The sequence below is a fragment of the Acinetobacter sp. IRS14 genome (assembly GCF_034650275.1).
Classification (GTDB): domain Bacteria; phylum Pseudomonadota; class Gammaproteobacteria; order Pseudomonadales; family Moraxellaceae; genus Acinetobacter; species Acinetobacter oleivorans.
The window spans coordinates 23,744-72,009 of sequence record NZ_JAOVFN010000020.1; the positions used below are offsets into that span (position 1 = coordinate 23,744).

Here is a 48,266-nt window from a genome sequence, read left to right on the forward strand (position 1 = left end):
CTTTGATTTACTTTGATTTACTTTGATTTACTTTGATTTACTTTGATTTACTTTGTTTCGGATCGTACCGAGATCACATGTCATCATTTGGGCAGGATTATTTATACAAATTTTAGGCATTAAAAAAGCCTGATGCTACGAATCAGGCTTCAGTATTCATCGACAATAGGAGTTGATGAACAAGACCAATCTAACAGACCTGATCTATAAAGGCAAACCAATGGCCGACCAGACAGTTCATATAAGTATAAGTTTTCTCAAATTTTAGGCATTAAAAAAGCCCTTGCTTGAAAGCGAAGGGCTTAGTCGTTCATTGATCTAGCAATGAACTATATAAGGCTCATCTCATACTAAGTTCAGTATATCTGAAATTAAAGCAACAAAGAAGAAAACATTCTAAATATCTTCATCACTCTATTTAAACTCAATTTATTCATTCCTATAGCAACTTACATGTTTGATAAATCAATACACAAAATTTGCACTTTGCATTTTTGAAGGCATGTTATTTGTGTGTAGCCCTCATTGGATCGGTTTAGGGAATAAGCAATAGCCGTCTATAGATTATTCAAAATAAAGTTTTGCATGAATCAATTGAAGAGTGAGGACGCTAGAGGGAAGTAAGGAAGTAGAGATGAATTTGATTAGATTAGAAGAGCTTTCATTGGTAAGTAATGCTGTTTTGACACCCCACTTAAACAATTGGCCGTGTGTACGATCTGAAAATATGCGTGATGCTTCCTATAACAAGCCTAAAGACAACTTTTCGGAACAATCTGATCAAAAATTTTATAAAGAATGGCTGAAACAACAAAAGAAAATACTTAAAAGTATTCCGAGTAATGCTGTTTTACTCAGTGTGAAAGATCCTATTTAGATTAGATTTAAGGTACGTTTATAAAAAAATGCATTACAAGGATGAGCATTTAGCTAAATAACTTTACGTAGGTGTGCTTGTTAGTCATAACTTGTTCTAGAGATACTGAAAATATAGCAGAACAATAAAAAAGCACTTCTGTAGAGGTAAATTTTTATGGCTAATCTTCATCAAAAAACACTTTTTGATATTTTGACTCAGCATCAGGCCTATCTATATCGAGCATCATCAAGATCGGTCAATGAACTTCTTAATTTATTTAATTCTGAAACGGTTACCATGCTTGATAAGTTGGCTAACTTATTAGATGAGCTAAATGAAAAGGAAAAAGCAGCATTGGCTGGTGGAATTTATTCAACAGCCAATTTAAGAGAGATACGTGCGCTAATTTCTCAGTGGTTTAATTTGATTAATGAAGCTCTCACTGACACTTTTACAATATCTGCTGTGGCATTGGCTTTCTATGAAGCTAGATATATGTCAAAAATTTTTGGTGGCCAACATAAAGAGTTAAAAGGCGAGCAACTCTATAAAGCTGCTAAACGCGTTCCTTTAGCGGGTGGAGCATTAGTAGATGAATTACTCTCTAAAATTGCTGAGGTAGCTCGTCAAAGAGTTGAATATGCGATTCGAGATGGGCTTAATATTGGCGCTACAACCCTACAAATTATTCAGCGTATTCATGGAACTAAACGTCTTAAATATGATGATGGGCTACTCAATAGTACTAAAACAGATATTGAACGAACTGTACGTACAATTCGAAGCCATATATCCAATCAGGCATATTTAAATAGCTATAAACAATTAAAGTTTGAATATGTCCGATTTGTAAGTGTTCTTGATGGAAGGACATCGAAAACATGTGCCTCACTTGATGGTTCGGTATGGCAGCTTAACGATCCGGCAAAAAAAGTTCCTCCTTTACATCCTCATTGCCGTAGCATTTTAGTTCCAACTCTTGAGGATGGTCAGCTCGTTGGTCGTCGAGCTTTCATTATGGATGAAAGAAAATTTAAAGATATTCCTAAAGATGAGCGCGAACAATTAACTGGTCAGCTAGATGCAAATACTTCTTTTAAAGAGTTTTTTAAACTGACAGATGATTTCTTTCAAAAAGAATGGTTAGGGCCTAAACGATATCAATTATATAAAGAAGGGCAATTCGATTTTGATAAATTTTTTGATCCAGAGGGGCGGTTATATACACTCGAGGAACTTAAAGAACTTGATGAGCGGGCTTTAAAATTTTTGGATTTGTGAGTGAGAGCCGAAGCATTTCAAATAAAATTTTTATCTTGAATAACTTTTTTAGTTTTAACCAAATATACACACTTAAACAATTAGTTAAAAAAGTTTCAATAATCTAGCAAGATAGCATGTTAAGTTTTTCTCAATCATAAAAATTTAGAAAGGATTAAGACATGAAATTTTCCTACCAAGATCTTGCCGGAAATAATGTTGAAGTGGAATGTGAAAGTTATACTCATATACCCTCAGGAACAGCAACAAAATCTACAGAAGGCGGTAATTACCATCTTAATGAAAACTTCAGTTTCTTTAAGAAAACTGAAGCTGACTCTATGCCCATTTATCGATTTGCTATTGACCGTAATTCTAATGTTTTTAATAGTGATGAGCTTCCAGCATTAGCTCAAATTGGTACAGACTGGAAAAATTTAGATTAAATTTTTACTCAAAATAAGACACTCAGTTGAGGGTTCTATATTATTTCTATGAGTTATCTCTTTTTAAATACAAGCAATAAGCCTAGTAAAATTGCAATCATTCCAATTAAACCTGCCAGAGGTAACGTATTTTTTAAAATTAGAAAATCTAACAGCGCAGTAACAATGGGAACCAAATAGAACAGGCTTGTCACGTTGACAATATTGCCCTGATTTAAAAGTCTGTAAAGTAAAAGCTGCGCAACTACAGAAATTAAAATTCCAAGAAATAAGACAGAAATAATCAGTTGCGAATTCCACGTTATTTCAAAATGTTCAAACGGAACTATAAATAAGCAAACTATAAGGCTAACTACATACTGTAGGGGTAAGACATCTGTAGGAGCCTGTTGAATGTTCTTTTGCATGATGGCCCCAAAGGTTATACAGATCAGGGCAGCCAAGGCAAAGAATATGCCGATCGGCGCAATAAACGACATTGTTAGGCTTTTCCAGACTAAAAGAATGAGACCTGCTAAAGCAATGAGTAAACCGAAAAGCCTTTCTTTTTGTAAATTCTTTTCTAGAAGGCAAAGCGTTAAAATGGGTTGTATTCCCATGATTGTGGCCATTAAGCCAGGAGTGACCCCATGAGCCATCGCTTTAAAATAGCAGATTGAATAACCTGCAATCATGAGTAATCCCGTTAGTAAAACTTGCTTTCGGGTTCCATGCTTGGGTAAGAATCGTTTTCTAAAAATAGCTAATACCGACAGAGCAATTAAAGCAGTTGAAAAGCGCAGAATTAATAAGGCTATGGGTGAGGCATTATCGAGTCCCCAACGAGTAAAAATTGCGGCACTTCCCCAAAGTAAAACGAAAATAGATGTCGCACTTTGTGATGCAAGCATCTGTTTATTTAGGCGCATAAAACCTCCTCCTAGTGCGTAATACCTAAGAAATACGAAGTGATGAAATTGTTAGTAGGTGTCGCTATTAACGTGTTATTCAGACATTAATCAATTCACGGATAGCTTCTTTTAGAAAAATGAATTGTTTTAACTTCTTCTAATTTCAGTATGGGAGAGAGAATAGATAAAGAAAAGCGCATAATTCTTTTATATACTATTTGAAAATCGAATAGATAAATCGTAATGAATATAAAAAACTTACAGATTGATTGGTTAAAGTGTTTTGTCACAGTCGTAGATACAGGCTCATTGTCGAATGCAGCACCTGAGTTATATCGCTCTCAGTCTGCGGTTAGCATGCAACTGAAAAAACTAGAAGAAGCGCTGCATTGCCAACTTTTAATACGAACACATCGACAAATTGAATTAACGTCGCAAGGACAGCTACTTTTAGGTTATGCGCGCCGAATTCTCGACTTACATGCAGAAGCTCAAATGGCATTTCATGGAGATGAATTAAAGGGCCGTATACGTCTTGGTGTACCTGATGACTATGCTGCTAAATATTTAACGCCTGTACTTAAGCGTTTTGCACCACGTTACGGAGGGGTCGAAATTGAATTGATTTGTGAACAGTCGACTTCTTTAATTCCACGAGTAGAAAGTGGTGATATAGACTTGGCATTAATTTCAAGAGATAACGCTCGTCAAGGAACATTATTATTTCATGAACCGATGGTATGGGTTGGCTCTCCACAATTTGAACTCTGGCGAGAAGATCCGCTTCCAATTGCAGTTTACGAAAGTACCAGCCAAGCTAAAAAGAGTGCTATTCATTCTTTGGCATTACAAGGTCGCCGTTACCGTGTGGTGTACAACAGTTCAAGTTTAGCTGGTCAGATTGCAGCAGTTGAAAGCGGTTTAGCAATCGCTGTGTTTACACAATGCAGTGCACCTGAGCATTTAACCATATTAGGTGCAGATCATGGACTTGGGCCATTAGAACCAATGGAGGCTGCTGTTTATCGGAGTAGGTCTTCTTTAGATTCAAAAGCTGTAGACCACCTATATGAATTACTCATTAAAACGCTACGACACTCAGTTAATGTTTAAAGACCAAATTTTAAGTTGATATTTAAAGATGAACTAAAGAGCTTTACATTTTTGCGTTAAATCTACAAAAAAGCCTAGAAACCTATGCTGATCGTAAAACTAATAAAAAGTATTTATTAACTCACTATCTAAATAATTCATGAGGTGAAATATGACAAAAATTATGGCTACCTTGGGTTTAGCTGCCATTATTTCTTTAAGTGTGAGTGCCTGCCAAGGTGAAAATGACACAAAGCAGCAAGATAAAACGACTACTCCTCATTCAATGGACAAAGATTCATAATCCAGATGAATTTCGAAACCCATCGTAAGATGGGTTTTTATATCTTTTTATTTTAATCTTAAAGTGTGAATTGTAACTCGAAATATTTATTTTTAATGGCACTGTTCAAAATATGTTGACTAATATACTTGGTTTTAAATATATTTAATTCAACAGGAATCACTTTAAATATAACTCTATATTTAAAGTGAATTGGTTACACCATCAGATCAGAAATTTAACCTTTAAATTTGATTATAAAAATATTAATTAATCAAGGAGGTAAGTATGGACGCTAAATTTCATTCTGAAAATGAATATGGTTTTATTCTAGATATTTTGAACACTTATATGGTGATAAAGAAGACGTTAAAAGATGATCATTATCCTTATGATTCATTTGGTTATCTTCTTGCTCTTTATCAACCGCTCAAAGTTTATATCCCTCAGCTTCCTCATCCAAAAATTTATATTGAGATTGGTGGAATTTCATATGACAGAATGATTGTTGGGCAAACAGAGGATGAGACAGAAGCCATAAATATTTTATTGAATTTAGGCCAACTTGTTGCTTAACAATTAAGTGATATTTTAATGCTGAGTTTAATTTACTTAAGAAACACGCTTTCTTAAGTAAATTCATGACAAAACTAAAGGTTATAAAATTGTTTATGGGAAAGAGAACCTAAAGAAATTCTTTGGTGTTTCTACATGACATGATTAAAGAAACTCTCTTATAAGATACAAAAAACCACAAAACCTAAATCTATAACTTTAAAAGAATTTGTTTATATAACTAAGAACATTAAAATTAGGTCATGGTAATGAAAAAAATATTCTTAGCAACTTTCACTGGGTTGGCTTTATTGGGTAGTAATGCGGTATTAGCTAAACCCGATGCTACATTAATAAAAGAAGCGACAAAAAATGTAGTCACAGTGTCTAAAGCAAAAACTTTGGCTGATGAATCTGGAGTAACTTTGACGGGTACGATCGTAAAGCATATTGCTGGTGATCATTTCGAGTTTAAAGATGCTACGGGTTCGATTGTAATTGATATTGATGATGACTTGTGGAAGCCTCTACAACTAAAAGCTGGCGATAAAGTGCGTGTTGTAGGAGAGGTGGATACACATCGAGTTAAGCCTACCGATATTGAAGTTTTTAAGATTGAGCGTATTAAATAAAACTAGATTATTTATATCAATATTTTTCAAAGTAAACAAAAAAGAAAACTCCTATTTTTAGGGGTTTTCTTTTGAAAGACGATAGCTTTTTCTTATTGGGTTGCATTAAATGCCTCATGATAGCTTACATAGCCTTTAGCAAAATGACCCGAGAAGCTTAAGGCTTGGAAATACTCACTCGGTACATCAGATAAAATTAGCTCAGGATTGTTTTTAAAACCAAAGCGGCTGTAATAGTTGGGATCACCTAATAAAACACATCCTTTTGCACCTAATTTTTTTAATTTTTCTAGTGATTTATTCATCAAAAGGGAACCAATACCCAGCCCTTGTTTATCTGGATGAACTGAAATAGGGCCTAAACCATACCAACCTATTTCCCCTGAACTGATTTGAACTGGAGAAATAGCAACATGTCCAATAATAGAACCATCTTCAACTGCCACGAGAGAAATAGTCAGTTGTCCGTGGTTTCTTAAACTATTCACAATAAAATGTTCGGTATGACTCGTGTGCTCGGCATTTTGAAAAGCTGCTTTAGTTAAGTGTTCTATGGTTTCTATATCTTCAACTTGTTCATCACGAATAATAATATTCATTAAAAATTCTTCCAGATTTATTGATTAGCTATACGATATAACTTTTTAGATAAGCTCTCTTCGTTGGTTTTTATTGAAATGTCTATGAACGAAAATTAAATGTCTAACTAGATTCTAATTTAAATAACTCAATAACGACAGCTAGCCAATATAAGACTAATTTTATTTGTTTATTTTACCATTTGTTAAATTATTTTTAATTTTAATTGTGTCATTCGTCAGAAAAATTAGATAACTATTTCATATAATTAAAGTGATAAATTGATAGATTTATCTAAATTAATTTTGTTTAAAAATTATACTGATTGATAAAAAAGGCAACTTGGCTATATTCCATATCTATATTGCAAAATTAGCAATATATTTCTAGGATGGAATAAAAATGAAAAAAAGAGTAATAAAAATAGCAATATTGAGTTCATTATCTGTAATCACAAGCATGAGTTATGCGCAGGAATTTAAAAAATTCTCTGTCTCTGCTGGTTGGCTACATGTAATGCCACAGGGTAAAGCTAATCCATTTAATATTAATACCGCTGTTAAAAATGGAACCGCAGCTAAAGTCGGTACTATTTCAACAACCAGTTTTTTAAATTCGGTTGATCCTAATGCCACAGAAGTAGACTTAGGAGGAGAAGTTTTTAATCAAAAGGAGTTTCTAGAGCTAGCATTAAAAGATGAGTACATGAGGGAGATTATTCTTGATGAGAACGGTAATATCAAACCTGAAGTTTCCGGTGTTGCGACGATTCAAGGAATCGAAAACTGGCAACAAAATGATGCCGGGCTTGAGGTTGATGATGTAGATGCGTTGGGGTTAACCTTTAACTATTATCTGAATGATAATGTGTCTTTACAATTTATTGGCGGAATTCCACCTAAAGTTGATGTTAAAGGAAAAGGAGAGATCCTAGCGCCATTAAGTGGAGTCGCAATGTCTCCTAATGACTTAGTGAAATATCTTTTCCCAAATGGGATTACTTTAGGACAGGCGATTCCAATTACCAACTTAGGCAATAAATCTAAAGCTGCATCTATTCGAGCATGGACGCCAACCATAGAAGCACAATATCAGTTTGGTAAAAGTGGGGTAAATAAGTTTAGACCCTATGTTGGAGTGGGTTTAATGTATGCTCATTTTAATGATATTAAACTCAACGATGGAATTCGTTCTGATTTAGTGTCCGCAGGCCATATGATCCAAAACGTGTTAGATGGCAAAGCTGGAGCGGCTTTAGACCGAAAAGAGTCGAGCGGAAAAATGGTCGTTAATGTCGATGCAGATGATGCGATAGCGCCTATTTTTACCGCTGGTTTTACCTATGATTTTAACGATTCATGGTATACGGTAGCTTCTGTGTCCTATGCAAAGTTAAGTAATAATGCCCAAATTGATGTCGTCAATCAAAATACGGGAACTCGCTTAATACATGCCACAACAAAAGTTGATATTGATCCACTGATTACCTATTTAGGGGTAGGTTATCGATTCTAATATTTTTTAAAAAGGGTATCTCGGAGTTAATCATATTTAAACTTTGAGATACCTTATTTGTTACTAATTATAAAAAACAACTATTACTTGTTAAACTCATACATAAAGTAAAATTTTATAAAAAATATTTTTAATATAATAATTTAAAAATATTTTTGAGGATTAGAAATTGAAGAAAATTATTAAAAATTTATTATTATCTACGCTAATTTCAACTGCATCATTCACAGTTTTAGCTAAAAATGTTGAGCAAAAAGTTAATTTTTTACAAGGTTCAACTCATACCACACTAACTGGAAAGTTTCAGGGTTATGATGATGTGAGATATAGAGTTTATGCAAAGAATGGACAAATATTGAAATTCAATATTAATAGTCTTGGTAATTTAGCCTATGTTAATATTTTTGCCCCAGGTAAAAAGCCAGGTAAGGATAAGGCATTATTAATTGGTTCAACTGTAGGATCTAAAGGAGAACTTACTTTACCAGTTGATGGTGATTATATTGTTCAGGTTTACCAAATGCGAAATAGTGCTCGTAAAAATAAAACTGTGAAATATAGTTTAGATATTGAAATATTAAATAAAGTAAAAAAATAATGATTTCTAGAATTTACTAGCTCTCAAAAGAGAACTAGTAAATTTGAAAAAGATATCAATAAAGATTAATCGGCTAAAGAGAAAGACTCATGAATAGCACAACTTTCAACAAAAGTTTGATCATGTGAAATGAGCAATACAGCGCCTTCATAGCTTTGAATAGCAGTAGCTAATAGTTCTCTAGATTCAATATCTAAATGATTTTCTGGTTCATCTAATAACAAGAGTTCAGGGGTAGGATGTATCTGGCTAAGCGCCAATAAGGCTACTTTGAGTTTTTCACCACCACTGAGCTGAGATAAAAGTTGTGTACCTTTATCACCTCGAATTCGAAGTTGACCTAATAGATTTCGCCATTCTAGTTCTGAAAGTTCACTATTCATGTGGCTTAGATTTTCAATCACCGTCATTTCATCACATAAAAAGCTAAAGTTTTGGTCCAGATAAAAGCACTCTACAGATAAGTGAATGTTGTCACATGGCTGTTTGTTTTGAGCTTGAATTGCTTTAAGGAGTGTCGATTTGCCAATACCATTTTGACCCGTTATGTGAGTTTTTTCGGCTGCCTGTACCGCTAAATCTATGGTTTTTTGTGTTCCATATTTCAGTTTGAGTTTTTTAATGCGAAGAATTTCTCCAGATTTCTTATGAAAAGTAGGGAAGACAAACTGTTGTGGCTTGACCGTTTCAAGACGCATTTTTTTGTCTGTTAAATCATTTTGACTGTTCGAAATTTGTCGTTGCTGTTGAGACTGTATGGCAGCAATACTTTGGCCTGCTTGTTCCTTTTTAAAATCGAGCAAAATTTTGGCTTGAGAATTTGATTCGCGTAATTTATTTCCAGCCCGTTCACGTTTTTGAGCTTTCATTAATACTTCATGCTGCTTTTGCTTCATGTGTTTAACGTCGCGTTGGCCTTGTTGAACAGATTGCTCTAAGGCTGCAACATGAATTTGGTACTGGCCATAAAATTTTTCATAGTTTCCCGTTGTGTGATGTAAACCATGTTCATTCAAATGATAAATATGATCTACTTCATTCAGTAAACTACGATCATGACTAATGATAAGCGCACCTGCTGGGTGTTTCCTCAAATGATCAATTAACCATTTTCTAGATTCCTGATCTAGATGATTACTAGGTTCATCAAGTAATAAGTAATGATCTGATTTTAGAAATAAACAGCTTAATGCCAATTTAGTTTTTTGACCTTCGCTTAGGTTTTTCACTGGAAAGTCTAAATCTGTTGGTAAACCCGCAGATTCCAATAAATTATTCCATAAGGCAGGGAGGTCCCATTTACCTTCTAACAAATCATAATCATCAAAGTTGGCGACACCTTGTTCAACTCTTTTAAACGCGTGATAAACATCTAAGATATCTAATGCTTCGGCAATGGTTTGTGCTGCTAAACGATGCAACTGAGGTAAATATGCATGCTTTACATGCCAAGAGATTTGCCCCGATGTCAAAATTGAATCTGATTTAAGCGTCTGATTTAACATTTGCATAAGCAAAGATTTGCCTTGACCATTACGGCCAATTAAAGCAGATACTTGATGCGATTCAAGGCTAAAATTTAGTTGTTTAAACATGTCTTTAGATGAAAATTCTAAAGAGAGTTGTGCTATTACACATGCCTGCTGAGTCATAAAAAACCTCATAAATACAGGATGTACAAAATAGGAAAGTAGTTTTAAGCAGAGACGTTAAATCACAAAAAAATAGTCTATTTTGCACATCAAAAAAAGAAAAATTGATGAGAAAAAAGACTTACTTCATTGGCGTGACTCACGAAATTGGAAGAATAAGAAACTATTCTAACTGGATTTTTGATTAGTGTAAAATTTATGCAATTTATTTTATTAAAAAACCCAATCCAACGATTGGGTTTTTTTGCATCTAAAAAGTTTATTCTTTTACAACCAATACCTGAATTTTGGTACTGTTTAAAACATCTTGAGCAAAACTACCCAGAATAAGTTTTTGGAAGCCTTTACGACCATGAGAGCCAATCACAATCAAATCAGAACCTAAGTCTTCTACAGCTTTCAAAATACCGTCTGAAGAGATTTCACCTTGGATGATTTGAGTTTCAGCATCAATACCTTCTTCAGCACATAAAGCTTTTACTTTAGCGAGTGTTTTTTCTGCATTTGCTCGTGCTTCAACAAAATAATCTTTTACAACAGGTGAGATGTAATAAAAATCTACACCGCTAAAAGGATCTACCGCAACTAAGCTAATAGCGGTCAATTTGCTCCCAAATGCTTTTGCAATATGAGCTGCTTGTCTTGCTGCCGCTAAAGAAATTTCCGAACCATCGACTGGTACAATAATATGTTGGTAATTCATAATGTTATTCCTCTTATTTACAGTTGTTATATGTATGAAGCATTTATTAATTAAAGATTAACATATTTCATTCACGGTAAACATCTATTCAGTCATAGGAAAGAAAAATTAAATAAATTTATTTTAAATCATATATTTGTATTTATTTTTTTATTGATTGAGATGGCGTTTAGGTAGTATTGCTAAAAAATCGATAATATTTACATGAAAATTACAAAAAATTACTGTTCATATTTCTGTCATATAGAAAACGTATAACAAAATAGTGAATTAAGGGGAGAGTGAGGAAGATGGCTGATTTAACAGCAAAGAAAGTTAATAAACTTATTGAAGAGTTCCGTCAAACAGGTAAAGAACCCGAAAAGTTAGTTATTGGCTATAAAACTTATGCCAGACTGATGACCGAAGATAAATTTGCAGAAAAAGTTGTCCCTTCACTTGAAGATTCAAAAGAACGCTTATATAAAAATCTAAAAATTAAACTCGTCACTGAAAAACATTACTTTGAAATTAAATAAAAAATTATGTGAACTACATCACTGGTTATTAAAGCAAAGTAACACTAAATAAGTTTAATAACATGATTATTGTATGATGATACAAATTAATAGTGTAGCCAACATTTGAAAACAGCAATCGTTTATAAACTCGATAGAATAAATTGCTTTTATTTTAAGTAGTGGAATAAATTGAAATGCCGACATTCAGTGTAATTATATTTTATGTTTTAGCTATATTAGGCAGTGTAGCTATTGTTTATGGAGTAATCAGTTTAAGTGTTTTTTTAATTGTTATTGGATTAGCTTTATTATTTGCAGCGTTATTATTAAAGAAAGAGTTTAAATTAGATATTTTATTTTGGAAATAAATATAATATGAGTTTGTATTTTAATTTCCTGTAAAAATTTTCCCAATAGAACTGAAATGAAAAAGTTCAGTTCTAAAAATATGAGTTTTATGATGAATATTGATGCAATAACGTTCTTTAGATCAGATTTATTACAATAAAATATAAAAGTAGAATATTTTAAATTTATTTAAGTATTTAAAAATAAAAAAGTTTCATTTAGGATAAAAGTAAAATTGTAAAAGCGTTTTTAGCTATTAAACAATAACAAAGCGAGGTAAGCATGACTTATAAGTATGAGTATGCAGGGTTCTGGTTAAGATTTGGTGCAATGATCATTGATACTCTTATTCTTTTTTTGGCTGTTATTCCTGCAGCATGGATTTTTTATCAGGGGGATTACGACTTAGTCTTTGCTACAGGTTTAAGTACTAAGCCACAAAATTATTGGTTCGATTTGATCGTGAACTATGTATTTCCTTTATTGTATTCAATTTTATGTTGGTTGTATTTTGCAGGAACGCCAGGTAAACGATTGATGCGATTAAAAGTTTTAGATGAAAAAACAGGTAATAAGCTAACAGTCACGCAGAGTATCATTCGATATGTTGGTTATATTCCGTCAATTTTAGTGTTTGGTATTGGTCTTTTTTGGGTCGCATTTGATGCTAAAAAACAAGGCTGGCATGACAAAATGGCAAAATCAGTGGTAGTAAGAGAACTATAAAAATAAGACTAAAAGCGTTCACAGCATTGAAAAAGGCGCTATGAACGCTTTTTTATTAACTTTTTTTGACTTTAAATTTAAGTACTACAAATACAATAAGACCGACAATAAGTCCCCAAAAGGCTGAGCCAATACCAAAAAATTGAATGCCTGAAGCACTGCATAAGAAGGTAAATAATGCAGCTTCACGGTCTTCAACAGGGCCAAAGGCAAGCGCAATGTTATGGCTAATGGTACCAAGTAATGCGATGCCAGCTAAAGCTACAATAAAGATATGGGGAAAAGACATGAGTAAGCTTGTGAGTGTTGCTGCAAATAGTCCCATCAATGCATAGAAAAAACCAGAACTCATGCCAGCAATATAACGTTTACTTGGGTCAGGATGAACTTGATCGTCAAGGCATACAGCTGCACTAATCGCAGCAATATTAACGCTATAGCAACCAAAAGGTGCAAGCAAAACTTGGGTTAAACCAGTCCAGCCAATGAGTTGGTTAACATGTGGTTTATAGCCATAACTTTTAATCATGGCAATACCGGGTAAATACTGCGAAGCCATACTAATCACAAAAAGAGGTAAGGCTAAGCCCAAAAGAGCCGACCAGCTAAAGACAGGACTAATCCAAATAGGTTTAGCTAAAGACCAGTGAAGCGTAGGCATATGAAAGTCTAAAAACACAGGGCAGAGCACAACACCAGCAAGTGCTGTGAACACGATGCTATAACGCGGCCATAATCTTTTTGTAATGATATAAATAACGAGTAAAGATAAAACGAATACCCAATCATTTTGCAAACTTGCGAAAAGTGAAATACCAAATTTAAGTAAAACGCCTGCAAGCATGGCACTGGTCAAGCTTTGCGGAATATAGGAAAGTGCTTTTTGAAAAATTCCAGAAAAACCTAAAATCGCTGTCAGTACACCAACCACTAAAAAAGCACCAATTGCTTCATTTATGCTATATCCACCACCAGTTGCAATAATTAAAGCGAGACCAGCGGTTGACCATGCAGTTGCTACAGGGTATTTAAATTTCCACGAAAGAATAAGTCCTGATAAACCAAGACCCAAACCTAAAGCCCAAAACCATGAGGTGATTTGTTCAGGTGAAGCACCTAAAGCTTGGGCAGCCTGAATCACTAAAATAGCCGAAACACTAATACCAATAAGAAAGGTAATGAAACCCGCGAATACGGCTGGAATAGAAAAATCTTGAAGAATCTTTTGCATAGCTAAATATTCTAAATCCCTGAAAAATTAATATGTTTCTGCCTTTGTTTTCAGCTCGCTAAATCTAACAATTTTTTTAAAGAAGGTGCTTTCTATTTTTAGCCTAAAATGGAAATAATATTTTTAAAATATTGAATAATGATATTATTCCTTCCATAAATAACACTAAATTTGGAATATTGTTTTATGGAAGAGCAAGCTGAAAATTTATCACCACTCGAATTGAAAATTATGCGTGCATTACAAGAAAATGGACGCTTAAGTAATGCCGAATTGGCTAAGCTCGTAGGCATAAGTACGTCATCTTGTTGGAATCATACTCAGCGTCTTTTTAAGATTGGGGCAATTTTAGATGTACGCGCTAGGATCAATCCAAGCATGGTGCAGCGTGATACGGTGGTACTCGTTGGTGTGGTTTTAGACCGCTCAACCCCAGATAGCTTTCAGGCATTTGAACAAGCATCAGGTGATTTGGAAAATGTTTTAGAGTGCTATTTGGTGGCGGGAGAAGTCGATTATTTTCTAAAAATTCGTGTTAAAGATTTAGCTGCGTTTAACCGATTCCATAGTGAAAAGATTATTGCTTTACCTGGAGTAAGACAAGTCAGAACATTTTTTGTGCTCAATGAAGTTAAAACAGATGGCATGCTGGCATTTTAACAGCTCATCATGTTTTAAATTTATAGTGCAAAAATGGATAGGTAAAGATGATTAGATTGTTGAGCTTGCTAGTTTTAGACCGAATCCGAAGAATAAAATTCCGACTAAAAAAATACTACTCGCTGCAATTTTATGGTTTTGTTTAAAAAATGCTGAAAGTTTGATTCCAGAGAAGATTAGTGCAGTTAAATAGCTAAAACTAATCACCTGTAAAATAACCGCTAAAATTAAAAAGCTTAAAGCGGGGTAGGCGTAGTCAGGTTCAACAAATTGAACAAAGAAAGATAGGAAAAATAAAATTGCTTTAGGGTTGAGTAAACTAATACTGAGTGCTGTTTTATAAGGATGAACTTTATCTAAAGCGGGTAAATCAGCCATTTCTGGTTGTGGTTGATTACGTTGTTTCCAGCGTTGAATACTGCCTTGTAAGAGTTTAAAACCTAAATAAGATAGGTAAAGTGCACCTGTTAATTTAAGAATAACAAATACCCATGGAAATGCTTTAAGTAGAGAGGCTGCTCCTAGTACGGTACACAGCATTAAAATGAGATCACCAGTAAAAATACCTAATGCGCCCATATATCCGGTTTTAATCCCGTAACGTGAAGCAATTGACATCACATATAGAGAGTTGGGCCCTGGCAATAACACAATTAGGAATGTACCAATAATATATGTTGTTAGATCTGTTATGCCGAACACGAGAAACCCAATAAAAAACCGATTTTTGCCATGATAACAAAAATCGGTGATTTTGTATGAAAAGTGCAGTTTTTTAAGGTTTAATTTCCGCATCAATTCCGAAAGATTGACGTAATAAAAAACTTAATTGGTCACGAGCTTTAATAAAGCCATCTACACCGCCTTGTAAAAGTTGGAATGCCATTAAGTCGTGGTTAAGTTCGTCTTTAAAACTTTGCTCATCTTGAGCTGATCTAACAATAGCCTCTGCTTGCTTTGATTTAGTCGCATCAAGAGCTGCATTAACTGTACGTGTATCTTGCTCAAGCTGGGTAAGTAAGCCCGGAGAGATCGTTAGCAAATCACAACCAGCAAGTCCAAGCACTTGATCAATGCTACGGAAGCTCGCACCCATTACTTGAGTTGGAATATTTTGCTGTTTGTAGTAAGTGTAGATTTTCTTAACTGAAACCACACCCGGGTCTTTTTCGATTGGGTAAGCATCTACGCCTTCAGCTTTTTTGTACCAGTCTAAAATACGGCCTACAAATGGTGAAATTAAAGTTACTTTAGCATCTGCACAAGCTTGAGCTTGATGCAAACCGAAAAGGAGAGTGAGATTACAAGCAATCCCTTCAGCTTCAAGTACTTTAGCAGCTTGAATACCTTCCCAAGTTGACGCAATTTTAATTAGAATACGTGACTGATCAATACCATAACCTTTGTAAAGTTCACATAATTCATGTGCTTTTTGAATGGTGGCTTCAGTGTCATATGAAAGGGCAGCATCAACTTCTGTAGAAACACGGCCTTCAATGAGTTTTAAAATTTCTACGCCAAATTTTACAGTCAAAATATCAATCGTTCTTTCGATTAACTCATCGTTGCTATAGCCTTCTTCTTTGGCTTGATAATAAGCATCTTCAATCAGCTCTTTACTTTCAGGTTGTTCTGCTGCTGCCGTAATTAATGAAGGGTTTGTCGTCGCGTCTAATGGACGAAATTTACGAATTGCATCAAGGTCACTACTATCGGCAACAACGGTCGTTAATGTTTTTAATTGGTCAAGTGCTGTATGAGTCATTGATATTCAACATCTTCAGTAATAAATCTTATGTTTTCTTTTATAGCACAAAGTCTATTCATGCTGTCGATATATCAATTGTTATATTTCAAAGAAAAACGTTTAGGTTCTGCATCAAATTTGAAATATTTTTAAGGCAGTGGTTGCATTCGTTGCTTACGGATATATTCAATTAGAAATCTGGCAGCCGCACCGAGTTCACTTTCACGGCTCCACACTAAGTCGACGTAATATTCAAATCTTGGAGTGAAATCTAATAAATCCAATACTTTAAGCTTATTTTTTAATTCAGGGTTTTCTTTAAACATTTCTTGAGGAAGAACACCCCAACCTAGATTGCGTAAAATCATTAAACAAGCAGAGTGGTGGTTATCTGTGCGCCAATAGTGCTTCGAAAAAAGTAACTCGGGTTTTAAAGTCTCATCTCGGCTTGCAACTACAATTTGTCGTGTAGTAAGGATTTGTTCATAAGAAACCTGATTTTGGCTTGCTAAAGGATGGTTGTTTGAAATAACCGGAATTAGAGCCTCACGTTTAAGTTCTACAAATTGTTCTCTGTTATCTAGATGCTCACGTTCAAACATCAGTGCAAGTTGGGCCGACCCATCTAATAACATTTGCAAAGCATCTTCTTGAGGGGCAGACACAATATTAATTTGTAGGTCAGGAAAACGACTCTCTAGAAGACAAATATAGTCGGTCCAATTGGTATGTAAAAGTTCAGACACAATCACAAGAGTTAAATTGGCTTCTAACCCTGTACTTAATGCGTGAGCATGCTGTTTCCATTGATTCATCTCAATCAAAAGCTGAGAGGTCTTTTCATATAAAACCCGTGCTTCGTCAGTAGGGACGGGTTCACGGCCTTTACGGTCAAATAAAGTCAGGTTCAGATCAATTTCTAAGTTGGCAATAGACATGCTTACAGCCGAAGGAACTTTTCCAAGTTTACGTGCTGCTGCTGAAAAAGAGCCGGTTTCAATCACGGCCTGAAACATGAGTAATTGTTCTTGATTAATATTCATCTGTCAAAAAAAGTGAAAGAACCTGATTGGATTAATCAATATTATAAAAATAAAATGCACATTATCCAAGCTATTATTGAGTATTTAAAAATGTTGATTTCCAAGAGAAGACTCATTCATGCAATCAGTTATGAAGGAATTTTATTGGTCATCATTGCGATTGCATTAAGCTTTATTTTTGATATGCCAATGGATGTAACCGGTACACTCGGTGTGTTTATGGCAGTTGTTTCTGTTTTCTGGAATATGATTTTTAACCACTATTTCGAAAAAGTAGAGCATAAATATAATTGGGAAAGAACGATCCCTGTGCGGATTTTACATGCGATTGGTTTTGAAGGTGGCTTGTTGATTGCAACAGTACCGATGATTGCATATATGCTTCAGATGAGTGTCATTGATGCACTTATTTTAGATATTGGTTTAACCTTATGTATTTTGGTTTATACCTTTATTTTCCAGTGGTGTTATGACCATATCGAAGATAAGTTTTTCCCAGATGCTAAAGCAGCATCACTTCATTAAAAATTAAGTTGTTAAACTAAAAAAGCACCCATCAGGGTGCTTTTTTTAAAGGTGAACCGTAGAATTATTTCTCTACGATTGCTACAACACCTTCACCACCTGCTGTACAGATCGAGATTAATGCGCGGCCTGAACCTTTTTGATTAATCAATTTAGCAGCAGTTGCCAAGATACGACCACCAGTTGCAGCAAATGGATGACCTGCACCTAAAGATGAACCCTTTACATTCAGTTTAGAACGGTCAATTGAACCTAAAGGTGCATCTAAACCAAGACGTTCTTTACAGAATTTTTCATCTTCCCAAGCTTTCAACGTAGACAACACTTGAGATGCAAATGCTTCATGGATTTCGTAGAAATCGAAATCTTGAAGTTTAAGGTTTGCACGCTTAAGCATACGAGGTACTGCATAAGCAGGAGCCATTAATAAGCCTTCTTTAGGACCATTTTTACCAATGAAGTCAACAGCTGCTGTTTCTGAGAAAGAAAGGTAAGCTAAAACTTCATGACCGTTTTCTTTTGCCCATTCTTCAGAAGCAAGCAATACAACAGAAGCACCGTCAGTTAACGGAGTTGAGTTACCCGCTGTCATTGTTGCAGTTTCGCCTTTACCGAAAACTGGCTTCAATTTAGCAAGTTTTTCAACTGTGCTGTCTGCACGTAAGTTGTTGTCACGGTTAAGACCTAAGAATGGAGTGATTAAGTCATCAAAGAAACCACGTTCATAAGCAGCAGCAAGCTTTTGATGGCTGCTTGCAGCTAACTCGTCTTGCGCTTCGCGAGTGATACCCCATTCTAAAGCAGTAATTGCTTGGTGCTCACCCATTGAAAGGCCAGTACGTGGTTCACCATTGCTTGGTGCATCAAGAAGCTTTTTAAAATCAATTTTTGTTAAAGCTTTAAGGCGATCTTTACCAGTTTTAGCAACATTGAGCTCAAGTAAAACTTTACGTAAACCATCACCTACAGCGATCGGCGCGTCAGAAGTTGTGTCTACACCACCTGCAATACCTACATCGATTTGACCAAGTGCAATTTTGTTTGCAACAACAAAAGCAGCTTGTAAACCTGTACCACAAGCAATTTGAATGTCATAAGCAGGAGTTTCAGGAGCAAGATCTGTGCTCAATACAACTTCACGAGTCATGTTGAAGTCACGGCTATGTTTTAAAACAGCACCCGCAACGACTTCACCAATACGCTTACCTTGTAAGTTAAAGCGCTCAACCAAACCATTCAATGCTGCTGTCAGCATGTCAGAATTAGACGCTTTAAAATAAGCAGTATTTGAACGTGCAAATGGAATACGGTTGCCACCAATAATTGCAACGCGGCGAACAGTGTTTTGGCTCATGGTTTTATCCTGTTGAACAGAAGTTTTGGTTTTTGTTGCTTTTGGTGCTGCAACTACATTATTAGAAGATGTAGATGGGGTTGCTGTAGCAGCGCTCTTATTACGAGGGCTACGTGCAGGTGCAGTCGTTGAACGAGTACGTGTCGTTTTTGGAGTATTAGTTGCTGCTTTAGGAGTTGTGCTGTTACGCTTAGCCGTGTTAGAAGCCGGCTTTGATGTATTTGACACTTTTTCCTCAGCAGAATTCTCGACTGCTGGATTTTCTTGAGTTGTCTTGCTCATAAGGCTTTTCCAAGCATATTAACGATATTCTTATAAGCTACATTAACACAATTCAAATAGACCTGTATTGACTAGAATGACATTGTAGATAGCATTCAGGTCAAGACATCCAAAGATGAACTCAAGTATGATTTGGAGTAACTCTAATGAACGACTGATTTCATATTGTTGCTATTCATCTCATAACATAATGAAGCCTGTCGTAGAAAATTCATTTCTTTGAGAGATAATAATCATGACTGATCAATACCAAGCATTTACACAATCTCCTATTGGTAAATTCGTTGTTAAAAATCTGGGTTTACCATCACCAGTTGCATTAGAGCGTTTTGAAAGTGCTCAGCCAGTAGTGAATGGTGCAGTATTGGTTGGCGCAGCGCCATCAAGTGTATTGTCTGGTGCGATTGCACAAGTACTTAGCAATATTCATGCTGACAGCTATGTAGGCAATAATGTTGCATTACAGCAAGAAGCTGCAAAAGTTGGTTTAAATTTACGCCCATTCAATGCAGGCGACAAAGAATCAAAATTCAAAGCAGTCGTATTTGATGCTTCTGGTATTCAAAACTCAGAACAGTTAAACGAACTTTATAAATTCTTTAACCCGATTGCACGTCAAGTTGCGACTTCTGGTCGTGTTATTGTCATTGGTACAACTCCTGAAACTGCAAAAACTGTAAAACAAGCGATTGCTCAGCGTGCACTTGAAGGCTTTATCAAATCTGTAGGTAAAGAATTTAAAAAGGGTATTACTGCTCAAGTTGTTTATGTTGACGAAGGTGCTGCTGCAAACCTTGAATCAACTTTACGTTTCTTGCTTTCTCCACGTTCAGCGTATGTATCTGGTCAAGTAATTCGTGTATCTAAAGCAGATGTAGTTGATGTTGATTGGGCAAAACCACTTGCTGGAAAAACTGCGTTAGTAACTGGTGCAAGCCGTGGTATTGGTGAAGCAATTGCACATGTGCTTGCACGTGATGGCGCTCATGTTATTTGTTTAGACGTACCACAACAACAAGCTGACCTTGACCGTGTAGCGGCTGACATTGGTGGTTCTACATTGGCAATTGACATTACTGCTGCTGATGCTGGTGAAAAAATTAAGGCTGCTGCGGCAAAACAAGGCGGTTTAGATATTATCGTTCATAACGCGGGTATTACACGTGACAAAACTTTGGCAAACATGAAGCCAGAGCTTTGGGACTTAGTAATTAACATTAACTTGTCTGCTGCTGAACGTGTAAATGACTACTTGTTAGAAAACGATGGTCTAAATGCAAATGGCCGCATTGTTTGTGTATCATCAATTAGTGGTATTGCTGGTAACCTTGGTCAAACAAACTATGCTGCATCTAAAGCTGGTGTAATTGGTCTAGTTAAATTTACTGCGCCTATCTTAAAAAATGGTATTACCATTAACGCAGTAGCACCGGGCTTCATCGAAACACAAATGACTGCTGCGATTCCATTTGCAATTCGTGAAGCTGGTCGCCGTATGAACTCAATGCAACAAGGCGGTTTACCTGTTGATGTAGCAGAAACGATTGCATGGTTTGCATCAACTGCTTCTACAGGCGTAAACGGCAACGTTGTACGTGTGTGTGGTCAAAGCTTGTTGGGCGCTTAAGCACTTTTAGCTAAAAAGGGGTGCTTGTGCATCCCTTTTTTATTCAAGAATCTATAAATTATAAAAGGTTAGGTATGAATACTCGTCATTTTAGCCAGCTACCAAAAGCGGCATTGGCTTACCCAAAAGTGGTGCAAGGTTTAATTTTTAAAAAGCCGAAAGGTCCAAAAATCTTACCGCAAGTTGAATATGTGGTAGATACACTAGAAATTGATCAGAGCCATCTTAAAGCTTATAACGAAGTATGTGGCTTTCAAAATAATGGCTTTGTACCCGCAATTTATTTGGCGGTGCTTTCTCAAAGTTTGCAAATGCACATGATGACGGCAGAAGCCTTTCCATTTCCAATTTTAGGTTTAGTTCATATCCGTAACCAGATCAAACAAACCAGACCAATTGGGGTAACTGAAAAACTCACTCTGTCATGTAAATTTGGGGAACTAAAACCGCATGATAAAGGTGTTCAGTTTGACTTTATTACCACGGCTAAAGTTGGCAATGAAGTGGTGATGGAAGGCTTAACGACTTATTTATCTCGCCAAAAAGTTGAGAAAAGAGTGGGTGAGAAAGCCAAAGAAGAACAAACACCAGCCTATGTTCCAAAGGCAGAGTGGGATATTTTAGAAAACACAGGTCGCCGTTATGCGAAAGTGTCTGGTGATTTTAACTTAATTCATATTCATGCCATTACTGCAAAAGCATTTGGCTTTAAGCAAGCAATTGCACATGGCATGTGGAGTAAAGCTAAAGCACTAGCGAACCTTGAATTACCAAATGCTTATGAAGCAGATGTGTGGTTTAAGCTACCAATGTTCTTACCGTCAAAAGTTGAGTTTTTAACTGCCAATGCAGATAAAAAGACTGATTTCTTGATTCGTAATGCAAAATCACAAAAACCGCATGTTGCAGGAACTGTAAAAGCATTATAAAAATATCAGCAGCCTGAACAGATGTTTGGGCTGCTTTTGAGCAAAATAACAAAAAATGCAAGGAACTTCATGTGATTAAAGAAATTTTACTGGCCGATACCCATAACTATCATGGTATTTTAGATGAACGTTTTATTGATTTAGCCCACCAATTTAGCCGTCTTCAAGATGCTAGAACAGGACAAGGTGGAGCTGCATTAGCGGTTTATTTTAGAGGCCAGAAAGTTGTAGATATCTACACTGGTCTAAAATCACAAAATGAAGCTTGGCAACCTGAAACTTTGGCAGTTTGCTACTCTACAGGTAAAGGCGTACTCGCAACTTTAGCGCATATTTTAGTAAGTGAAGGTTTTTTAGAATACGACAAACCGATTGCGACTTATTGGCCTGAGTTTGCTCAAAATGGTAAAGAGCAAATGACTTTACGTCATGTGCTAAGTCATCAAAGTGGCATGTTTGATATTCGTAATATCATCGAAAGTGCAAGAGAAATGCTCGACTGGTCACATATGTTAAATGTGATTGCAGCGACTAAGCCTAGATTCCTTGCCGGAGAGGGCAATGCGTATCAAGCTTTAACATTTGGTTGGCTTGTCGGTGGAGTACTTGAAAAAGCAACTGGTCAATCTTTAGATCAGCTCATGAAAAAATATCTTGTTGAACCGTTACAGTTAGACGGCGCTTATTTTGGTACGCCTGCAAGTGAGCTAGACCGTGTAGCACGTTTAATAATTCAACCAAAACCAGAAAAACCAGTGTCTACTCAAGTTGAAAAACCTAAAAAGCCACAGACGCGCAAGAGCTCACTCTCTGAAAAAATGATTACTTGGACTGGACAAGACCCTCAAGATTTTCAGGATGCCATGATTCCAAAAGGAATGAAGCATTTTAGTTTCTTTAGTGATGAGGGATTACAAGCAGTTATTCCAGCAGCAAACGGTACATTTACTGCAAATAGTCTTGCTAAAATTTATGCGATGCTAGCAAATCACGGTGAATGGGAGGGACAGCAATTTATTCGCCCAGAAGTATTTAAAGAGCTCAGTACTATCCAAAGTTATGCACGTGATCGTGTCATGCCAATTCCGATGAATTGGCGTTTAGGATATCACCGCATTATTACTATGGGTAAACGCGCTAAAAATGGCTTTGGACATATTGGTTACAATGGTTCAGGAGCGTGGTGCGATCCTGAGCGCGACCTGAGTTTTGCCTATACTCATAACTTTCAAATTGGTTCAATCACGGGTGATTACCGTTTGTGGGGACTGACTCAAGAAGCCTTACGTTGCACTGACCAAATTTTAAAAGGCCGTAAAGGCTGGTTCTAATTTTAGTGTTTTAAAGCTGGTATTCTAATTAATACCAGCTTCTATATTTATAATAATTCTAGGCGAATAATTGCTTCAGTATGACGCTTGAAGTCTTCTTCAGCTAAACCTTGTAAACCAAGTTGATAAATACCTTCTAATCCGCATACAAAGGCAATGAGCCGCCAAGCTATGTCTGTTGAATTAGATATATTTTTAAATTCACCTTCTTTTTTACCAGATTCAATCGCTTGCACAATTGTTTGATGCCAATTCTGCATAGCAAGGTTATAAGCCTTTCGTATTTCAACATCTTGTTCAATTAAGAGTTCTGCTTCATTCCATAAGCGTAAATAGGGCTGAAGTCTATCTATATTTTCTGCACCTAATAAGATGAATAGCCTTTGAAATTGGCTAGTCGTTTTTAGGGTTTGTTCAATTTCATCAAGCTGTTCCATGAGCTTTAAAAAAGCTTCAGCTTTTAAATGAGAGGCCGAAGAAAAGTGGTGGTGAACTTGTCCTGTTGATGTTTGTGCTTCTGTTGCGATTCGGCGTACAGTCATGGCTGTAAAACCTTCAGCCAAAGCAACTTGCATGGCTGCTTGCAGAATCATTTCTCTGCGTTGATCGCGATTAAGATAGGCCATGTTTCTTTCACCTGACTGAATTCGACACAAATTACATTAAAACTAAAAGTTGGACAAGTGTCCAATTGTGTATATAATAACCATAATTTGAACACATGTCCAAGTTTTGGATATTGAAGAGCGTTATGCAAAAAAAATGGTTAATCCTGACAATTATCGTCCTTATATATTTACCAGTTACGATTGATGCAACGGTGATGCATGTTGCAACACCTTCTTTAAGTGCAGCATTGAATTTAACTGCCAATCAGCTTTTATGGGTCATTGATATTTATTCACTGATTATGGCGGGTTTGATTTTACCGATGGGTGCACTTGGTGATCGTATTGGCTTTAAAAAATTATTATTTATTGGAACTGCAATTTTTGGAGTCGGTTCGTTAGCTGCGGCTTTTTCTCCAACAGCTTACGCCTTAATTGCTTCCCGTGCTGTTTTAGGTCTAGGGGCAGCGATGCTTATTCCTGCCACTTTATCAGGCATTCGTAATGCTTTTACCGAAGAAAAGCAGAGAAATTTTGCACTTGGTCTTTGGTCTACAGTGGGTGGTGGCGGAGCAGCTTTTGGTCCATTAGTTGGTGGATTTGTACTAGAACATTTTCATTGGGGAGCTGTATTCCTCATCAATATCCCGATTATTTTAGTGGTTCTGGTCATGATCGCGATGATCATTCCAAAACAACAAGAGAAAACTGATCAGCCAATTAACTTAGGGCAAGCTTTAATTTTAGTCGTGGCAATTTTAAGCCTCATCTATTCAATCAAATCGGCAATGTACAACTTCTCGGTACTTACAGTCGTAATGTTTGTGGTTGGAATAAGTACTTTAATCCACTTCATTCGAAGCCAAAAAAGAACGACCACGCCAATGATTGATTTGGAGTTATTTAAACATCCAGTGATTTCTACCAGCATTGTTATGGCTGTTGTTTCCATGATTGCTTTGGTTGGCTTTGAATTACTCTTGTCTCAAGAGTTGCAGTTTGTACATGGGTTTTCACCATTACAGGCAGCCATGTTTATTATTCCATTCATGATCGCGATTAGTTTAGGTGGTCCATTAGCTGGAATCTGTTTAAATAAATGGGGACTAAGACTTGTATCTACTGTTGGTATTTTAATAAGTGGATTTAGTCTATGGGGGCTTGCTCAGCTTAACTTTTCGACCGATCACTTTTTAGCGTGGACGTGTATGGTCTTTTTAGGCTTTAGCATCGAAATTGCCTTACTGGCTTCAACTGCTGCCATTATGTCATCCGTCCCACCTCAAAAGGCAAGTGCAGCAGGTGCGATTGAAGGTATGGCCTATGAGCTTGGAGCTGGTTTAGGCGTCGCTATTTTTGGGTTAATGTTATCTTGGTTTTATAGCCGCTCAATTATTTTACCAGCAGAGCTTCCGTCGAACTTAATTGAAAAAGCGAGTATCTCGATTGGTGAAACCATGCAATTAGCTTCTAACCTTGAAAGCCCTTTGGGAGGGCAATTGATTGCAGTTGCTCAGCAAGCTTTTAGCTATGCGCATAGTTGGGTGCTTACAATCTCTGCCATTTGTTTCTTCCTTTTAACTGTATTTGTCTGGTTTAGCTTTCCAAAGAAAGTAAATTAAGAAACTCAAAATAGAGGATAAAAAGAGAGATGATTTTTCTTTTTATCCTTAAATATCTTTTTTAATATTTTCTTTATAATAAATTTAGTTATTTAATTCTCATAAACAAACTATTCTTTAATAGGTTTCATGTTTTTATTTCAAAATGATTCAATATTCATGTAATTGAAATTTAATGAAAAATGCATTGATCGAAAATTGACTGTAAAAAAATGGTTTGTTAACCTGCTATTCGAAAATCTAAAAACAAATAAAAGAGGCTGCTGTGAATTTTAAATTAAAAACATCACTCATTATTGGAGCAATTGTTGCGTCTTCACTTGTATATGCCGCAACTGTACTTTCACCAAATCAGAATAATAATAGTGGATCAATTCCATCTGGTTATTCAGATTTAGAATTTTCTTTAGCAAATGGGAATTGGGTCAAAAATCTCTCTTTAACGGCAAGCGCTAATAATTCGGACAAGATTACAATTCGTTCTAGTGCCGCCTATAGTAGTTATTTAGATACTTCTAATACGAATATTCCGTTAGAAGTGTTGAAGATAAATAGTGGAGATGTTTATCAATTCATCTTTAATAGCAGTCAAAATAAATGGATCGCTCAGTTAGCGACAGTGAGTCCTACCAATGGTGCGACTTATGAAGTCGTTCCATTAACAACTGCATCAATGCAAAAAGTACTCATTCAAAATGACAAATGGGCACAAACCATTGCATTGCCAAGTGATGTACGTGACGGAACAACCGTACAAGTTGTTTCTACAGCAAGTGCAAGCTCAGAGATTGATAAAACAAATTTACTATTCCCGAGCAGTTTTACATTAAAAAATGGCTCTGAATATTGGTTTAAATATTATTCTGCTTTAGGAAAATGGGTGCCAGAATATATAAAACCTCAGAAGCTAAATGTTCAGCAAATTGGAACTTCTTTAGCTGCGGTAAGTAGCCCGCTAACGGAAGTTTCATTTGGAGATGGAAATTGGGTTTCCAATTTCACTTTGCCTACCACTGCAAGTGATCGAGATAGAATTATTATCAAGTCTACAGCGACTTGGTCTGCAAAAATTAATAACACCAATATTAATAGCCAAGCGACTTTAATGCTTAAAACAGGCGATCAATATGAGTTTATGTATGTAAGCGACAAAGGATATTGGCAGCTGATCTCTTCACCAACAAAGGTGATTGATTCATCGGCAACAATCCCGGCAACTTTACCGAATATGACTCAGCCCACTTTAAAGGTGAAACTGTCTACATCAAATTGGCAACCGACCTTGCAGCTACCCGCTAAAGCTCAAGTCGGGGATAAGGTGGTTATTGTATCGAATGCGTCGGCAGACACCTATATTAATGCGGCTAATGGCTTGTCTACTGCAATTAAAAATGGTGAAAATCGCCGTTTTATTTACACCGCTCAAGGCTGGACAGTAGATAGTTATTCAATTGATATGTTGTTGGTTTCTAGTCCAGAAGTAAACTCAATTTTAGGTGAGAGCGCTGCAAAACTTAGAATGATTGAAGGCGTAAATTTAACAAATTTAACTGCTGAAAATTCGAATGCACGTTTTTACTTAAGAGATGTGGGCTATTTAACTTATAAAATCCCTGCTACCACTTTAAAAGAAGCAATTTCGACTGGACGAGATGACACGACGGTACAAAATGAGCGAAAACGTGTATTGGCAGACGGTGTTTATTATCAAGGTAATGAACCAGGTGATGGCGGTTGTGGTTGGGCTTGGATCAATGCTTCTGCATATAACATGATTGGCGCAAATGATATTGCAGGTTGTTCTTTTGCGGCTATGCGCCATGAAGTCGGACACAATCTTGGCCTGTACCATAATGGTTCAACCAATATTGGCTCGGGCTTTGCTCATCCGTTAGGAAGTACAGCAATGGGTGGTAATAATATTAATTTTTACTCTAGCCCGTATCTATACAACCCTAAATATGGTGTACGTTTAGGTGAAGAAGGGAAGATTGATGCTGTCAGTGTCATTAACCTGAATGCGCAGAAAATTTCTCTATATAACTAATCTCTATTTTAGCTGTAAATAATGAAGAAAAATAAATTGTTAATAGGAACTGCTATCGCTTGTGTGGTGTTAGCAGTTTTAATCTGGTTTGCTTTTTCACAGCAAAGTTCTTCTGCTTTAACGTCGTCTTTAGAAAGTCAGCATGAGTCTGGGTCAAAAGTGGCAAATAGTCAGAATGAATTTGCTCGTCAAAATATACTGAATTTGAGTACGTCCGAAAAAGAAAGATTGTCTCAACAACAGATTGTTTTTAAGGAAATAGAAAAGGATCAATTGCCTTCTAATCTTAATTTTCCACTGATTAAGAATGCTAAAGGTATGATCATTAAATATGATCCAAATGTGATTGAACTTAAAAAAGTGGGTGACACTGTTAAGTTTCAAATGTTGGAATATGGCATTAATCGCACAGGGAAAATTGTAGAGATCGAACCTGTTGACCAAGATATTGTTCGGTGGACTGGAAAATTTGATCAGGGCGATCCAAATCAGAATTTCTTTACGATTACTCAAAGTCAAAAAGATCACTATACGATCATGCAGATTTTTACCGAGAAAGGAAATTATTCGGCTGAAATTAAGGATGGTGTAGGGCTGGTCCAAACCATGGATGAAGGTGTAACTGATCAAGAGCTTCATCATGATCATCCTTAAACAAATAAATGGTTCTGGTAGAGAAAAGAAGTCAGTTCGCAGTTTATCTGTACGGATATGAGCTTTATGCGTTCACACTCTTTTAAAAACAAAGTATGCTTATGCCTGTAACAAGGAGCATACATGTATCAAGTACTTGCTAGAAAATACCGTCCACGTAATTTCAATGAGTTAGTGGGGCAAAACCATGTTTCTCGTGCATTAAGTAGTGCATTGGAACGCGGTCGTCTTCACCATGCTTATTTATTTACAGGAACGCGTGGTGTAGGTAAAACTACAATTGCACGTATTTTAGCCAAGTGTTTGAACTGCGAAACGGGTGTGACTTCTACACCATGTGAAGTCTGTGCAACCTGTAAAGCAGTAAATGAAGGCCGTTTTATTGACCTGATTGAAATCGATGCTGCTTCAAGAACAAAAGTAGAAGATACGCGTGAACTTTTAGACAACGTTCCTTATGCGCCAACGCAAGGTCGTTTTAAAGTTTACCTGATTGACGAAGTACATATGCTTTCTACGCATTCTTTTAATGCGTTATTAAAAACACTAGAAGAACCACCAGAACACGTTAAGTTTCTATTTGCTACGACTGATCCACAAAAGCTACCGATTACGGTTATTTCACGTTGTTTGCAATTTACTCTACGGCCTTTAGCCGTCGATGAAATTACCAAGCACCTTGGCGCTATTCTTGAAAAAGAGCAAATTAATGCTGATCAAGATGCAATTTGGCAAATTGCTGAATCTGCTCAAGGTTCATTACGTGATGCATTATCTTTAACTGACCAAGCGATTGCTTATGGTCAAGGTTCTGTACATCATCAAGATGTTAAAGAAATGCTTGGCTTGATTGACCGTACGATTATTTATGATTTGATTTTAGCGATTCATCAGAACCAACGCGAGAAAGTTAGTCAGCTTTTATTGCAATTTAGACATCAAGCGCTAGATGTTTCACTTGTGCTTGATCAGTTGATTTCGACATTGCATGAATTGGCAATTTTACAATATCTACCTGATTTGAGTTTGAAATATAGCGATGAAATCAATCGCAAAATCATGCAACTGTCTAAGCTGATTTCTGCTCAAGATTTGCAGCTTTATTACCAAATCGCATGTAAAGGTCGTTCAGACTTGCAACTTGCCGTAACGCAAGAGCAAGGTTTTGAAATGTGTGTTTTACGCTTATTGGCATTCCGTCCTTTAACGCCAAATGAAATTTTAGTATCAGAGCCTGTTCAACAAAATGAACAAGCAGTGGTGAATCACCAACTACAGCAACCAGTTCAAGAGATTGCTCCTGTAAGTACTGTTCAGCCTGTTGAAGTTATTAGTCAACCCGCTATGGTTGAACCTGAACCTGAACCTGAACCAGAACCTGAACCTGACCCTGAACCTGAACCTGAACCTGAACCTCAGTCTAATCAGGATTTAATGGTATTTGACCCAAATCATCATGAGTTGATTGGACTTGAGTCAGCAGTTGTTCAAGAGACGGTTAGTGTTATTGAAGAAGATTTCATTCCGGTACCAGAACAAAAGTTAGTACAAGTTCAGGCAGAAGTCCAAACTAAAAATATTGAACCTGAACCAGCTTTCACTGCTGAACCTATGGGTTTATTTGAAACGCCTAACGCTGAATTTTCGTTGGCCCAAGATACGCCTGATCTTGCTTCTGAACCTGTTATTGAACAACAGTCATTTGTACAAGCCGAAGTAATGGTTCAAACAGAAACAGTTGCAGTTGTGAAAAAGTCTAGCGAAACTGATAACGGGCAGCTGATGCCACAAGATATCTTGAAGCTGGCTCCTCAAGTTTTGGAAGGTGAGTGGACACTTGAAAAATGGGAATATTGGTTTAGAAACAGTCAGCTTTCTCCAGCCGTCCAAGAACTTGCGCAGCATGGTGTGATGACTGGTGAAATTGGTGGCAATACTATTTTCCATATTCCTCAAGAATATGAAAATATGCTGACCCAGTTACAGCAAGGCCTCATTGATGCATTAAATGAGCAATGGCCGAATACTCAATTTACAGTTGAATATGGTGCTTTGAATACATCTACCCCATATACCATTCAAAGTGCGCGTAAAGAAAAAGCCTTTCACAGAGCTGCTGAGCTATTACAGCAACAGCCAGTTATTAAAAGTCTCATAGAAACTTTTGATGGTGAATTACAAAATATTCAATTAAAGCCTTAAATTCATCTGATTTTTGATCTGGTGCAGAATATGAAAATAATAGAATTTTCATATTTTTCACTGGATTGAAATATTTGGGTCATGTCACTGTCATTGTAGTTTTCTATGTTAGCCATTTTAGATTTTAAATGGATTGTACATAGCAATGAAAAGGCAATGCACTGGAATAAATTGTTTTAAATATTCATATTTTTTATTAATCGGCGCGATTCTGCTGAGTGGTTGTAACGACTCATCAAATGATAATTCAAATACACCAGAAACAGGTAAAAAGCCTGTAATGCGCTGTGCTCCATAAACTTAAATAATAAAAAGAACCTGATCATGATTACACGTCGTAAATTTTTAAATTATTCTTTAAATATGGGTTTTGGTGCTGCGGCGTTGGCAGCTTTCCCATCTAGCATTCAAAAAGCTTTAGCAATTCCTGCAAACAATAAAACTGGCACCATTCAGGATGTCGAACACGTTATTATTTTAATGCAGGAAAACCGATCTTTTGACCATTATTTTGGAACATTAAAAGGCGTTCGAGGTTTTGCTGACCGCTTTACAATTCCTCTACCAAGTGGCCGCCGTGTTTGGGAGCAGCTTAGAAGTAATGGGCAAGTTTTAACGCCTTTTCATTTAGATGGTACAGCCAATAATGCGCAGCGTGCAGATGGTACGCCACATACGTGGAATGACAGCCAGCTAGCTTGGGATAATGGGCGTATGGCGAATTGGCCAGCCCATAAAACTGATATATCCATGGGTTATTTTAAAGAAAAAGAAATTCCATATCAGTTTGCACTTGCGAATGCCTTTACGATTTGTGATGCCTACCATTGCTCTATGCACACTGGAACAGATGCAAACCGCTCTTTTCATTTAACTGGTACAAATGGTGCAACACCGACCAAGCGTTCATTTGTAAACAATGAATGGGACTGGATTGATGGTAATCCCGCTACGGCAGATCGCGGTTACACGTGGAAGACTTATGCTGAGCGTTTGGAAGAAGCAGGGATAAGCTGGATTTGTTATCAAAATATGCCAGATGAATGGGGCGATAACATGCTTGGAGCATTTCGTACGTTTAGAAAGGCAAATATTGCATCTGGTTATCCAGTTGCAAGCGGTGGTGAACCAAATAAACCATATGCAGATACGGGACAAAAGCTACCGTATAAAGCCTATGATGCGGCTACTGATAATGCCAAAAATCCACTCTATAAAGGCATTGCAAATACATTGCCGGGAAATAAACCTGAAGAATATCTCGATGCTTTTAAACGCGACATTCGTGAAGGTAAGTTACCTCAAGTGTCTTGGATTAATGCTCCATCAATTTACTGCGAACATCCAGACCCTTCAAGCCCTGTCCAAGGCGCTTGGTTTATTCAAGAAATTATTGATGCTTTAACAGCTGTGCCAGAGGTTTGGAGTAAAACAGCACTCATTATCAATTTCGATGAAAATGATGGTTACTTTGACCACGTACCGTCACCATCAGCGCCATCTCGTCTCAAAAATGGCCAGTACGCAGGCAAATCGACATTAAGCAGTGCCGATATGCAGGATGAATATTTTGACCACGCTGCGCCTGAAGGAAGCCATTCTCAGCCTACACCTGATGGACGCGTTTATGGTCCGGGCCCTCGTGTTCCGTTATATGTGATTTCACCATGGAGCCGTGGTGGTTGGGTGAATTCACAAGTATTTGACCATACTTCTGTGCTCATGTTTTTAGAAAAACGTTTCGGTGTAAAAGAGCCGAATATCAGTCCATATCGCCGTGCAGTGTGTGGTGATTTAACCAGTGCATTTAACTTTAAAACACCAAATGCAGATGTTTTACCGCAGCTGAATGGTAAACAAACACGTGTGCAAGCAGATGAGCTAAGAGAAAATCAAGAAGCTTTGCCAGCTGTGCCTGTACCAACGGATATTAAGTTACCGATTCAGCAAAGTGGTATACGTCTATCGCGTGCGCTACCTTACGAGTTGCATACCAGCGCGCGCTGTAAAGTGGATGGTAAGGTGCAATTGATTTTCTCTAATACAGGTCAGCAAGCAGCGGTTTTTCATGTTTATGACAAACTTAACTTAGACCTTATTCCAAAGCGTTATATCGTTGAGCCGAATAAAACTTTAGATGATGAATGGGATGCTTTAAAAGATAACTTGGGCCGTTATGACCTATGGGTACTTGGCCCAAATGGCTACCATCGTCATTTCAAAGGGGATACTCAACGGATTGTCGATAGTAGTGTTAAACCTGAAATCCGAGTGTGCTATGACATTGCTAACGGTGATGTTTATGTTGAACTCATGAATGAAGGAACCAAAGATGCACTTTTGACAGTAAAACCTTGTGCATATCGACAAGATGCGCCTTTACAACTTACCGTAAAAGCTGGACAGCTTGTTAAGCAACATTGGGCTTTGGCTGACGTGGGACATTGGTATGATTTTGAAATTACGAGTCAGAGTGATCCATATTATTACCGACGTTTTGCTGGCCGAGTTGAAACGGGTGAAGACTCTTTTAGTGATCCCGCAATGATGTAAATTTAGGTGGGCAAAAAGAACAGATCATTTTCTTTTTGCCCCATTTTTTATAATAAATAACTTTTTAAAGCTTCACGAACTGACTCAGAAATGGGCACAGTCTTACGCGTTTCGCGATCAACAAACACATGCACAAAATGTCCTTGAGCTGAGGCTTGATCTTGACCTTGTTTAAAGATTGCCAATTCATAACGTAGTGAAGTCGTACCAATTTTACCAATCGCAACACCTACCTGAATAATTTCTGGAAATGATAACTCTTGAAAAAAGCTACACGCTGAATCAACCACTAAGCCAATTGATTTTGCTTCATGAATATCAAAACCTGTTTTTTGAATAAGCAATGCATTGGCTGCTGTATCGAAGTAGCTATAGTAAGTCACATTATTCACATGACCATAGATGTCGTTATCTGCCCAACGCGTTTGAATATCTAAAAAGAACTTAAATTGATCTCGGGTTTTTAAAACTGGTTTAGTCATTAATGAATCGCCTGATAAATTGCCAAAGCAGCGGCTTCTGTCATGTCTCGTGGATTATTTTGTAGTAAGCGAGTTTGTAACATGGCATCTTGAGCAAGTCGGGGTAAACTCGATTCATCAATACCCAAATCTCTAAGTTTTAAGGTCAAGCCACTACGGTCTAAGTGGTTCTGCATGTGGTCAATAAACAGATCACACAAGCCATCAGTGCTGCCATTGCTGTATGGGTCGAGCCATTGCATAAGCTCTGCATAGTATTTTTTTGCATTGGGCGCATTAAATTTTAATACTTCAACCAGCACTAAAGCATTGGTATGTCCATGCGACAAATGAAAATGACCGCCCAGTGGGTAAGCTAAAGCATGCACAGCAGCAACAGGCGAGTTTGCAAACGCTTGACCTGCGAGCATTGAACCGAACAGCATGTTTTGACGTGCTTCTAAATCATTACCATCTTTAAGAACTTTCGGTAAGTTATGGTTCAGTAGCTTCAAAGCATTCTTAGCTAAAATATCGGTATAAATATTTTTCTTGTGTTTAGAGGTATATGCCTCAATGGCGTGTACCATCGCATCGATACCTGTTGCAGCGGTAATATGTGCCGGAAGGTTTTGAGTAAAAGTAGCATCAAGAATCGCAGTGTCGGCGTACAGTACTGGAGAGACAATCCCCATTTTTGTCGTTTCACCCGTGGTCACAATTGAGATAGGTGTTACTTCTGAACCTGTACCCGCTGTCGTTGGAATTAAAATAAGCGGAAGGCGAACTGTTGTTACTTGGTTTACGCCATACATCTCTTGCAAACTTTGAGTTTGGTTGGGGTGGGCGAGTAAAGCAATTACTTTTGCAACATCCAAAGAACTGCCACCACCAAAACCAATAATGACATCTACATTTTGCTGTTTTGCATAGGTGGCTGCTTCTAAAACGACTTGTTCTGGTGGGTCAGCCTGAACATCTGCATAAATGACATATTCAATATTGAGCGTATCTAAAATTTGAAGAATAGGCTGGTGTAATTGATTTTTGACCATGCCAGAATCAGTGACTAGTAATAACTTATGGTAAGCTTTTGAAGACAAAACATTCTGTAATTCTTGTATAGAGCCTAAGCCAGAGATGATATTTGGAACGGTTTGAAATTGAAAATGGCTCATATACATTATTTCCTTATTTTTGAAAATTATTGTCGAATGGTTCTATAAGATTCAATCTTCAAATAACTTAGCATAAGACATCTTAAAATAAAGTAGTTCTGGGGCAATTATGTTGAGTGTTATATGAGATAGCCACTATTTTCATGTGGTCAGAGTCAGGCGATAGACGGAGATCATGCAAGTAATTTAAAAGATCATCGAAAGGTGGGCTTTTTGTTATTTATACTGTTCAGTAGATTTTCCTGAAGGCTGCTAATTCATATAATGTCTTAACAATTTATAATTTTATTCGGTTCAAAAAGTGAAAATTTCTAAAACTTTACTTAGTATTATTGGATGCACTTGCTTCATGCTGAGCTCCGCAGTAATGGCTCAAACTAGCTCTAGCGTCTATTCACCAAAAAAGGGTGTAATTTGTGACAAATATATTTGTGCTGACAAGAAGGGTGTATCTAAAAAACTTACCGCCAAATACTTAGGAACTCACAAAGCCAACAGAGCATTCTCTCAAGGCGATTTTGATACATCAGCATTTACACTCTCAAATGGTGTGTTCTGTGATACCAAAACGAAACTATGTCATGTCGATCGATATTTTGAGAATGGGCATCGTAGCAAGATTGATAGAACTATGACTGATAAGTTATTTAAAAATAAATGATTTCTGTCTTCATTTTGCTTAAAAGCCCATAATATTTGGGCTTTTCTTTAGATAATATAAGATAAATAGATTACTAATTAAAAATTATCCAAGCTCTGAAAAATCAGTTTTTTACTTAGGTTTTTTGAATATATCAATAAGAACTAGTTTGATAAGTTGTATTATTGGCATTTAAAAAATTATGGGCTTGCAATTATGATTGCGGTAGCATTTGTTTTAATTAATGCGGACTCTTAACACATTAAATCCTTAATTATCATGGATGAATAGTAAGGCAAAATAATTAATGAATTAATTAGAAAATCAGAGATGTTATTCAAAATAGTTAACTACGCTTATGTTTGTCACTTATCGGATTTTATAAAAATATTTACCTACTTGTTTATACTAAGTGTTCAAAATAAAAACAGGATAATGATGTGAAAAAGATAATTCTAGCGACAATAATGAGCTTTGGTGGAATAGGGAATACTTTTGCAGAATGTACTTATAACTTTGATGCAACCCTAACTCAATTACAATCTTTAGGTAATACTTCTGTTCAGAAGTTCCCAACTATTACGGGAAATAAGTTTTCCTATAAAACCTCTCAACAAAGTCCAATTTATATGGCTTACAGTCAGGACTATCTTGCTAGAGCATTAGCCGCAAATGATTCTCAAGCTTCACTCTATACGCGTGGTGATAAAATATTACCGACAACCGGAATAATAGCTTTTGAATATAAAATTAAAGTTCCTACACTAGGCAATACTGGTTATGTAAATATTTTCCCGGCCTTATCTGGTGGAATCATGCAGAACGGTAAGGCTGTACATTTTATCGTTGCTTACCAACATGGGCCGACAACTAATAATTTTTATATTCAAACTACATCAAATGATAGCGCATTAGTTACTAATGGATTTAGTTTACCTTCGGAAGTTACTTCTGATGGTTACCAAAAGATTGGTATTTACATTAATCAGAACTCTAATCAAGTTGGTTTAGTTTTTAATGGGGTTAACAAAGGTTATTTTGCTACTTTCCCATCCAAACTAGATAACTTGTATTTTTCATTAACCTCTAATTTTTATGATTTAGCAGCAACTGATGCGAACAAAGATGTTTCGATTGAGTTTCTACTTGATCAATCAAAAATTACACAAAGTTATCCGACTGGTACTAAGGATATTTGTGGAGTAGCTTTATAAAAAGTCTGTTAAATTTAAAAAAATTCTCATCAGCCACTTTCGAGTGGCTTTTTTACAGTTAAACGAAAGTGAAATGAACAGAACAGATTATTCCTTATTTCTGCGAGAAATGAGTTTTAGTTCCAGATTATTAAGATCTATGATTTGATTAGATGAATCAATAAGCTTTAATTTGAGTTGATCATCTGAATTCTTCTTAAAAACTTTCACGACATCTTTATCTGCTTCAATAAAATTACTACCAGATTCAAGCATGGCAAGTAAAACAATATTTAGGCTTTTACCTTTTTGGGTGAGTAAGTATTCTTTGCGCTCTCGTACACCCACTTCCTTATAAATTGATAGTTCAAATATTTCTAATTGAATGAGGTGTTTTAGACGATTAGATAAAATTTGCTTCGATATAGCTGTATTTTCTAGAAAATCATTAAATTTCGTTACGCCGTAAAAAGCTTCTCTCAACAATAGGATCGTCCAACTATCGTTCAATATCTCAGCAATTTTGAAGATTCCACATGTATCTACTGAAAATCTTTGATCTGGAATAATATTTGACATTCTAGGAAGCTCCAATTAACATGAGTCTATAATTTAGACCTAGACTTAATTCAGGTAGCATTATGCCATTTATAAATATACAAACTATAGAGGGTTTACTAGATAAAGATAGTAAAGCCGAGCTTTTCAAACGAATAACAGATTTATTTGTCGAGATAGAAGGAAAGGGAAATCCAGCTTTTCAAGAGCATGTCTGGATACGAATTGATGAACATCCACCTGAACAGTGGCAATTAGGTAGCTTAAGGCCAACGAAGGAAATGATTGAGTTAATTAGCAACGTTAAATGATTATTTTGGGCCTTTTACTAAAGCTGTATTAGAAAATCATAAGTTGTACGTTAAGTAGTTGCTATCCTGTTTTAGGATTTAAAACTCATATAATTATTAATAATGTGAGTATCTACTTTGCTGTAAAAGCTCTCTTCGGAGGGCTTTATTGTTTTATTCAAAATTAGAAGGTCAGCTACTTTATCGACTTATTTATCAACTTTTAATCTATTGATAAACATTATTTTCCTTTTCAAGCCATGTGAGTTTTGACAAAATGCAACACGTCACAATGGTCAATTCGATTCTGACAATAATTTATAGTTCTGTCAGGGTTTTACATGCTCCATATTTATTTCTATTTAATTCAAATGTTTGGAAGTAGTTTCTAATGGCAACACAGTATAAGGTGTTATGCGTCTGTTTAGGAAACATTTGTCGTTCTCCCACGGCTGAAGTGGTTTTCAGACATTATTGTGATGCACATCAACTTAATGTCATTGTCGATTCAGCTGGAACGAGTAATTATCATCCAAATAAAGCACCTGATCAGCGTAGCCAGTTGCACGCTAAAAAAAGAGGTTATGACTTGTCGTCTTTACGTGCAAGGCAGCTTTCAACACAGGACTTTTTAGAGTTTGATTTGATTTTGGCAATGGATCACCAAAACTTTGATGATATTCATGACATGCTACAAAGCGCTATTTTTCAATTTGGTAGCCATCAAATTCGAGCAAAAGTAGCTTTAATGAGTGAGCATGATCCTCAATATCTGCAACAAGCCTTACCTGATCCATATTATGGCGGTGCTGATGGCTTCGAGCGCGTACTTGACCAATGCGAGTCTAGTAGTTTGGCGTGGATTAATATTTTAAAAAAACAATTGAATGTTTAAGAATAGGTTTTTCAACACAATGCAAATTCAAAATCAGGTACAGCTTAAGCCATTCAATACATTAAGTTTAGATGCAACAGCTTCACATTACACAAAAGTCGGTAATATTCTGGATATTGAAGAAGCTTTGGATTTTGCTAAGCAGCATCATTTAAATGTACTTGTGTTATCGGGCGGTAGTAACATGTTGTTGCCGCAGCAGATCAATGCCTTAGTGATTCATCTTGATATTCAAGGAATTGAAGTTTTATCTGAAGATCATGATTTCGTTCGGGTTAAAGTGGGTGCAGGGCAGGTTTGGCACGATTTTGTTTTATATAGCACTCAGCAAAATTGGTTTGGTTTGCAGAATTTAGCGCTTATTCCAGGCTTAGTGGGTGCGTCACCTGTACAAAACATTGGTGCTTATGGAGTAGAGGTTGGTGAGTTTATTGAGTCGGTACAAGTGTATGACCGTAAATTAAAAGAAACTCAAACAATTTTAGCCGCAGAATGCCATTTCGCTTACCGCCATAGTATTTTTAAAGATGATCCGAGCCGTTACATCATCACGCATGTCACTTTTAAATTACTTAAACAGCCAAATTTAAAACTTAACTATGGTGATTTGAAACAAGCAGTTGGAGACAATCAGACTGCTGAGAACTTACAAAATCAAGTAATCCATATTCGTCAAAGTAAACTCCCTGATCCAAAAGAATATCCAAATGTAGGTAGTTTCTTTAAAAATCCGATTGTTAATCCTCAAGAATTTGAACGTCTAATCACACAATTCTCAACAATTCCACATTATCCTCAAGCCAGTGGAAACGTTAAAATTGCAGCAGGATGGTTAATTGATCAGGCGGGTTGGAAAGGGAAGCAACTCGATATGGTAGGGATGTTTCATAAACAGGCATTAGTTTTGGTGAATTATGCCAATGCATCTCTTACTGATGTAAAGAAAACTTATCAGGCTGTACAACATGATGTTGATCAGCGTTTCCATATTATGTTAGAACCAGAGCCTGTGCTTTATAACAGTTTAGGTTTAATTGAAAATCATACGGAATAGTTTTATGCCAAAAGTACACTTAATGGTACGTTTAGTACAAGTAGTCACCGTGCTATTTGTACTATTAGGCTGTTTCGTGGTTTTTTTATATTCGCCGTTTTATTCAAAATTAATTGTAGCTGGACTTAATTATTTTGTACCGGTCGATGTGAATCAAGTCGCCGCTGAAAGTCAGAGACAGGCGGCATTAAGTGAACATGATAATTTAGAGCCGGGTTCAAATCTATGGATTGCTCGTCAAGCGTATTTAAAGCTGACTGAAAAAGCTTTACGTGAAAAAAAGACAACAGATCTGACCTATCTTCAAGAAAACTATAAGGCTTTGCAGCAAATTATTCTTTTAGAAGAAAAGGAACAAGATTCAGAGGCAGCCGCTTCTGTAACGGTTCCTTTAGTCGTGAAAAACTCAGAAATTGATGCTGCTGATGAAGCAAGTAGCCCTATTGATGAAGCACTCTTTATTAATAGTTCAGAAAATAAGGCCCTTACAGAGCAATATACCGAGTTTTTAGCAAGAAAACCTGTAGTGCCAGAACACCAGAAAGCTGTTAGCGAACCTGAACAGAAAATCGAGTATGTTCGTAAAAATCCTTTACCAGCTCCAGCTAAAAAGTTATCACAACCTTATGCAATTGTTGTTTTAGGTGGTGGTTTGACTCTTGATAAAAATGGAAAAGATATTGTAGTTAATGGTTATACACGCTTGAGACTGGAAAAAACCTTAGAAGTTGAAAAACAAAATCAGCTTCCTATTGTACTTAGCGGTGTTGAAGCACCTTATATGCAAGCTTGGTTAAAAGAGCGCGGAGTTGATGCAAAGTTACTAGAAAAACGTAGTATGAATACTTGTGAGAATACAAGATTCAGTTCTCTCTTGCTTCAGAAAAAGGGTGGAGCACCGACGGTCATGTTGGTTACAGATGAATACCATATGCCGCGTACTCGTCGACTATTTGCTTTAAATGGTATTGAAACCATTCCTGTTGTGGCTCCAATGCCAACACCACTGACACGCTGGCAACCAAGTGTGCAAAATTACGATCATAGCCGTCGTGCAAATTATGAATTACTTGCGACAATTCGCGACATGTTGTTTGGCTCAAGTGATTGTCGAGAGGTACCTTAATGTCAGATATCCCATTTCTCAATCCTGCCGTATTAAAACAATTAGATTTGCCGGTTCCTAACCGTGATCTTACGCCACAGGTTTTAAGTCCACTTAATTTAAATACATTAGAAGAACCGTCTCGAGATTTACTAGCTTACCGTAAGTTATATGGTTTGCATTTACTTGAATGTGATCATTGGCAGGGCTATGTTCAAATGCCTTTGTTTCGATTACATGTGCAAGTTTTCAAGCCTAAAGTAGAAAAAATACAAGGTACTGTCTGCTTATTACATGGCTATCTTGAGCATAGTGGTATTTATCAGCCCATTATTCGTGAAATTCTTGAACAAGGCTTTAGTGTCATTACCTATGACTTACCAGGGCATGGTTTAAGCAATGGCTCACCAGCAAGTATTCAAAATTTTGATCATTATCAACAAGTTCTGATGGCTGTTTATCAATATGTAAAACATGCAGATCAGTTACCAAAACCTTGGGTAGGAATTGGACAAAGTACGGGTGGCGCAATCTGGATGCATCACTTATTGGAATATGCTGAAAAACGCCAAGATCCGATTGTAGATAGAGTTTTGCTACTTTCTCCTTTGATTCGTCCTGCAAAAACAGCATGGTGGCATAACCCAGTTGGATTGGGCATTATTCGCCGTATTAAGCGCCAAGTACCGAGACACTTTAGACGTAATAATCATAATCCTGAATTTTTACGTTTCATTCGTTTAAAAGATCCTTTGCAACCTCGAATGATGGGTATGGACTGGATTTTGGCAATGTCTAAATGGATGCAAGAAATGGAAGAGCGGCCAGCTTGTCGTATTCCCGTCTGGCTTGCACAAGGTGCTCTCGATCAGACGGTTGATTGGCGTTACAACATTGAATTTATTCGTCGCAAATTTAGGTTGCAAACGTTATTAATGCTAGAAGAAGGATCTCATCAATTAATTAATGAGCGTGCGGATATACGTGCAGCTTTAACGGGATTGATTCCAGCATTTTTACATGCGAAGCCAAAACATTTTTATTATTAAAAAATAATGCATCTATCCAAAAAAATTGGATAGATGCATGAGTTAATCTTTGTACTTTATTTTGAATTTTGATAAAGCTGCATAAAGTTTTTATAAACCGAAGACTGCTTTTGTGGACTATACATATTGCGTTCGATTGTTCCCTTATCCGTTTTTATCAAAACATTTACATTTTGAGCACTTTTAAACTCTTGCAAGAATTTACTTGGAATAATAAAGAAAGTTGTAGAATGTTTAGGAACTAATCGGCTCACATTCGTTTTTTCAGTTGATTGAGCAGGTTGATAGTTAAATCGTTTCCCATCAATATCAAATGTTAACTCGTTAATATCATAAAAGTTATAACTACTACTTAAATGAACATCTACACGAAGCTGATCTTTTTGATTCTCGTTCCATCTCACGAGCAAGCTGGGGCATAGTTCAGTTGGGGAGCAGTTTAGCTGACCCGCTGTCTTTACCTCTTTAGGAGCTGTTGTACTAACCTGTGTGGTGCTACAAGCCGCTGTAAGTAGACATGAACCCAATAAGAGTAGAGATTTCTTCATCATATAAATTCCAAGAGAGTATGCTTAATATTATTTATGTTAAGTGTAATAAATTTTGACATAAATTAACGCATAGATGGGCTTAAAAATACAAATGGTTTTGCAATTTTAAAAGAAGAAGTGGCATCACCTGCATATATATGGCTTTGATCGGGGCCTAAATCTAGTCTACGAGTTTTACCATCTTTAAAATTAATCTTTTTCAAATCAACCCAAAATACATTTGGTGATAGTGCTGACTCGAAAAAGTAAAGCATCTGTTTATGATCGGCCACAGTTCGCCAGCGAGTTGAAGAGATATTCGGTTCTTCTTGGGTATTTAGTCCATAGGGAACAGACGCATTTCGAATGACACTAAATACAGAGGCTTGAGCTTGTTTACTATCATCATTTTTAGGAATTGCATTGATGTAAAAAGATGCACGTGCAAAGCGATCGGATGCTCGATTTGTACCGGGGAGCATGATTGTTCCACCAATTTGTTTCCAATATTCGGCAAGTGCAAGTTGCTTATCGAAAGTAGGCGAGTTAGTCATGACTTGATAGCTGCGACTATGGTGAATCACTTGTTTTCCGCCAATATATTCAATAATTGCACTATCACCTGTTTTGTCAGAAATAGATAAATGCAGGGTAGTGAGGCGTGTTTCGCCTGGGACATTATCGGTCACAATCGTGTAAGGTTCTTTTTCTAATGCTTTAACGGCTTCATCGACAGTTGCGAAATTATCGAGTACATATTGAGCCCAAACTGCAATACTGAGTAAAGGCTTATCCGTTTTTTTCACATCTGGATATTGAGACTCCACTAACCATAAAATGTTAGCAACCAAGCCAGCTTCATTCATTCCATCTGTTGTGGAAACTTCATAGCCTGTGGCAATTACACTTCCATATTTAGACGTCCATTTTATTGAATTGGAGCCTGCACTACCATCACGACTAACCCCGCTTGGCATAATCCACAAATTTGTACCCGTATCAACTTTCCAGTCCATTGAGCGAGCAGTAATAATATGTTGGTTATTGCCTAAATATACGGCACGTGTACAAGCAACAGCATAGCTACTTAAACCTACTGCTAGTGCGACAAAAGAAGAGATGAATGTTTTTTTCAACATGATGAGATACCTTCTTGTTATAAGCATTAAAAAATTTTTATTAAATAAAATTAAATTGTGTACGTTATTTATACTTTTATATTAGGTGAAAAATCTATTAAAGACAAATTAAAAGGGGAGTGAAATTTGAGGGGAAATCACATATTCAATTCAAATATGGAAGAGCATCACACTCTAAATGTAATGCTCAACATATCAAGTTAATATAAATTAAAAGTGATTAGCATCTGCCATATTCCACATCCGATAATAAAAATTATCATCGTCATTATTAAGTTCAGACTGTAAAAGTTCGCCCTCTTTTAAGAAAAAATGCAATTGAGCATAGTTCTTAATTTCACGGTCATTTACTCGCTGAGCCAAATGGTGAGCTTTAATATCAGAAGGGTGACGTAAACCAGCCGCAGCAATCATTTCTGATAATGCATGCAATGTATTTTTATGAAAATTAAATACTCGTTCTGATTTAGTTGGTACATCAATTGCTTTTTGACGGTCTTTATCTTGGGTCGCAACACCTACAGGACACTGGTTAGTGTGACAGCTTTGTGCCTGAATACATCCAACAGCAAACATGAAACCACGTGCTGAATTAACCCAATCTGCACCTAGAGCAAAAGTACTGGCAATATCGAAGGCACTAATGATTTTACCACTCGCACCAATCTTAACTTGATCTCTTAGTCCTGCACCCACAAGGGTGTTATGAACAAAACGTAAGCCTTCACGTAATGGAGTACCAATATTGTCGCTAAACTCAATTGGCGCTGCGCCTGTACCACCTTCAGATCCATCAACGACTATAAAGTCAGGAACAATTTTTGTTTCTAGCATTGCTTTAACAATACTCATAAATTGCCAAGGCTGACCAATACAAAGTTTAAAACCAACTGGTTTACCTCCAGATAATGTGCGCAATTTCTGTAAGAAATGCATCATTTCAATAGGGGTAGAAAAACTAGAATGCTTTGCCGGAGAAATACAGTCATGATCGCGAGAAACACCACGGATTTGTGCAATTTCTGCGGTAATTTTATGTTTAGGTAAAATACCACCATGGCCTGGTTTTGCGCCTTGGGAAAGCTTCAGCTCAATCATCTTGATCTGTGGTAATTGAGATTGCTTGGCAAACTTTTGCTCGTCAAATTTCCCATCTAAAGTACGACAGCCAAAATAACCGCTGGCAATTTGCCAAACAATATCACCGCCATTTTCTAGGTGATAAGGGCTTAAACTACCTTCGCCAGTATCATGATAGAACCCGCCTAACTGCGCACCTTTATTTAACGCGCGAATAGCATTGGCACTTAAACTACCAAAGCTCATGGCAGAGATGTTCATAATTGATGCACTATACGGTTGAAGGCATTGTGCATTACCCACCTGAATACGAAAGCTCTTTGGATCTGCTGGTGGACAAGGGCTTATTGAATGGACAATGAATCGATAATTTTCTTGATAAACGTCAATGATTGAACCAAATGGTTTATCTGCATTTTCATTTTTAGCACGCTGATAAACTAGACTTCTTTGCATACGAGAAAAAGGTAGAGCATCTTGATCCGCTTCAATAAAGTATTGGCGAATTTCTGGACGTATATCTTCAAACAAAAAACGGAAATGCCCCATAATTGGATAGTTTCTTAGAATTGAATGTTTATTCTGCAAAACATCGTAAAGGCCTAATAAACTTAGTGCACCAGTAAGCACCCATAACCCGTTAAGGAGAGTATCAGAAATAAAATAATAGATACTATGAGGGGTGTATACGGTTCGAAACCAAGTTATGCTTAGTGCAGTAAAAATACATAAGAACCAGAGAGAATGGCGCGAAAAGAATGTATTGAGAAATTTATGTCGAATGATTTGTGCTGGACTCGCCATATTGGAACAAATTCCTAATGTTTTACTGGTACATACCTTGCCAATAAGTAAGTGAAACTACAAGTGTGGAATTGTTAGTTTCAAGAGAAAACAAACAGTACAGCTGTGGTTCACTCAATTTAGAAATAGATTTTAAAAAAAAGTATTTAAGCGATTATTAATATCTAATTTGGAGGTTTAGGAGATTAAATAAATTATCAAATACTTAATTATTAAATTGATATATTTTATAAATTTTTAGCTGTAATAAAGAATATTTCTATTAAGTATTTTCATTGAAAGGGATGTGGATTAATTGGATTTAACTTTAGATTTAATTAATAATAAATTTTTTATTTGTATATTTTTTGATTTAATTAATGTTGTCCTAATTAATTATTTTTTGCTAATATAAATAAATTGAAATTTTTTTTAATACACATTACTACAACTATATAAGATTCTAAAAAATCATTTAAGGACTGAAATGAATTGGAAACTATTAATCTGCTCCGTTTTTTTCACAGACATTTTTTTCTTAACCTTAATGTTCTATCTAGGTTTTGATCTAGATACTTTCAAAAAAGTCGCTCTAGTACAAAGTATATTAGTTGCTGCAACTATAATATTTGACTCTATGGAAAGAAAGAATAATCCTATATTTCCTGGATCTATCGTTTATCCCTTACTGGGTATTTTATTCGTTTTTGGGTTTACACCTATTCTAGATTTTTTTGCAGAAAGACCTAAAGGATTCCATAGCTGGGACATTAAAAATATTTTAGTAATTGGGTCGCAAAGTGCAGATTATCAATTCAGAGAGTTAGCTTGGTATGGTAAAGCCTATATACAGTTGGGTTTTGCTATGGGAGGTGGTTTTATTGGCTTGATTTTTCATTTAATTTTTAGAAATAGTTAAGCTATCACGAACTTCTTTTTGTAGAGGGAAATTGTGTAAGTGCTGAAAATTCTTAAAAAATCTTAGAAGTATCGATAAGTTACTTAGATTTCTTATTCATAAAATATTCTTTTCTTATTCATTTAAAATATATAGAATAATCAGTAGCTTAATTTTTGTTCATTATTTTTTTACCAAAAATTAAAAAAACATAAAATACTAAAAGTGATGGTAAACTTTAACTAATGAAAATCTATACTTTTTTTAGTAAAACTAATAAAAGTTAGATAAAAGTATCGAAAATCGATATAAAAAGCGTGATAAACCATAAAAATTTTTATAATTGAGAAATTCATCAGAAGTTGAATTATTAATTGATATTTAGAATGAAAGTTATGTTAGTGTTTTTGTTGTTTTTTTGTATTATGCGCCGTAAGTAGAGTAAAAAAATAACGCTTTGAAAAAACAATCAGAAAAGCTAGTGATTGTGATGGGGAAGGCTAGTTTTTACATCTATTAATTTTATTGGCGTAATGTAAAAAGGTTTTTAACCATGAAAAAGTCTCTCATTTTATCAGTAATTACTTTGGGTTTAATGTCTATCAATGCGGCAAATGCTGCAACTGCAACAGGTACTTTGACTGTTAAAGCAACAATTACAAATAGCTGTGTATTGAATACTTCAGCTACAGGTACAACAGCTAACGCAGTTTTAGATTTTGGTACTTTAAGTTCTCTTGCGAGCAACGTAGACGCAGACACCACAACGACAGGTGGTACTGCAATTAAAGTTTTATGTAACAACACTGTGCCATGGACTTTGGCTTTCGATGCCGGCAAAAATGCTCAAACGACTCAACGTCGTATGATCGGTGGTGCAACCAGCAACGAATTTATTCCTTACAACCTTTTCTCTGACACTAACCGTGCAACAGCAATTGGTATTGCAACAACTGCATATAGCGGTACTGGTACTGGTGCGCCACAAACAGTTAACGTCTATGGTCGTATTCCAGCTGGCTCAACTTTACCAAGTGCTGGTAGCTATGTTGACACAGTAACCGTAACAGTGACTTATTAATTTTTAATAAGTTTTATTGTGTCATTGCTAGCTCTTGATTTGGAGAGCTAGCCTAATTTGAGAAAAGTCGTTCTGGGCAAATTATGAGAAAAAATATCTTTGTTACTACAAGTTTATTATTATTTTTGCCTAGTATGTTGAATGCTGCATCAATTCGTCTTTCGCCTGTAAGTGTTGAAATATTAAGCGATCAAGCTGCGTCCTCAATTAGCTTATATAACCAGTCGAATGAAAGCAGTGATTTGCAGGTACGTGTATTTGAATGGCGTCAAAATGCTGGGCAAGATCAATTAATACCTACAGATGAGATCGCGGTTAGTCCACCATTTTTAAAATTACAACCTAATGATTCTTATAACTTACGTGTAGTTAGAATTAATCCAGTACCAGTTTCTGATGAACAAACCTATCGTATAATTATTGATGAACTACCAAAACCGATTGATAACCGTAAAGTGGATCAGGGCGTTAATGTACTACTACGTTCGTCATTGCCTTTATTTGTAGTCAATAAAGATGCAATTACTAAACTTACTTGGTCAATACAACAAGAGCAAAATAATTCCTCACTTATAATTAATAATGTTGGAAATCGACATGCACTTTTAAGCAATTTAACGCTTGTTGATACAACAGCGAATAAAAGCTATGCCATTAAAGTAAATACGGTGAATGGTTATATTCTTGCTGGTAAAGCAAGAAATTTTAATATTAGCCCTGATTTTAAATTTCAAACGGATCATAAATATAATATTTCATTGAATATTAACGGTAAGCAAACATCTCTTTAAAGAGGCACACATGAAATATCTCGTAAGTGCCTTATGTGTTATGTACTTGCCGATTCATGCTTTTGCTGAATCATTGCAAGATAGCACCAATGCTGCTTTACCAAGTATTCCGGAAGTTACAAACTCTTCTCATCAGGTATTCATCTCTGATAAGGCGTACACACAGCTTTTCTTAAAGATTTCTATTAATTCGAGTATTTCAACAGATTTGATCTCGGTTCGCCAAGATCAAGATAGAAAGCTGTATATCCGTTCTCGTGACTTAAAAGTTTTAAGAATGAAAATGGATGAGCAGACTCCTGATAATCAATGGGTGTGTATTGATGAGCTAAAAGGAATCCGTTTTAAATATCTAGAGAATGAACAGGCTCTAAATTTACAAGTTCCGTCAAACATGTTGACGGATTATTCAGTTGACTTAAATGGTCAGCAGGTCACCAGCCCTCATTTGCTGAAAATGAAGCCCTTAAACGCGGCTATTCTGAACT

48 protein-coding genes and 2 pseudogenes are annotated in these 48,266 nt (G+C 36.3%); 34 read left to right on the forward strand and 16 right to left on the reverse strand.

The genetic code is table 11. The features are described 5' to 3' along the window. The first annotated feature begins 634 nt into the window (after positions 1–634). The 3 genes from ODQ17_RS15345 to ODQ17_RS15355 all read left to right on the forward strand — a co-directional run bounded on the left by ODQ17_RS15345 (position 635) and on the right by ODQ17_RS15355 (position 2,565). A complete protein-coding gene (locus tag ODQ17_RS15345; RefSeq protein ID WP_151822975.1) occupies positions 635–877 on the forward strand; it encodes a hypothetical protein in 243 nt (80 codons plus the stop codon). Positions 878–1,033: 156 nt separating this feature from the next. Further along, on the forward strand, positions 1,034–2,140 hold the full coding sequence (locus ODQ17_RS15350; RefSeq protein WP_322904830.1) for a minor capsid protein: 1,107 nt from the start codon (positions 1,034–1,036) through the stop codon (positions 2,138–2,140). A 161-nt stretch (positions 2,141–2,301) separates the two neighbouring features. Beyond that, positions 2,302–2,565 (forward strand): hypothetical protein, encoded by a 264-nt coding sequence (locus ODQ17_RS15355; RefSeq protein WP_049836944.1) that lies wholly within the window; start codon positions 2,302–2,304, stop codon positions 2,563–2,565. Between the two features lie 53 nt (positions 2,566–2,618). Here the strand turns inward: ODQ17_RS15355 and ODQ17_RS15360 are convergent, their stop codons facing one another. Further along, positions 2,619–3,473, reverse strand: a complete 855-nt coding sequence (locus ODQ17_RS15360) for a DMT family transporter (RefSeq protein WP_322904832.1) — start codon at positions 3,471–3,473, stop codon at positions 2,619–2,621. Positions 3,474–3,698: 225 nt separating this feature from the next. On the opposite strand from ODQ17_RS15360, the gene ODQ17_RS15365 reads away from it, so the two are divergent. The 4 genes from ODQ17_RS15365 to ODQ17_RS15380 all read left to right on the forward strand — a co-directional run bounded on the left by ODQ17_RS15365 (position 3,699) and on the right by ODQ17_RS15380 (position 6,017). After that, the gene (locus tag ODQ17_RS15365) at positions 3,699–4,568 is read left to right on the forward strand and encodes a LysR family transcriptional regulator (protein WP_174766183.1); all 870 of its coding nucleotides are present in this window, start codon (positions 3,699–3,701) and stop codon (positions 4,566–4,568) included. 151 nt (positions 4,569–4,719) lie between these two features. Next, the gene (locus ODQ17_RS15370) at positions 4,720–4,851 is read left to right on the forward strand and encodes a hypothetical protein (protein WP_004643213.1); all 132 of its coding nucleotides are present in this window, start codon (positions 4,720–4,722) and stop codon (positions 4,849–4,851) included. Positions 4,852–5,118: 267 nt separating this feature from the next. Then, positions 5,119–5,406, forward strand: coding sequence for a hypothetical protein (locus tag ODQ17_RS15375; RefSeq protein WP_049836941.1), 288 nt, complete (start codon positions 5,119–5,121; stop codon positions 5,404–5,406). 248 nt (positions 5,407–5,654) lie between these two features. After that, a complete protein-coding gene (locus ODQ17_RS15380; protein WP_005306481.1) occupies positions 5,655–6,017 on the forward strand; it encodes a NirD/YgiW/YdeI family stress tolerance protein in 363 nt (120 codons plus the stop codon). Between the two features lie 92 nt (positions 6,018–6,109). On the opposite strand, the gene ODQ17_RS15385 is transcribed toward ODQ17_RS15380, so the two are convergent. After that, positions 6,110–6,616 (reverse strand): GNAT family N-acetyltransferase, encoded by a 507-nt coding sequence (locus tag ODQ17_RS15385; RefSeq protein ID WP_322904836.1) that lies wholly within the window; start codon positions 6,614–6,616, stop codon positions 6,110–6,112. Between the two features lie 382 nt (positions 6,617–6,998). Between ODQ17_RS15385 and ODQ17_RS15390 the strand changes: the two genes are divergently transcribed. The 3 genes and pseudogenes from ODQ17_RS15390 to ODQ17_RS15395 all read left to right on the forward strand — a co-directional run bounded on the left by ODQ17_RS15390 (position 6,999) and on the right by ODQ17_RS15395 (position 8,709). After that, complete coding sequence (locus ODQ17_RS15390) at positions 6,999–8,111, forward strand: OmpW/AlkL family protein (RefSeq protein WP_322904838.1); 1,113 nt, start codon at positions 6,999–7,001, stop codon at positions 8,109–8,111. 47 nt (positions 8,112–8,158) lie between these two features. Then, positions 8,159–8,245 (forward strand): annotated as a pseudogene (locus tag ODQ17_RS19230) (hypothetical protein); the annotation flags it as partial. A gap of 35 nt (positions 8,246–8,280) precedes the next feature. Then, entirely contained in the window at positions 8,281–8,709 is a 429-nt protein-coding gene (locus tag ODQ17_RS15395) for a DNA breaking-rejoining protein (RefSeq protein WP_322904840.1), read from the forward strand. A gap of 65 nt (positions 8,710–8,774) precedes the next feature. Here ODQ17_RS15395 and ODQ17_RS15400 read toward each other — a convergent pair whose 3' ends face one another. Together ODQ17_RS15400 and ODQ17_RS15405 are read right to left on the reverse strand one after the other, a co-directional pair. After that, complete coding sequence (locus ODQ17_RS15400; RefSeq protein ID WP_322904842.1) at positions 8,775–10,361, reverse strand: ATP-binding cassette domain-containing protein; 1,587 nt, start codon at positions 10,359–10,361, stop codon at positions 8,775–8,777. Positions 10,362–10,620: 259 nt separating this feature from the next. Beyond that, positions 10,621–11,064, reverse strand: coding sequence for a universal stress protein (locus ODQ17_RS15405; RefSeq protein ID WP_002115225.1), 444 nt, complete (start codon positions 11,062–11,064; stop codon positions 10,621–10,623). A gap of 290 nt (positions 11,065–11,354) precedes the next feature. On the opposite strand from ODQ17_RS15405, the gene ODQ17_RS15410 reads away from it, so the two are divergent. The 3 genes from ODQ17_RS15410 to ODQ17_RS15420 all read left to right on the forward strand — a co-directional run bounded on the left by ODQ17_RS15410 (position 11,355) and on the right by ODQ17_RS15420 (position 12,638). After that, positions 11,355–11,582, forward strand: a complete 228-nt coding sequence (locus ODQ17_RS15410; RefSeq protein WP_004791683.1) for a hypothetical protein — start codon at positions 11,355–11,357, stop codon at positions 11,580–11,582. A 176-nt stretch (positions 11,583–11,758) separates the two neighbouring features. Further along, entirely contained in the window at positions 11,759–11,932 is a 174-nt protein-coding gene (locus ODQ17_RS15415; protein WP_005306470.1) for a hypothetical protein, read from the forward strand. A 262-nt stretch (positions 11,933–12,194) separates the two neighbouring features. After that, a complete protein-coding gene (locus ODQ17_RS15420) occupies positions 12,195–12,638 on the forward strand; it encodes an RDD family protein (RefSeq protein ID WP_322904845.1) in 444 nt (147 codons plus the stop codon). Between the two features lie 55 nt (positions 12,639–12,693). Here the strand turns inward: ODQ17_RS15420 and ODQ17_RS15425 are convergent, their stop codons facing one another. Then, positions 12,694–13,869, reverse strand: a complete 1,176-nt coding sequence (locus tag ODQ17_RS15425) for a benzoate/H(+) symporter BenE family transporter (RefSeq protein ID WP_322904847.1) — start codon at positions 13,867–13,869, stop codon at positions 12,694–12,696. 186 nt (positions 13,870–14,055) lie between these two features. On the opposite strand from ODQ17_RS15425, the gene ODQ17_RS15430 reads away from it, so the two are divergent. Continuing rightward, the gene (locus tag ODQ17_RS15430) at positions 14,056–14,529 is read left to right on the forward strand and encodes an Lrp/AsnC family transcriptional regulator (RefSeq protein WP_004791690.1); all 474 of its coding nucleotides are present in this window, start codon (positions 14,056–14,058) and stop codon (positions 14,527–14,529) included. A gap of 51 nt (positions 14,530–14,580) precedes the next feature. Here the strand turns inward: ODQ17_RS15430 and leuE are convergent, their stop codons facing one another. The 3 genes from leuE to ODQ17_RS15445 all read right to left on the reverse strand — a co-directional run bounded on the left by leuE (position 14,581) and on the right by ODQ17_RS15445 (position 17,319). After that, on the reverse strand, positions 14,581–15,231 hold the full coding sequence (gene leuE / locus ODQ17_RS15435) for a leucine efflux protein LeuE (protein WP_322904850.1): 651 nt from the start codon (positions 15,229–15,231) through the stop codon (positions 14,581–14,583). Positions 15,232–15,304: 73 nt separating this feature from the next. Then, positions 15,305–16,294, reverse strand: coding sequence for a transaldolase (gene tal / locus ODQ17_RS15440; protein ID WP_322904852.1), 990 nt, complete (start codon positions 16,292–16,294; stop codon positions 15,305–15,307). A 131-nt stretch (positions 16,295–16,425) separates the two neighbouring features. Further along, positions 16,426–17,319, reverse strand: coding sequence for a LysR family transcriptional regulator (locus tag ODQ17_RS15445; RefSeq protein WP_322904854.1), 894 nt, complete (start codon positions 17,317–17,319; stop codon positions 16,426–16,428). A 90-nt stretch (positions 17,320–17,409) separates the two neighbouring features. Here ODQ17_RS15445 and aceI point away from each other — a divergent pair, with 90 nt between their 5' ends. After that, complete coding sequence (aceI, locus tag ODQ17_RS15450) at positions 17,410–17,844, forward strand: chlorhexidine efflux PACE transporter AceI (protein ID WP_005073799.1); 435 nt, start codon at positions 17,410–17,412, stop codon at positions 17,842–17,844. A 64-nt stretch (positions 17,845–17,908) separates the two neighbouring features. Here aceI and ODQ17_RS15455 read toward each other — a convergent pair whose 3' ends face one another. Beyond that, positions 17,909–19,480 carry an acetyl-CoA C-acetyltransferase gene (locus ODQ17_RS15455; RefSeq protein ID WP_322904856.1) on the reverse strand — a complete coding sequence of 524 codons (1,572 nt, stop codon included), beginning with the start codon at positions 19,478–19,480 and terminating at the stop codon, positions 17,909–17,911. Positions 19,481–19,715: 235 nt separating this feature from the next. Here ODQ17_RS15455 and ODQ17_RS15460 point away from each other — a divergent pair, with 235 nt between their 5' ends. The 3 genes from ODQ17_RS15460 (at position 19,716) to ODQ17_RS15470 (ending at position 23,367) form a co-directional block, all read left to right on the forward strand. Continuing rightward, a complete protein-coding gene (locus ODQ17_RS15460) occupies positions 19,716–21,107 on the forward strand; it encodes a 3-oxoacyl-ACP reductase (protein ID WP_005306452.1) in 1,392 nt (463 codons plus the stop codon). 74 nt (positions 21,108–21,181) lie between these two features. Then, complete coding sequence (locus ODQ17_RS15465) at positions 21,182–22,036, forward strand: MaoC family dehydratase (protein ID WP_322904857.1); 855 nt, start codon at positions 21,182–21,184, stop codon at positions 22,034–22,036. Positions 22,037–22,107: 71 nt separating this feature from the next. Further along, positions 22,108–23,367, forward strand: coding sequence for a serine hydrolase domain-containing protein (locus tag ODQ17_RS15470; RefSeq protein ID WP_322904859.1), 1,260 nt, complete (start codon positions 22,108–22,110; stop codon positions 23,365–23,367). A gap of 47 nt (positions 23,368–23,414) precedes the next feature. On the opposite strand, the gene ODQ17_RS15475 is transcribed toward ODQ17_RS15470, so the two are convergent. After that, positions 23,415–23,993 carry a TetR family transcriptional regulator gene (locus ODQ17_RS15475; protein ID WP_005306446.1) on the reverse strand — a complete coding sequence of 193 codons (579 nt, stop codon included), beginning with the start codon at positions 23,991–23,993 and terminating at the stop codon, positions 23,415–23,417. Positions 23,994–24,118: 125 nt separating this feature from the next. On the opposite strand from ODQ17_RS15475, the gene amvA reads away from it, so the two are divergent. From amvA to ODQ17_RS15500, 5 genes are all read left to right on the forward strand, one after another. Then, positions 24,119–25,597 (forward strand): multidrug efflux MFS transporter AmvA, encoded by a 1,479-nt coding sequence (gene amvA / locus ODQ17_RS15480; RefSeq protein WP_151685115.1) that lies wholly within the window; start codon positions 24,119–24,121, stop codon positions 25,595–25,597. A 265-nt stretch (positions 25,598–25,862) separates the two neighbouring features. Beyond that, positions 25,863–27,644 (forward strand): metalloendopeptidase CpaA, encoded by a 1,782-nt coding sequence (gene cpaA, locus ODQ17_RS15485; RefSeq protein WP_322904861.1) that lies wholly within the window; start codon positions 25,863–25,865, stop codon positions 27,642–27,644. Between the two features lie 21 nt (positions 27,645–27,665). Continuing rightward, entirely contained in the window at positions 27,666–28,298 is a 633-nt protein-coding gene (gene cpaB / locus ODQ17_RS15490) for a metalloprotease secretion chaperone CpaB (RefSeq protein WP_322904863.1), read from the forward strand. A 123-nt stretch (positions 28,299–28,421) separates the two neighbouring features. After that, positions 28,422–30,500, forward strand: coding sequence for a DNA polymerase III subunit gamma/tau (locus ODQ17_RS15495; RefSeq protein ID WP_322904865.1), 2,079 nt, complete (start codon positions 28,422–28,424; stop codon positions 30,498–30,500). Between the two features lie 324 nt (positions 30,501–30,824). Continuing rightward, positions 30,825–33,053: a phosphocholine-specific phospholipase C gene (locus ODQ17_RS15500; protein ID WP_322904867.1), complete on the forward strand. Its 2,229-nt coding sequence runs from the start codon at positions 30,825–30,827 to the stop codon at positions 33,051–33,053. A 47-nt stretch (positions 33,054–33,100) separates the two neighbouring features. On the opposite strand, the gene ODQ17_RS15505 is transcribed toward ODQ17_RS15500, so the two are convergent. Both ODQ17_RS15505 and ODQ17_RS15510 read right to left on the reverse strand, forming a co-directional pair. After that, on the reverse strand, positions 33,101–33,535 hold the full coding sequence (locus ODQ17_RS15505) for an acyl-CoA thioesterase (RefSeq protein ID WP_199977790.1): 435 nt from the start codon (positions 33,533–33,535) through the stop codon (positions 33,101–33,103). After that, positions 33,535–34,692, reverse strand: a complete 1,158-nt coding sequence (locus ODQ17_RS15510) for an iron-containing alcohol dehydrogenase (RefSeq protein ID WP_322904869.1) — start codon at positions 34,690–34,692, stop codon at positions 33,535–33,537. Before ODQ17_RS15510 ends, ODQ17_RS15505 begins: the two co-directional genes overlap by 1 nt. A 301-nt stretch (positions 34,693–34,993) precedes the next feature. Here ODQ17_RS15510 and ODQ17_RS15515 point away from each other — a divergent pair, with 301 nt between their 5' ends. Both ODQ17_RS15515 and ODQ17_RS15520 read left to right on the forward strand, forming a co-directional pair. Continuing rightward, positions 34,994–35,353 carry a YcgJ family protein gene (locus tag ODQ17_RS15515; protein WP_442872425.1) on the forward strand — a complete coding sequence of 120 codons (360 nt, stop codon included), beginning with the start codon at positions 34,994–34,996 and terminating at the stop codon, positions 35,351–35,353. A gap of 419 nt (positions 35,354–35,772) precedes the next feature. Then, positions 35,773–36,546 (forward strand): DUF4882 family protein, encoded by a 774-nt coding sequence (locus ODQ17_RS15520; protein ID WP_322904873.1) that lies wholly within the window; start codon positions 35,773–35,775, stop codon positions 36,544–36,546. Between the two features lie 87 nt (positions 36,547–36,633). Here the strand turns inward: ODQ17_RS15520 and ODQ17_RS15525 are convergent, their stop codons facing one another. Further along, positions 36,634–37,104, reverse strand: coding sequence for a winged helix-turn-helix transcriptional regulator (locus tag ODQ17_RS15525; RefSeq protein WP_322904875.1), 471 nt, complete (start codon positions 37,102–37,104; stop codon positions 36,634–36,636). A gap of 62 nt (positions 37,105–37,166) precedes the next feature. Between ODQ17_RS15525 and ODQ17_RS15530 the strand changes: the two genes are divergently transcribed. From ODQ17_RS15530 to ODQ17_RS15550, 5 genes are all read left to right on the forward strand, one after another. Continuing rightward, positions 37,167–37,394, forward strand: a complete 228-nt coding sequence (locus ODQ17_RS15530; protein ID WP_111854160.1) for a tautomerase family protein — start codon at positions 37,167–37,169, stop codon at positions 37,392–37,394. A gap of 370 nt (positions 37,395–37,764) precedes the next feature. After that, positions 37,765–38,268 carry a low molecular weight protein-tyrosine-phosphatase gene (locus ODQ17_RS15535; protein WP_322904878.1) on the forward strand — a complete coding sequence of 168 codons (504 nt, stop codon included), beginning with the start codon at positions 37,765–37,767 and terminating at the stop codon, positions 38,266–38,268. 19 nt (positions 38,269–38,287) lie between these two features. Continuing rightward, complete coding sequence (gene murB / locus ODQ17_RS15540) at positions 38,288–39,322, forward strand: UDP-N-acetylmuramate dehydrogenase (RefSeq protein ID WP_322904880.1); 1,035 nt, start codon at positions 38,288–38,290, stop codon at positions 39,320–39,322. A 4-nt stretch (positions 39,323–39,326) separates the two neighbouring features. Beyond that, positions 39,327–40,448: a YdcF family protein gene (locus tag ODQ17_RS15545; RefSeq protein ID WP_004791740.1), complete on the forward strand. Its 1,122-nt coding sequence runs from the start codon at positions 39,327–39,329 to the stop codon at positions 40,446–40,448. Further along, the gene (locus ODQ17_RS15550) at positions 40,448–41,476 is read left to right on the forward strand and encodes an alpha/beta hydrolase (RefSeq protein WP_004791742.1); all 1,029 of its coding nucleotides are present in this window, start codon (positions 40,448–40,450) and stop codon (positions 41,474–41,476) included. Before ODQ17_RS15545 ends, ODQ17_RS15550 begins: the two co-directional genes overlap by 1 nt. A gap of 56 nt (positions 41,477–41,532) precedes the next feature. Here ODQ17_RS15550 and ODQ17_RS15555 read toward each other — a convergent pair whose 3' ends face one another. From ODQ17_RS15555 to ODQ17_RS15565, 3 genes are all read right to left on the reverse strand, one after another. Then, positions 41,533–42,027, reverse strand: coding sequence for a hypothetical protein (locus tag ODQ17_RS15555; protein WP_322904882.1), 495 nt, complete (start codon positions 42,025–42,027; stop codon positions 41,533–41,535). A gap of 62 nt (positions 42,028–42,089) precedes the next feature. Then, on the reverse strand, positions 42,090–43,145 hold the full coding sequence (locus ODQ17_RS15560) for a linear amide C-N hydrolase (protein ID WP_322904884.1): 1,056 nt from the start codon (positions 43,143–43,145) through the stop codon (positions 42,090–42,092). A gap of 210 nt (positions 43,146–43,355) precedes the next feature. Beyond that, a complete protein-coding gene (locus ODQ17_RS15565; RefSeq protein ID WP_004791750.1) occupies positions 43,356–45,029 on the reverse strand; it encodes an FMN-binding glutamate synthase family protein in 1,674 nt (557 codons plus the stop codon). A gap of 466 nt (positions 45,030–45,495) precedes the next feature. Here ODQ17_RS15565 and ODQ17_RS15570 point away from each other — a divergent pair, with 466 nt between their 5' ends. The 4 genes and pseudogenes from ODQ17_RS15570 to ODQ17_RS15585 form a co-directional block, all read left to right on the forward strand. After that, on the forward strand, positions 45,496–45,927 hold the full coding sequence (locus ODQ17_RS15570; protein WP_322904886.1) for a hypothetical protein: 432 nt from the start codon (positions 45,496–45,498) through the stop codon (positions 45,925–45,927). 532 nt (positions 45,928–46,459) lie between these two features. Next, on the forward strand, positions 46,460–46,987 hold the full coding sequence (locus tag ODQ17_RS15575; protein ID WP_049836917.1) for a Csu type fimbrial protein: 528 nt from the start codon (positions 46,460–46,462) through the stop codon (positions 46,985–46,987). A gap of 83 nt (positions 46,988–47,070) precedes the next feature. Beyond that, the gene (locus ODQ17_RS15580; RefSeq protein ID WP_322904889.1) at positions 47,071–47,778 is read left to right on the forward strand and encodes a fimbrial biogenesis chaperone; all 708 of its coding nucleotides are present in this window, start codon (positions 47,071–47,073) and stop codon (positions 47,776–47,778) included. Positions 47,779–47,818: 40 nt separating this feature from the next. Continuing rightward, a pseudogene (locus tag ODQ17_RS15585) lies at positions 47,819–48,266 on the forward strand (fimbria/pilus outer membrane usher protein); the annotation flags it as partial.

Coding starts and splice junctions, on each gene's coding strand:
- ODQ17_RS15345 (WP_151822975.1), top strand. CDS start 635: ATGAATTTGATTAGATTAGAAGAGCTTTCATTGGTAAGTAATGCTGTT.
- ODQ17_RS15350 (WP_322904830.1), top strand. CDS start 1,034: ATGGCTAATCTTCATCAAAAAACACTTTTTGATATTTTGACTCAGCAT.
- ODQ17_RS15355 (WP_049836944.1), top strand. CDS start 2,302: ATGAAATTTTCCTACCAAGATCTTGCCGGAAATAATGTTGAAGTGGAA.
- ODQ17_RS15360 (WP_322904832.1), bottom strand. CDS start 3,473: ATGCGCCTAAATAAACAGATGCTTGCATCACAAAGTGCGACATCTATT.
- ODQ17_RS15365 (WP_174766183.1), top strand. CDS start 3,699: ATGAATATAAAAAACTTACAGATTGATTGGTTAAAGTGTTTTGTCACA.
- ODQ17_RS15370 (WP_004643213.1), top strand. CDS start 4,720: ATGACAAAAATTATGGCTACCTTGGGTTTAGCTGCCATTATTTCTTTA.
- ODQ17_RS15375 (WP_049836941.1), top strand. CDS start 5,119: ATGGACGCTAAATTTCATTCTGAAAATGAATATGGTTTTATTCTAGAT.
- ODQ17_RS15380 (WP_005306481.1), top strand. CDS start 5,655: ATGAAAAAAATATTCTTAGCAACTTTCACTGGGTTGGCTTTATTGGGT.
- ODQ17_RS15385 (WP_322904836.1), bottom strand. CDS start 6,616: ATGAATATTATTATTCGTGATGAACAAGTTGAAGATATAGAAACCATA.
- ODQ17_RS15390 (WP_322904838.1), top strand. CDS start 6,999: ATGAAAAAAAGAGTAATAAAAATAGCAATATTGAGTTCATTATCTGTA.
- ODQ17_RS15400 (WP_322904842.1), bottom strand. CDS start 10,361: ATGACTCAGCAGGCATGTGTAATAGCACAACTCTCTTTAGAATTTTCA.
- ODQ17_RS15405 (WP_002115225.1), bottom strand. CDS start 11,064: ATGAATTACCAACATATTATTGTACCAGTCGATGGTTCGGAAATTTCT.
- ODQ17_RS15410 (WP_004791683.1), top strand. CDS start 11,355: ATGGCTGATTTAACAGCAAAGAAAGTTAATAAACTTATTGAAGAGTTC.
- ODQ17_RS15415 (WP_005306470.1), top strand. CDS start 11,759: ATGCCGACATTCAGTGTAATTATATTTTATGTTTTAGCTATATTAGGC.
- ODQ17_RS15420 (WP_322904845.1), top strand. CDS start 12,195: ATGACTTATAAGTATGAGTATGCAGGGTTCTGGTTAAGATTTGGTGCA.
- ODQ17_RS15425 (WP_322904847.1), bottom strand. CDS start 13,869: ATGCAAAAGATTCTTCAAGATTTTTCTATTCCAGCCGTATTCGCGGGT.
- ODQ17_RS15430 (WP_004791690.1), top strand. CDS start 14,056: ATGGAAGAGCAAGCTGAAAATTTATCACCACTCGAATTGAAAATTATG.
- tal (WP_322904852.1), bottom strand. CDS start 16,294: ATGACTCATACAGCACTTGACCAATTAAAAACATTAACGACCGTTGTT.
- ODQ17_RS15445 (WP_322904854.1), bottom strand. CDS start 17,319: ATGAATATTAATCAAGAACAATTACTCATGTTTCAGGCCGTGATTGAA.
- aceI (WP_005073799.1), top strand. CDS start 17,410: ATGTTGATTTCCAAGAGAAGACTCATTCATGCAATCAGTTATGAAGGA.
- ODQ17_RS15455 (WP_322904856.1), bottom strand. CDS start 19,480: ATGAGCAAGACAACTCAAGAAAATCCAGCAGTCGAGAATTCTGCTGAG.
- ODQ17_RS15460 (WP_005306452.1), top strand. CDS start 19,716: ATGACTGATCAATACCAAGCATTTACACAATCTCCTATTGGTAAATTC.
- ODQ17_RS15465 (WP_322904857.1), top strand. CDS start 21,182: ATGAATACTCGTCATTTTAGCCAGCTACCAAAAGCGGCATTGGCTTAC.
- ODQ17_RS15475 (WP_005306446.1), bottom strand. CDS start 23,993: ATGGCCTATCTTAATCGCGATCAACGCAGAGAAATGATTCTGCAAGCA.
- amvA (WP_151685115.1), top strand. CDS start 24,119: ATGCAAAAAAAATGGTTAATCCTGACAATTATCGTCCTTATATATTTA.
- cpaB (WP_322904863.1), top strand. CDS start 27,666: ATGAAGAAAAATAAATTGTTAATAGGAACTGCTATCGCTTGTGTGGTG.
- ODQ17_RS15495 (WP_322904865.1), top strand. CDS start 28,422: ATGTATCAAGTACTTGCTAGAAAATACCGTCCACGTAATTTCAATGAG.
- ODQ17_RS15500 (WP_322904867.1), top strand. CDS start 30,825: ATGATTACACGTCGTAAATTTTTAAATTATTCTTTAAATATGGGTTTT.
- ODQ17_RS15505 (WP_199977790.1), bottom strand. CDS start 33,535: ATGACTAAACCAGTTTTAAAAACCCGAGATCAATTTAAGTTCTTTTTA.
- ODQ17_RS15510 (WP_322904869.1), bottom strand. CDS start 34,692: ATGAGCCATTTTCAATTTCAAACCGTTCCAAATATCATCTCTGGCTTA.
- ODQ17_RS15525 (WP_322904875.1), bottom strand. CDS start 37,104: ATGTCAAATATTATTCCAGATCAAAGATTTTCAGTAGATACATGTGGA.
- ODQ17_RS15530 (WP_111854160.1), top strand. CDS start 37,167: ATGCCATTTATAAATATACAAACTATAGAGGGTTTACTAGATAAAGAT.
- ODQ17_RS15535 (WP_322904878.1), top strand. CDS start 37,765: ATGGCAACACAGTATAAGGTGTTATGCGTCTGTTTAGGAAACATTTGT.
- murB (WP_322904880.1), top strand. CDS start 38,288: ATGCAAATTCAAAATCAGGTACAGCTTAAGCCATTCAATACATTAAGT.
- ODQ17_RS15545 (WP_004791740.1), top strand. CDS start 39,327: ATGCCAAAAGTACACTTAATGGTACGTTTAGTACAAGTAGTCACCGTG.
- ODQ17_RS15550 (WP_004791742.1), top strand. CDS start 40,448: ATGTCAGATATCCCATTTCTCAATCCTGCCGTATTAAAACAATTAGAT.
- ODQ17_RS15555 (WP_322904882.1), bottom strand. CDS start 42,027: ATGATGAAGAAATCTCTACTCTTATTGGGTTCATGTCTACTTACAGCG.
- ODQ17_RS15560 (WP_322904884.1), bottom strand. CDS start 43,145: ATGTTGAAAAAAACATTCATCTCTTCTTTTGTCGCACTAGCAGTAGGT.
- ODQ17_RS15565 (WP_004791750.1), bottom strand. CDS start 45,029: ATGGCGAGTCCAGCACAAATCATTCGACATAAATTTCTCAATACATTC.
- ODQ17_RS15570 (WP_322904886.1), top strand. CDS start 45,496: ATGAATTGGAAACTATTAATCTGCTCCGTTTTTTTCACAGACATTTTT.
- ODQ17_RS15575 (WP_049836917.1), top strand. CDS start 46,460: ATGAAAAAGTCTCTCATTTTATCAGTAATTACTTTGGGTTTAATGTCT.
- ODQ17_RS15580 (WP_322904889.1), top strand. CDS start 47,071: ATGAGAAAAAATATCTTTGTTACTACAAGTTTATTATTATTTTTGCCT.